Here is a 55046-nt window from a genome sequence, read left to right as displayed (position 1 = left end):
GCTGCGTGGTGTTCGGCATGCCGCGCGAGGCGATCGCCAGCGGCGGCGTCAGCGAAGTGGTCGAGCTGGACAGAATGAGCCAACGGATGCTGGCGCAGATTGCCGGCGGCCAGGCATTGCGTATTTGATTTTAGTCCGCCGGGGTTACCCGGCGGCGATATGACCCACGGCCGCCGCGCGGCGGCCTGCGGTTTTGCATCATTAAACGGTTAACTATTTCAGGAGTAACAATGGCAGACAAGAACCTCAGATTTCTGGTTGTGGACGACTTCTCCACCATGCGTCGCATCGTCAGAAATTTGCTGAAAGAGCTGGGCTTCAACAACGTCGAAGAAGCTGAAGACGGTGCGGATGCGCTGAACAAGCTGCGCGCCGGCGGTTTCGACTTCGTGGTGTCCGACTGGAACATGCCGAACATGGACGGGCTTGAGCTGTTGCAAACCATCCGCGCCGACAGCGCGCTGGCCGCGATGCCGGTACTGATGGTGACCGCGGAAGCCAAGAAAGAAAATATCATCGCGGCGGCGCAGGCCGGCGCCAGCGGTTATGTAGTGAAACCATTTACGGCGGCGACGCTGGAAGAAAAGCTCAACAAGATTTTTGAAAAATTGGGCATGTAAGGAGAGGGCGATGAGAGACATTCCAATGCCTGCCAGCGATGCAGCGACCGCGGGAGAGATCATCTCCCGCATCGGCCAACTGACCCGAATGCTGCGCGACAGCATGCGCGAACTGGGGCTCGATCAGGCGATCGCCCAGGCGGCAGAGGCGATCCCGGATGCGCGCGACCGTCTTGACTATGTCGTAACCATGACGGCGCAGGCGGCGGAACGGGCGTTGAACTGCGTAGAGGCGGCGCAACCGCGCCAGGCGGAGCTGGAATCCGGCGCTAATGCGTTGAAAGAGCGCTGGGACGAGTGGTTCGCCAATCCCATCGAACTGGACGACGCGCGTTCTCTGGTCAACGACACGCGCCAGTATCTGGATCAGGTGCCGGGCCATACGGCCTTCACCAACGCCCAGCTGCTGGAGATCATGATGGCGCAAGATTTCCAGGACCTGACCGGTCAGGTAATCAAGCGCATGATGGACGTGGTGCAGGAGATCGAAAAGCAGCTGCTGATGGTTCTGATGGAAAACATGCCGGAGCAGCCGGTGAAGGAAAAACGGCCTAACGACAGCCTGCTGAACGGCCCGCAGCTCGACCAGAACGGCGTCGGCGTGATCGCCAATCAGGCGCAGGTCGACGATCTGCTCGACAGCCTCGGTTTCTGAGGCTTTTCGGGGCGCGCGACGGCGCGCCCCGAAAGTTGCGCAGCGTCGCGCAAAGATTGGAGTATATAGCGTTGCTATATACACTGTGGCGATTATAATTTGTACTCCAGTTAAAGGAGGTCGCCATGACGTTAGGTTCTGTCTTTACCAATAATCGGACGCAGGCCGTGCGCTTGCCCGCAGAGGTACGTTTCCCCGATACCGTTTCTAAAGTGACCGTCCGCGTGATAGGCAAAGAGCGCATTCTTGCGCCGGTGGAGAATACCTGGGACAGTTTCTTCTGCGCGGAAAATGAGGTGAGCGATGACTTCCTCAATGAACGTGCCGGGCAACACCAGCGCGAGCGGGAAGAGTTTTGATGTTCAGCCATATGCTGGACACCAACATTGTTATCTATGTCATCAAGCGCCGGCCTCTGGAAGTGCTGGAGGCGTTCAATCGCTATGCGGGCAAAATGGTCATTTCGTCGGTCACCTATGGCGAATTGGTTCACGGAGTGGAGAAAAGCTCGCGTCCGGCGGTTAACGCCAGAGTGGTTGAGGATTTTGTCTCCCGATTGGATATTCTCGATTACGGCGCCAAAGCGGCTTCACACTACGGTAACATTCGGGCTGCGCTGGAACGTCAGGGAACGCCTATCGGCGTAAACGATCTGCATATCGCCGGGCATGCGCGCAGCGAAGGATTGATTCTGGTGACCAATAACCGACGCGAATTTGAGCGCGTTGATGGCTTACGGCTGGAAAATTGGCTGTAACGTCTCCCCCTTGATTGCCTCATCCCCCAAATAACCCGCCTTTTTCCCCGTTGTTCCCCCAATGACATCGCCAATTTTTTGGCATGCTGACCGCCATTCTTTACCCTCCCGACACAGGAACGGCGTTTCGTGGCTGAAGACAGCGATCTGGAAAAAAGCGAGGCCCCCACGCCCCACAGGCTGGAGAAGGCGCGTGAAGACGGCCAGATCCCGCGCTCGCGCGAGCTGACCTCGGTACTGATGCTGCTCTCCGGCCTGGCGATTATCCTGATGTCCGGCAGCAATATGGCGCAACAGCTGGCGGCGATGCTCACGCAAGGTCTGAACTTCGATCACGGCATGGTCAGCAACGATAAACAGATGCTGCGCCAATTGGGCATGTTGCTGCGCCAGGCGGTGCTGGCGCTGCTGCCGATCATGGCGGGGCTGGTGCTGGTGGCGCTCGCCGCGCCGATGTTGCTGGGGGGCATTTTGTTCAGCGGCAAGTCGATCAAGTTCGATTTGAAGCGGCTGAACCCGCTATCCGGGTTGAAGCGCATCTTTTCTACCCAGGTGCTGGCCGAGCTGCTGAAAGGGATCCTGAAAGCGACGCTGGTCGGTTGGGTGACCGGCCTCTATCTGTGGCACAACTGGGCGGCGATGCTGCATCTGATGACTCAGCAGCCGCTCGATGCGCTGGGCAACGCGCTGCAGATGATTCTGTTCTGCGGCTTTCTGGTCGTGCTGGGATTGACGCCGATGGTGGCATTCGACGTGTTTTATCAGCTGTGGAGTCACTTCAAGAAGCTGAAGATGACCAAGCAGGATATTCGCGATGAGTTCAAAGACCAGGAAGGGGACCCGCACGTTAAGGGGCGCATTCGTCAGCAGCAGCGGGCGATCGCCCGGCGCCGCATGATGGCCGATGTGCCCAAGGCGGACGTGATCGTCACCAACCCGACGCACTACGCCGTCGCGTTGCAGTACAACGACAAAAAAATGAGCGCGCCGAAAGTGCTGGCCAAAGGGGCCGGCGAAATCGCCTTGCGCATTCGCGAACTCGGTGCGGAACACCGCATCCCGATGCTGGAGGCGCCGCCGCTGGCGCGCGCGCTGTATCGGCACAGCGAGATCGGACAACATATTCCGGCCACCCTGTATGCCGCGGTCGCCGAAGTACTGGCCTGGGTGTACCAACTGCGCCGCTGGCGGCGCGAGGGCGGCCTGATCCCGAAAAAACCTGAACGTTTACCGGTGCCGGAAGCACTGGATTTTGCGAGAGAGAGTGACTCTGATGGCTAATTTGGCCTCCCTGCTTCGTTTGCCGGGCAATTTTAAAGATACGCAGTGGCAGGTGCTGGCCGGCCCGGTGTTGATCCTGTTGATTCTGTCGATGATGGTGCTGCCGTTGCCGGCGTTCATCCTTGATCTGCTGTTTACCTTCAACATTGCGCTGTCGATCATGGTGCTGCTGGTGGCGATGTTCACCCAGCGCACGCTCGAGTTCGCCGCTTTCCCTACCATCCTGCTGTTCTCCACATTGCTGCGTTTGTCGCTCAACGTCGCGTCGACGCGCATCATCTTGTTGGAAGGGCACACCGGCTCCGCCGCCGCCGGCCGCGTGGTGGAAGCCTTCGGCCACTTCCTGGTGGGGGGCAACTTCGCCATCGGCATCGTGGTGTTCATCATCCTGGTGCTGATTAACTTTATGGTCATCACCAAAGGTGCGGGGCGTATCGCCGAAGTGGGCGCGCGCTTCGTGCTGGACGGCATGCCGGGCAAACAGATGGCGATTGATGCCGATCTGAACGCCGGATTGATCGGCGAAGACGAAGCGAAGAAACGCCGCGCCGAAGTTACCCAAGAGGCCGATTTCTACGGCTCGATGGACGGTGCCAGTAAATTCGTGCGCGGCGACGCCATCGCCGGCCTGATGATCATGGTGCTGAACGTAGTCGGCGGCCTGTTGGTCGGCGTGGTGCAACACGGCATGGCGCTGGGGGCGGCGGCGGAAAGCTATACGCTGCTGACCATCGGTGATGGCCTGGTGGCACAGATCCCGGCGTTGGTGATCTCCACCGCCGCCGGCGTTATCGTCACCCGCGTAGCGACCGATCAGGACGTCGGCGAGCAGATGGTAGGCCAGCTGTTCAACAATCCGCGCGTGATGCTGCTGAGCGCCGGGGTGCTGGGGCTGTTGGGCCTGGTGCCGGGCATGCCGAACCTGGTGTTCCTGCTGTTTACCGCCGCTTTGCTGGGCCTGGCCTGGTGGCTACGCGGCCGTGAACAACAGGCGCCGAAGACGGTAGAGGCGCCGGTGATGCCGGAGAATCCGCAGGCCGCCGAAGCCAGCTGGGCCGACGTGCAGTTGGAAGACCCGTTGGGGATGGAAGTGGGCTACCGGCTGATTCCGATGGTCGATTTTCAGCAGAACGGCGAGCTGCTTGGGCGTATTCGCGGCATCCGCAAGAAATTCGCGCAGGACATGGGCTATCTGCCGCCGGTGGTACACATTCGCGATAATCTGGAACTGCCGCCTGCCAGCTACCGCATCCTGATGAAAGGCGTCGAGATCGGCAGCGGCGAAGCGCAACCGGGCCGCTGGCTGGCGATCAACCCCGGCAATGCCGTAGGCGAGCTGGCGGGTGATAAAACCGTCGATCCGGCCTTTGGGCTGGAAGCGGTGTGGATCGACAGCGCCTTGCGCGAGCAGGCGCAGATCCAGGGCTTTACCGTGGTGGAGGCCAGCACCGTGGTGGCGACGCACCTCAATCACCTGATCGGTCAGTTCGCCAGCGAACTGTTTGGCCGCCAGGAAGCTCAGCAACTGCTGGACCGCGTTTCGCAGGAAATGCCGAAGCTGACCGAAGACTTCGTGCCGGGCGTGGTGTCGCTGACCACGCTGCACAAGGTGTTGCAAAACCTATTGGCCGAGCGCGTTTCCATTCGTGATATGCGCACCATCGTCGAAACGCTGGCGGAGCATGCCCCGGCGCAGAGCGATCCTTATGAATTGACCACCGTGGTGCGGGTGGCACTGGGCCGGGCTATCACGCAGCAGTGGTTCCCGGGCAACGGCGAGATTCAGGTTATCGGGCTGGATACCCAGCTGGAGCGCCTGTTGCTGCAGGCGTTGCAAGGCGGCGGTGGCCTGGAGCCAGGTCTGGCCGACCGCCTGTTGGATCAGGCGCGCCAGGCGTTGCAGCGACAAGAGATGCTCAGCGCGCCGCCGGTGCTGCTGGTCAACCATGCGCTGCGGGCCTTGCTGGCGCGCTTCTTGCGCCGCAGTTTGCCGCAGATCGTGGTGCTGTCCAACCTGGAGATCAACGACGATCGCCAGATTCGCATGACCTCGACCATCGGAGCCGCCTGATGAAACGCCGTTTGTGCTTGCTGGGTTTGTTGGCGCCGCTTGCCGCTGGCGCGGTGTCTGGTTCCTGGGTGGCGGAAGGGGCGGGCGTTACGCTGGAACAGGGCGGCATGCGCGATGAGTCCGCCGGTTTGCGGCCGCCGAACGCACTGCCGGACACCAACGCGCGCATCACCAGCGTCAGCTGGCGCTACCGTTTGCTGGGGCCGGAACCGGTGGGCCTGCAGGCGCAGCTCTGCACGGTGAACCGCTGCATTCCGCTGGGCGGCGGTAGCGGTAGCAGCATCGGTCTGCGGGGCGAGCCGGCCAATGCGGAATTGCGCTTTGTCTATTACGTGCAGTCGCAAGGCGGGTTGAACCCGCCGCTGCGGGTGATTGGCAATCAGGTGATCGTCAATTACCAGTAGGATCAGGCCAAAATTTGCAGGCCGTTGCGTTCCACCAACGTCAACAGCTTCATCGCGGCGGAGTTCGGTTGCGCTTCGCCGCGCTCCCATTTCTGCACCGCTTTTTTGCTGACGTTGAGATACAGCGCGAACACTGGCTGACTGACGTTTTCCCGTTCGCGCAGCGCGCGGATCTCGGCCGGCCCGAACTGTTTCACCGGCCGCAGGCACAGCATGTCGAAGGTGCGCATGGTCACGTCATCGACGAAACCGGCGCGATGCAGGCCCTGAACTTCCTGGTGGATCGATTTCAGCATCTTGCTCATAGTTGTAACCTTATTAATTCCCCGCAGTTGACCAGTTGATACAGCCTGAATGGTGAATAATCCAGATACAGCGTCGCCAAATGCCGCCAGGAAATTAACTCATCCTGATTGATGTTGTCTCTTTCGTTTTTGGCAAAGCCATACATGAAAAAGATCCTGCCTTCATCTGCCGTTGCGATTAATACCCGATACCCGCGCCGTTTCCCACTCCCCATCCGGGCGATGCGTTTTTTGTAAACGCAACCACCGAGATTGGCGTCGTACAACTGATTTTGCATCTCTTGCGCCGCTTTCACTATCGTGGCGTCACTGATGCGTTCGTCGCTGGCAAATGTCTGGAAGGCTTTTGTGAGATAAATGTCGGTCATTCACTCTCCATGTGAAAATATACCCTTAATGGGTATAGATCAAGATGTTTAACGACCGAGCTAAGATGACGAAATAGGGAGTGATGGGGAACAGGCAAATATCCGTTCTGCGCAGCCTGGCGCATAACGTTAAGGGAACTCAGAAAACGACAAGGAGAAAATGCGAAGGGAGGCGCAAAAGCCGATAAAGCTGCGCCCGGCGACACGTACACCGGGCGAAATGGGGCAGGTCAGACGCCGATTTTTCTGCCGAGCAGGCTGCCGACGTGCGACTGGCCGTCCGGGCCATACAGCGATTTGTTGTTTTTGCTGAGGATCGACAGCGCCTGGGCGTTATGGTCGATCTGCTGATTGAGCAGCAGGCCATTGTGCTGGTTCTTCTCGCGCAGCGTTTGGCTCAGCAACTGAACGCGCTGCCAGCGATCGGCCAGGGGCGCATGGTTGGCGTAAGGGGCGCGTTGCCCGCAGGCTTTCTCCTGCCCCAGACGCTGCTGCTCGAGATAGGCGACCGTCGCCAGCAGTTGGCTTTTGGCGTCGGTGACGCGCTGCAACGCCACGCCGGGCAGTTGACCGGCACACAGCAAGTCGTGCTCTTCCTCCAGCACGCCATTGAGCGCCTGCAGGGTTTCCAACAGTTTATCCAGCAGTTGTGCCAGGTTTTCCATAGTGATGACTTATCCTTTACCGCTACCCGCCGCCGCGCTGTCAGTCGCGGCCGGCGATCCATTGAATATCGCTCTGCGCGTCTTGCAGCAGCGCGTCGGCGATTTTGCCGGCGTCCATTTTCAGTTCACCGTTGCGGATCGCCTGCTTGATGGCTTCGACCCGGCCCATATCGATATCCTGGGTGCCCGGCTGCATCAGGCGCGCCTGCGCCTCGCTCAGTTTGACCTGGGTGCCGCTGACGGCGGTTTCGGCCACGGCGGCCTTACGCGGTTGGAGCGGGTTGTCGGCCGGGGTTTCACGCGGTTGCACAGTGGAAACCGGCTGTAACCGCTGGGTGCGATCGATACTCATGGTCCATCTCCGTTTACGCCGTCGCCGCTTGCGGTCGACGACGCTGCAATGAAAGTGTTGCGGCCCTGGTGGCCAATAAAATGCTGCTTGATTTGTCTTATCGGCAAGGTTGGCGGAACCTTTACTTTTTTATAACGTAATGCGAATCGCGCCGTCGTCCCCGACCACGCCGCTGACGATTTGCCCGGACGCCATGCGCACGCGCACGCTGTCTTCGGCGGCGGCGTTGTTCATCGCCTTACCCGCGCCGCTGATGTTAAATCCTTCGCCCTGCGCGGTGACCTGCACCGGTTGCCCGGCTTTGATAAGCCAGGCGCGGCGCAGCATGGCGAGCGTCAGCGGCTGGCCGGGGCTGATATTGCGCAGGCTGACGGCGCCTAACGCTTTGCCCGGTTCGGTCAGCGCGCGCGGCGGCAGGGTATCGAGCCGACCCTGCTTCAACGTCAGATCCGCCGCCGTCAATCGGGCGCCGGCGCTGATGCCGCGTGCCGACACGAGATAACGGCCGAACACTTGCACCTGCGTCTGAATAAAACGCCGCTCCTGGCCACAGCGCGCCGAAATGCTGACATTGCCGCCGATCCGCGCATTGGGCGACAGCGACAGCTGCGGCAGTTCGCAAGCGGGCCATTGGTTCGGCGGCGTGCGCACCCGCACTTTCACCTGCACCGGTTCGCCGTTGAATTTGCCTTTGATGAAGCTTTCGATTTGCGTCGCCAGATCGTCGGCGCGCGCGTTCAGACTGCACAGCAGGCCGATAAGCAGCAGCATTTTACCTTTCATCGTCATCTTCTCAAGCTTCATCGGGATACGCGTAAGTGTACCCGCAGCGCGCGCAGGCTAAGCAGATAAATAGCGCCCCATTTTGCGTTTATTCCCGCGATAGGGTGGCACGGCGGGCGTTTATGCTGTCGACTCCAAATTCTAACCTCGCGGAGGGAGCATGCTCGACAAACTGGACGCGGCTCTGCGCTTTGGCCAAGAGGCGCTGAACTTGCGCGCCCAGCGGCAGGAAATTCTGGCCGCCAACATCGCCAACGCAGACACGCCGGGTTATCAGGCGCGGGATATCGATTTCGCCAGCCAATTGAACAAGGTGCTGGAACAAGGGCGCGTCAACGGCAACGGCATGGCGCTGAACCTGACGGCGGCGCGCCACATCCCGGCGCAGACCATGCAGCCGCCACAGCTTGATCTGCTGTTTCGAGTGCCGGACCAGCCGTCGATGGACGGCAATACGGTGGACATGGATCGCGAACGCACCAACTTTGCCGATAACAGCCTGAAATATCAGACCGACCTGACGCTGCTCAACGGTCAGATCAAAGGGATGATGTCCGTGCTGCAACAAGGATAAGGCGCATGTCTTTACTGAACATTTTTGATATCTCCGGCTCGGCGTTATCGGCGCAGTCTCAGCGCATGAACGTCAGCGCCAGCAACATGGCCAACGCCGACAGCGTGACCGGCCCGGACGGTGAACCTTACCGCGCCAAGCAGGTGGTGTTCCAGGTCGCCGCAGCGCCTGGACAACCGACCGGCGGGGTGCGCGTCGCCCAGGTGGTGGACGATCCGGCGCCCGAGCGACTGGTGTATCAGCCGGGTAATCCGCTGGCGGACGCCAAGGGTTACGTGCGCATGCCGAACGTGGACGTGGTCGGGGAAATGGTCAACACCATCTCCGCTTCGCGCAGCTACCAGGCCAACGTCGAGGTGCTCAACACCACCAAGTCGATGATGATGAAAACCCTGACGCTGGGTCAGTAACCGGAGATTCCCATGGCTATCGCCGCAACCACTAACGAGTCGTTGGACAACACCGTCATCGGTAACAACAGCAAGACCACCAACAGTCAGGATCTGCACAACAGCTTCCTGACGCTGTTGGTCGCGCAGTTGAAAAACCAGGATCCGACCAACCCGATGCAGAACAACGAACTGACTTCGCAGCTGGCGCAGATCAACACCGTTCAGGGCATCGAAAAACTCAACACCACGCTGGGCTCGATCTCCGGCCAGATCAACAGCAACCAGTCGCTGCAGGCCACTGCGTTGATCGGTCACGGCGTGATGGTGCCGGGCAACAATATTCTGGTCGGCAGCAAGGACGGCAAGGTCAGCACCACGCCGTTCGGCGTAGAACTGGAGCGCGCAGCCGATCAGGTGACCGCCACCATTACCAACGCCAGCGGGCAGGTCGTGCGCACCATCGAAATTGGCGGTCTGACCGCCGGCGTGCACGCCTTCACCTGGGATGGATCGCTGGATGACGGCACCACCGCGCCCGACGGCGCCTACAAAGTGGCCGTCAACGCCAAAGGCAACGGCGAGCAACTGGTGGCGCGCAGCCTGCATTTCGGCCTGGTGAACGGCGTGATCCGCGACGGCAACGGCGCCAAGCTGGATCTCGGCCTGGCGGGCAACGCCACCCTGGAAGACGTGCGACAGATCTTATAACCCTAAGCATCAGGCTCAATCGGACGATAGCCTGACCACTATTCGGAGAATAACATGGCCTTTTCTCAGGCAGTCAGCGGCTTGAACGCGGCAGCAACCAACCTGGACGTGATCGGTAACAACATCGCCAACTCTGCGACCGCGGGCTTCAAATCCGGCAGCGTATCTTTCGCCGACATGTTCGCTGGTTCGCAGGTCGGTCTGGGCGTCAAAGTGTCCGGCATCACCCAGAACTTCAAGGGCGGCACCACCACCGGTACCAGCCGTTCACTGGATATCGCCATCAACGGCAACGGTTTCTTCCGCATGCAGGATAAAGATGGCGGCATCTTCTATACCCGCAATGGCCAGTTCAAGCTGGACGAAAACCGCAACCTGACCAACATGCAGGGCCTGCAGCTGACCGGCTACCCGGCGGCCGGTTCCCCGCCGACCATCCAGCAGGGCGCCAACCCGGTGCCGCTGAGCATTCCTGAAGGCATGATGAACGCCAAGGCGTCCACCTCCGGCCAGATGGTGGCCAACCTGAAGTCCACCCATAAAGTGCCGGAGAACACGAAGTTCGATCCGACCAAGCAGGACAGCTACAACTACGTCAACACCATCACCGCTTACGACTCGCTGGGTAACGCGCACAACATCAACGCTTACTTCGTGAAGACCGAAAACAACAAGTGGCAGGTCTACACCCAGGACGGCAGCGCTGCACCGGTTGACGCCGGCACCATGGAGTTCAGCGAAAGCGGCAACCTGGTGAAAACCACCAGCACCAACGGCGCGCCGGGCGAGTTCAGCATGGTGATCCCGATGACCGCCAAAGACGGTGCGCCGGCGCAAAACTTCACCCTGAGCTTCGCCGGCAGTATGCAGCAGAACGTGGGCAGCGACTCGGTGAGCAAGGTATCGCAGGACGGCTATGCCGCCGGTGAATACACGGGCTATCAGATCAACAACGACGGCACAGTGGTGGGTATCTACTCCAACCAGCAGACCCAGCTGTTGGGTCAGATCGTCATGACCAACTTCTCCAACCCGGAAGGGCTGGCGTCGCAGGGCGATAACGTTTGGCAGGAAACCGGCGCGTCCGGCCAGCCGCGCGTCGGTCTGGCGGGCGGCGGCGGCTTCGGCAAGCTGACCAGCGGCGCGCTGGAATCTTCCAACGTCGATCTGAGCCAGGAGCTGGTGAACATGATCGTCGCACAGCGTAACTACCAGTCCAACGCCCAGACCATCAAGACGCAGGACTCAATCCTGCAGACGCTGGTTAGCCTGCGCTAATAGGGCCGAGTTATGGATCACGCGATTTATACCGCGATGGGCGCGGCGCGCCAAACGCTGGAACAGCAGTCCATTACCGCCAACAACCTGGCCAACGCGTCGACGCCGGGCTTTCGCGCCCAGCTCGCCGCGTTGCGCGCGGTGCCGGTCGACGGGCCGAGCATGGCGACACGCACCTTGGTGACGGCCTCGACGCCCGGCGCCGACATGAGCCAGGGCGCGCTGAACTACACGGCGCGTCCGCTGGACGTGGCGCTGCAGCAGGACGGTTTCCTGGCGGTGAGTCTGCCAGGCGGCGGTGAAGCTTACACCCGCAACGGCAACATTCAGATCTCCTCCACCGGGCAGTTGACGGTGCAGGGGATGCCGCTGATGGGCGACGGCGGCCCGATCGAGGTGCCGCCGTCGGCGGAGATCACCATCGCGGCCGACGGCACCATTTCGGCGCTGAACGCCGGCGATCCGCCGAACACCATCGCGCAGATCGGCCGCCTGAAGCTGGTCAAAGCCGATGCGCGCGAAGTGATGCGCGGCGACGACGGGCTGTTTCGCCTGACGCCGGAAACCCAACAGCAGCGCGGCAATCAGTTGCAAAACGATCCGCAGGTGCGGGTGATGCCGGGCGTGCTGGAAGGCAGCAACGTCAAGCCGATGGAAACCATGGTCGATATGATCGCCAACGCCCGTCGCTTTGAAATGCAAATGAAAGTCATCCACAGCGTGGATGAAAACGAACAGCGTGCCAACTCACTGCTCTCATTGAGTTAAGCAGCAAGGAAATAACCGATGATTCCATCCTTATGGATTGCCAAAACCGGTCTGGACGCGCAGCAGACCAACATGGACGTGATCGCCAACAACCTGGCGAACGTCAGCACCAACGGCTTCAAGCGCCAGCGTGCGGTATTTGAAGATCTGCTGTACCAGACCATGCGTCAGCCGGGGGCACAGTCCTCCGAGCAGACCACGCTGCCCTCCGGTCTGCAGATCGGCACCGGCGTGCGTCCGGTGGCGACCGAGCGTCTGCACAGCCAGGGCAACCTGTCGCAGACCAACAACAGTAAAGACGTCGCCATCAAGGGGCAGGGGTTCTTCCAGGTGATGCTGCCGGACGGCACCCAGGCCTACACCCGCGACGGGTCGTTCCAGATCGATCAGAACGGCCAGCTGGTGACCTCCAGCGGTTTCCAGGTGCAGCCGGCGATCACCATCCCGGCGAACGCGCTGTCCATCACCGTTGGCCGCGACGGCATCGTCAGCGTTACCCAGCAAGGGCAGACCGCCGCTCAGCAGGTGGGCCAACTGACGCTGACCACGTTCGTCAACGACAGCGGTCTGGAGAGCGTGGGCGAGAACCTGTATCAGGAAACCGAAAGCTCGGGCGCGCCGAACGAGAGCACGCCGGGGCTGAACGGCGCCGGTCTGCTGTATCAGGGCTACGTGGAAACCTCCAACGTCAACGTGGCGGAAGAGCTGGTCAACATGATCCAGACTCAGCGCGCTTACGAGATCAACAGCAAAGCGGTATCGACCTCCGATCAGATGCTGCAAAAGCTGACGCAACTGTAATCTGTCATTGACGGGCCCGGCATGCCGCGCCCGTCATTCTCTTTCGTGAAACAAAGGCGATACCCGTGGTAACCACATATTCGATGGCAATCCTGCCGCGGCAGGGACAACGCTGGCTGGCGGGAATGGTGATGCTGACGCTGAGCGGCTGCGCTTATATCCCGCACAAACCGCTGGTGGACGGCGCGACCACGGCGCAGCCCGCGCCGGCCAGCGCGCCGATGCCGAACGGCTCGATCTTCCAGACGGTGCAGCCGATGAACTACGGCTATCAGCCGCTGTTCGAAGACCGCCGTCCGCGCAACGTCGGTGACACCCTGACCATCGTGCTGCAGGAAAACGTCAGCGCCAGCAAGAGTTCCTCCGCCAACGCCAGCCGCAACGGCGCCAGCAAGTTCGGCGTCGCCACCTCGCCGCGTTACCTCGACGGCCTGTTAGGCAATGCGCGCGCCGATATGGACATTTCCGGCGACAGCACCTTCGGCGGCAAGGGCGGTGCCAACGCCAACAACACCTTCAACGGCACCATTACGGTGACGGTCAACCAGGTGCTGGCCAACGGCAACCTGCACGTGGTGGGGGAAAAACAGATCGCCATCAACCAGGGCACTGAATTCATTCGTTTCTCCGGCGTCGTCAACCCGCGCACCATCAGCGGCAACAACTCGGTCACCTCGACGCAGGTTGCGGATGCGCGTATCGAATACGTCGGCAATGGCTATATCAACGAAGCGCAGACCATGGGCTGGCTGCAGCGCTTCTTCTTAAATGTTTCACCGTTCTAAGGATTGACTGATGCTGAAAAAATGGTTTATCGCGCTGTGCGTCGGGCTGGTGTGCTTGCCGGCGGCGGCGGAGCGCATCCGCGATCTGGTGACGGTGCAGGGCGTGCGAGACAACGCCCTGATCGGCTACGGCCTGGTGGTGGGGCTGGACGGCTCCGGCGACCAGACCATGCAGACGCCGTTCACCACCCAGAGCCTGAGCAACATGTTGTCGCAGCTGGGCATCACCGTGCCGCCGGGCACCAACATGCAGCTGAAAAACGTGGCGGCGGTGATGGTGACCGCCAAACTGCCGCCGTTCTCGCGCGCCGGGCAGAACATCGACGTGGTGGTTTCTTCGATGGGCAACGCCAAGAGCCTGCGCGGCGGCACCCTGTTGATGACGCCGCTCAAAGGCGTGGATAACCAGGTCTATGCGCTGGCGCAGGGCAACGTGCTGGTTGGCGGTGCGGGCGCGGCGGCCGGCGGCAGCAGCGTGCAGGTCAATCAGCTGGCGGGCGGGCGCATCAGTAACGGCGCCACCATCGAGCGCGAGCTGCCGACCACCTTCGGCAGCGGCGGGGTGCTCAATCTGCAGTTGAACGACGAAGATTTCACGCTGGCGCAGCAGATCAGCGACGCCATCAACCGCCAACGCGGTGGCGGCACCGCGACGCCGCTCGACGCCCGCACCATTCAGGTGCTGGTGCCGCAGGGCAACAGCTCTCAGGTGCGCTTCCTGGCGGAGATTCAGAACATCACCGTCAACGTCGGTGCGATGGACGCCAAGGTGATCATCAACTCGCGCACCGGTTCGGTAGTGATGAACCGCGACGTGATCCTCGATTCTTGCGCCGTGGCCCAGGGCAATCTGTCGGTGGTGGTCGATCGGCAGAACACCGTCAGCCAGCCGACGACGCCGTTCGGCGGCGGCCAGACGGTGGTGACGCCAAACACCCAGATCTCGGTGCAACAGCAGGGTGGGTCGCTGCAGAAGGTGAACGCCAGCGCCAACCTGAACAACGTGATCCGCGCGCTGAATGCGCTGGGCGCCACGCCGATCGATCTGATGTCGATCCTGCAGGCGATGCAGAGCGCCGGCTGCCTGCGCGCCAAGCTGGAAATCATCTGATGGCCGGCGATCTGATGGCGATGTCGGGCGCGGCCTATGACGCCCAGGCGCTGAACGGCCTGAAGCGCGACGCGGCGGCCGATCCGCAGGGCAACCTCAAGCAGGTGGCGCAGCAGGTGGAAGGCATGTTCGTGCAGATGATGCTGAAAAGCATGCGTTCTGCCTTGCCGCAGGACGGGGTATTAAGCAGCGATCAAACGCGGCTTTATACCTCGATGTACGACCAGCAAATCGCCCAGCAGATGTCGCAAAAAGGGCTGGGGCTGGCCGACATGATGGTCAAGCAGATGAGCAACGCCAATACGGTGCCGAGCGAAACGGCGGGCTTGTCGCCGATGGCGCTGGACAACGAGGTGCTGCAAACGCTGCCGAATCAGGCGCTGGAGCAGATGGTGCGCCGGGCGATGCCGAAAGCGCCGCCGGCCGCCGCGCCGCTGTCGCTCAACAACGGCAACTTCGTCGCCCGTCTGTCGATCCCGGCGAAGGTCGCCAGCCAGCAGAGCGGTATTCCGCATCAGCTGATTGTCGCGCAGGCGGCGCTGGAGTCCGGCTGGGGGCAGCGCGAGATCCCGACTTCTGACGGCACGCCGAGCTACAACCTGTTCGGCATCAAGGCCGGCGGCAGCTGGAATGGGCCGGTGACGGAGATCACCACCACCGAGTTTGAGCAGGGCGCCGCGAAGAAGGTGAAGGCGAAGTTCCGCGTTTACGGCTCGTACGTCGAAGCGATCGCCGATTACGTCAAGCTGTTGACCAACAACCCGCGCTACGCCGACGTGGCCGCCGCGCGCAGCCCGGAACAGGCGGCACATGCGCTGCAGCGCGCCGGTTATGCCACCGACCCGCAGTACGCCAGCAAACTGGTCAGCGTGATTCAGCAGATGAAGAACGCCGGGGAACAGGCGGTCAAAGCTTATACCCACGATCTGAAAGATTTGTTCTAAATCCCCGTCATTCTTGACGCCGCAGCGGCGCCAATTATTTAGGGGATAGGCGGTAACGAAGGCTAGCTGGATGCTGAGCGCGTTGCCGCTTTTTTTCCTCAAGTTCTTCCCATTTTGGCCGATAACCGAGACAGGCTGAGCGAACAGGCTCAGCAGCTCAATTAAGAACTCTGTGGGCCACCGGCGCCGCAGCATAAGGAATTCCGATGTCCAATAGCTTAATCAATACCGCGATGAGCGGGCTGAATGCGGCTCAGGTGGCGCTCAGTACCGTCAGCAACAACATCTCCAACTATAACGTGGCGGGCTACAACCGCCAGACTGCGATCCTGGCGCAGAACGGCGGCATGGCCACCATGAGCGGCTTCATCGGCAACGGCGTGACCGTCACCAGCGTCAACCGTGAATACAACCAGTTCATCACCAATCAGCTGCGCAGTTCACAGAGCGCGTTCGGGGCGCAAAACGCCTATTACGAGAAGATTTCGCAGATCGACAATCTGTTGGCGAGCAAAACCAACCCGCTGTCGGCCAACATGCAGGACTTCTTCACCAATCTGCAAAACCTGGTGAGCAACGCCGGCGACGACGCCGCACGTCAGACCGTGCTGGGCAAGGCCAATGGCCTGGTTAACCAGTTCAATAACACCGACAAGTTCCTGCGCGACATGGACAGCGGCGTCAATCAGCAGATCAGCGATACGGCGCAGCAGATCAACAGCTACAGCCAACAGATCGCCAAGCTGAACGACGAGATCACCCGCCTGCGCGGCAGCGCCGCCGGTGAGCCGAACGCGTTGCTGGATCAGCGTGACCAACTGGTCACCGAACTGAACCAGTTGGTGGGGGTTCAGGTCACGCAGCAGGATGGCGACGCGTATACCGTCTCCTTCGCCAATGGGTTGACCCTGGTGCAGGGCAGCAATACCTATCAGGTGGAGGCGATGCCTTCCAGCAGCGATCCTTCCCGTTTGACTATCGGTTACAACCGCGGCAACGGCGCCAGCGAAGTGCCGGAAGGACAAATCACCAGCGGCAGCCTGAGTGGCGTGCTGAAATTCCGCAGCGAAACGCTGGACGGTGTGCGCAATCAGCTGGGGCAGTTGGCGCTGGCGATGGCGGACAGCTTTAACCAGCAGCATCGTGCAGGCTTCGATCTGAACGGCGACGCGGGCGGCGACTTCTTCAGCTTCAGCGGCGGTCGGGTAGTGGATAATACCCGCAACACCGGCGACGCTTCGCTGTCGGTGGCTTACACCGACACCGGCAAAGTGAAGGCCAACGATTATCGCGTCGAGTTCGACGGCAGCAACTGGCAGGTCAGCCGCCTGCCGGACAACGTAAAAGTCAACGCCACGCCGGGCACCAGTGCCGACGGCAAACCGACGCTGAACTTCGACGGCCTGGAAGTGAGTATCGACGGCAATGCGAAAGCCAAAGACAGCTTCACCGTGAAGCCGGTCAGCGACGTGGCGGGCAACCTGAAAGTCGCCATCACCGACTCGTCCAAGATCGCCGCCGCCGGTAAAGACGACAGCGGCCGCGGCGATAACGAAAACGCCAAGAAGCTGCTGGATCTGCAAACCAAGAATCTGGTGGACGGTAAGGCGACCCTGAGTGGCGCTTACGCCGGCATCGTCAGTGGCGTGGGCAACCAGACCGCCGCCGCCAAGGCGATCGCGACCTCGCAGGCCAAGATCGTCAAGCAACTGGGTGAGCAACAGCAATCGCTGTCAGGGGTTAACCTCGACGAAGAATACGGTGAGCTGCTGCGCTTCCAGCAGTACTACATGGCCAACGCGCAGGTCATTCAGACCGCCAGCTCGCTGTTCGATGCGTTGCTGAATATTCGTTGATTTCATTGTTAGCCGGCGCCGTTGCAGCGCCGGTCGTTCAGAGTAAGGAACCCACAGCATGCGCATGAGCACCAGCATGATGTACCAACAGAACATGAGCGGCATCACGGGCAACCAGTCGCTGTTCATGAAGGCCGCCGAGCAGCTTTCCTCCGGCAAGCGGGTGATCAACCCGTCCGACGATCCGCTGGCGGCGTCGCGCGCGGTGATGTTGTCGCAATCGCAGGCGGAAAACAGCCAATACACGCTGGCGCGCACCTTCGCGCGTCAGAGCGTGTCGATGGAAGAAACGGTCTTGGCCGGCGCGACCTCCACCATCGCGGACATGAAGGCGCTGATCGTCAATGCCGGCGGCACCGAAAGCGATAACGACCGCCAGTCGTTGGCTACCCAGCTGCAGGGGCTGAAAGATCAGCTGCTGAACCAGGCCAACAGCACCGACGGCAACGGCCGCTATATGTTCGGCGGATACGTGAACGACAAGGCGCCGTTCGTCGACAACGGCGGCACCGTCAGCTATCAGGGGGGCGACAAGACGGTTGAGCAGAAAGTGGACGCCAACCGCACCATGACCATCGGCCATACCGGCAACGCGGTGTTCATGTCATTGACCAGCAACCCGAAGCCTGAGCCGGACGGCAGCGCGCCGGTCAGCAACGTTTTCGAGAGCATCGACATCGCGCTGAATGCGCTGAAAACGCCGCTGCAGGGCGCCGACGAGGCTACCAAACAGCAGGTGAATGATGCGTTGGCGAAAGCCAACCGCGGCCTGGACAACTCCTACAACAACGTGTTGAGCGTGCGTGCCGAGCTGGGTAGCCAGCTGCAGGAGATGGATCAACTGGACAGCATCGGTAAAGAGCGTGACATGACCAACCAGATCCAGATGAGCGCGTTGACGGATGCCGACTTGGCCGAGTCTATCTCGTCTTACTTCATGCAGCAGGCGGCGCTGCAGGCGTCCTACAAAACCTTCAGCGATATGCAGGGCATGTCGCTGTTCCAGATGAATCGTTAAGAGCAATACCCCGTTGCCTGACCGCGACGGGTTTCCCTTTAGTGCGCTTAGAAAATGCCCTCTCCGCCCCGCGGGGAGGGAGGCTTCTTGAAACCGGGCGCACTCGTTTGGCGCGTCGTTCGTTCTCCCACTACTGACTGAGCGACGCGCCTTTTTTTGTCTGCGTTTTCCTCATTCAGCTTACGCGTTAGCGGAAAGGCACGCCGCGATCGTTGCCGGACCCTTTAGTGCATTGACCGCCTATGTTGACAAAGGCTGAGGCTGCCGCGGTGCTAATCGCACTGCCGTTACGGCTGGCCAGGGCGCCGGCCATGGCAATGGCGCCGGTCACCACCGCGCCGGTACAAGGATCCTGAAATAGCCCATAGCCTTTCGCCGCCCAATTAGGCTGGAAGCCGTTCGCCTGCGCGCCGTAGGAGCTTGGGCCATAGTCGCGATCCCGGTCGCCGCCGTTATTGCCGTCACCGGCGCCGCCAATCCGTTGCATTTCTTCTCTGGTCAGTTCTCTCAGCATAGGTCGATCTCCTGTTAACGCGACTTAGCGTTATTTTTAGGGTTGTTATTTTCGATTTGAGATTTGCGGCTCTCATTTAGCAGCCAGCGTATTGGCTTATAGAGGCACTCGGCCAACTTCAATGAGCCAAATAAGGTAAACGGGATGATGACAAAACTATCGACGCCAGGCGGCAGAGCAAATAAACCCCAGGAAAAACCCAGCGTGTTTAAAATAGTGCTCATGATCAAAAGGGCGATGCCGCTGATGAATAAATCACTCAGCTGAAACTTTATCTTCATATTTACACCGTTTATATTTTAGTGAGGCTTGCCGCGTACTGGTAGCAAGGTTGTTTTCAATATAACGCTGGGGAAATAAGGTGGGAAATCGATTTTTCTTGTCAGTGAATAAATAAGGAGTGTGAGTAAATTAAATCATTAATACATTATTTTTAAATTTAACGCAGCAGCCAGGGTGATGTGGCGCGTTATTCCCTTCCTAAGAATAAAGTACACCGGCACGGTTTGCCGGCGAGTGATGAGTGTGGGTCCCGGGCTGCCGATGCGGCGCCGCGTCGAATGACGTTGCAGAAGCCGGATAGGGGCGCAACCCGGAATTTTTTCTACAGGTCCTGCGTGATTATTTCTTTTTCTTCACCACTTTCCATTTTCCGCCATCGCTGGTCTCGGTGAAGGATACTCTAAACTTGTTGCTTTTCCAGTGGGTCAAACCGAATAATCGGCGTGCCTTGCGGTTGCTTTTCGCTTTAATCATAATCTCGCTCCTGTGGTTAGCAAAGGTCGGTGCTGCGCCCTGCAGCCGGCAGGCTGCCGGACGCATTTATTCAGGGTGTAAGTTATCTGTCGCGCATTTAACTCTGCGTGACTGCGTTATTTTTTATTTTCGCTGAGGAGTAAGCGTTTTTATCGCCGCCGATGGCTAACGGGGAGGCGATGTTTTCTTGTTGCCGGGTCTATTCTAGGTCGGGGTTTTATTTATTCAAGCCGCCGGAGACATTTGAACCTTAATCCGGATAAAAGGCGTTTCTCAGGCTTTTGTCCCAATAAAACGGTTTTATTGCCATTTTGTCTCAGGCAAAAGGGGGGAAGGAAGGAGGAGGTGGATTCAGAAGGTCATGCCGCCGATCACCGCCGCCAGACGATCGAATATCTCACCGAACAGGTGCTCGCAGAATGGCGCCAGCATCGGCATCATCATGCCCAGCGTCATGATGCCGAAGGTCATGGTGACCGGGAAGCCGATCACGAACACCGACAGCTGTGGCGTCATGCGGTTGAGCAGCCCGAGCGCCATGTTCAGCGTTAACAGCAGGCAGATCAGCGGCAGCGCCAGCATCATGCCATTGATGAAGATCAGCGAACCGACCTGGGTCAGCACCAGGAAGCCGTTGCCGTTCAGCGGCTGCGTTTGGATAGGCAGGGTGTGGAAGCTGTCAGCCAGCAGCGAAATCAGCCACAGATGGCCGTTGAAGCTGAGGAACAGCAGCATCGCCAGCAGATTGAGCAGGCGCGCCAGCACCGGCATGTTCGGGCCGCCGCTGGGATCGAAGAAGGTGGCGAACGACAGGCCCATCTGCATGCCGATCACTTCGCCCGCCAGGCGCACCGCCGCGAAGGCGAACTGCATGGTCAACCCCAGCGCCACGCCGATCAGAATCTGTTGAATCGCCAGCCACAGGCCGGCAGCGGAGAAGATCGGAATATTGCTGGCGGGCAGCGTCGGCGCGATCAGGATGACGATCAGCCCGCCAAGGCCGATTTTGACCTTTTTGCTGATTTGCTTTTCGCTGAATATCGGCGCGGTGCTGATCAGTGCCAGAATGCGCAGCAGCGGCCAAAAATAGTGGCTGAGCCAGACGGTGAGCTGGGCGCTGTCGAAAGTGAGCACGGTCAGCCGATCAGGGTAGGCAGGTTGCTGAACAGGGTGCGCATGTAGTCCAGCAACAGGTTCAGCATCCAGGGGCCGGCGATGATGATGGTGGCCACCACCGCCAGAATTTTGGGGATGAACGACAGCGTCATTTCGTTGATCTGGGTGGCGGCCTGCAGCAGGCTGACTACCAGGCCGCTGATGAGCGCCGCCAGCAGCAGCGGGGCGGCCAGCGCCAGCGCCACTTTCATCGCCTCGGTGCCGAGCGCCATAACCGATTCAGGTGTCATCTCGCTTTCTCCGGTCGGGGGTTACGAATAGAAGCTCTGCGCCAGCGAGCCGAGCAGCAGCTGCCAGCCATCGACCAGCACGAACAGCATCAGCTTGAACGGTAGCGAGATGGTCGCCGGCGGCACCATCATCATCCCCAGCGCCATCAATACGCTGGCGACCACCAGATCGATAATCAGGAACGGAATAAACACCGTAAAGCCGATCTGGAAGGCGGTTTTCAGTTCGCTGGTGACGTAGGCGGGCAGCAAGATGCGCATCGGCACCGCTTCCGGGCCGGCCAGCGGCGGCTGATTGGCCAGCCTGGCGTACAGCGCGAGATCGGTTTCGCGCGTTTGGCGCAGCATGAATTCGCGCAGCGGCTGCGCGCCTTTATCCAGCGCGACCTCCAGTCCGATCTTGTCCTGGCTGAACGGCAGGTAGGCGTCCTGATAGACCTTGTCGAACACCGGCGACATGATGAAGAAGGTCAGGAACAGCGCCAGCCCCAGCATCACCTGGTTCGGCGGCGCCGACGGCGTGCCCAGCGCATTGCGCAGCAGCCCGAGCACGATGATGATGCGGGTGAAGCTGGTCATCATCAGCAACATGGCGGGCAAGAAGGTCAGCGAGGTCAACAGCACCAGCGTCTGCACCGGCAGCGACCAGCTTTGGCCGCCGTTGGCCAGCGGCTGGCTGATCAGCCCCGGCAGTTGTGCAAAAGCCGCCGGGCTGATCAGCAGCAGGGCGGCAGGGAGCCAAACCGCCGGACGGCGGACGAGGGTATGAAGAGTCGAGGTCATGCCGATTTTTCCGGGCGTTTCAGAACTTTTTGCATCAGTTGGCGGAAGTCCGCCGGTGTTGCCGCGTTGGTCTCGCCTTCGTCTTTCGGCGGGGCGGGCAGGGTGTGCAGCGGGGTGATCTGCTGGGCGGTGACGCCCAAGACCAGCAGGGTGTCGTCGACTTCCACCACCACCACGCGCTCGCGCTGCCCGACCTGGCAACTGGCGCGCAGGTTGAGCAGTTTGTTGTTGCGCGCCTGCGGGGCGAACCCCAGCCGACGGAACAGCCAACCGGCCAGCAGGATCAGCAGCAGAATGCCGCCGAGCGCGCTGCTGACCTGCATCAACACCGAACCGGCCGGCAGGGCCGGCGCGGCGGGTTGTTGGGTGCTTTGCACGGTAACGGGCGCGGCGGCGGTCATCAGCGGCTCAGTCGACGCATGCGTTCGGACGGGGTGATGATGTCGGTGATGCGCACGCCGAACTTGTCGGCCACCACCACCACTTCACCTTGTGCGATCAGGTAACCGTTGATCAGGATGTCCAGCGGTTCGCCGGCCAGGCCGTCCAGCGCCACCACCGAGCCCTGCGACAGGCGCAGCAACTCTTTGATAGTCATCTTGGTGCGCCCCAGTTCCACGGTCAGCTTGACCGGAATATCCAGGATCAGGTCGATATCCTGCAGGCTGCCGAGCGCATCCTGAGCCTCCAGCGACTTGAACACCCCTTCGGTGCTCGCGCCGGATTTCTCTGAGGACTGCTGCTCGTTAAACGCATCAGCCCACAGATCGTCCACGGATTCCTTTCCTTCGCCAGACGGTTGCTTAGGATCACTCATTGGGCTGTTCCTCACTCAGAGCATTCAAAATAGGGTTAATCAAATGTTCAACACGTAGGGCGTATTGCCCGTTCAACGTGCCGTATTGGCTGGTCAGAACCGGTACGCCGTCCACATGGGCGATCAGGCGTTCCGGCTTGTCTATCGGTAGTACATCGCCCGGTTGCAGCTTCAGGACTTTCGATAGCCGCATCGGGATATCGACGAAGTTGGCGATCAGCTCCAGTTCGGAGTGCTGCACCTGCTTCACCAGCGTTTCGCGCCAGTGGCTGTCTTCCTGCCGCGAGTTTTCCAGCGGCGGGTTGGTCAGCAGCTCGCGCAGCGGTTCGATCATCGCGAAGGGAATGCAGATGTTGAATTCGCCGGTCAGCGCGCCGATCTCCACCTGGAACGGCGTGGTGACCACGATGTCGTTCGGCGAGGTGGTGATGTTGGTGAACTTCACCTGCATTTCGGCGCGCACGTATTCCACGTCGATCTTGTAAATGGCGCTCCAGGCGTCGCCGTAGGCGTCCAGCGCCAGGCGCAGCATGCGCTTGATCACCCGCTGTTCGGTCGGGGTGAACTCGCGGCCTTCGACCTTGGTCGGGAAGCGGCCGTCGCCGCCGAACAGGTTGTCGACGGCGATGAACACCAGGCTCGGCGCGAACACGAACAGGGCGGTGCCGCGCAGCGGGTTCAGATGCACCAGGTTCAGGTTGGTCGGCACCGGCAGGTTACGGGCGAACTCGTGATACGGCTGGATTTTGATCGGGCCGACGGTGATGTCCGGGCTGCGGCGCAGCAGGTTGAACAACCCCATGCGGAACTGCCGGGCAAAACGTTCGTTGATGATTTCCAGCGCGTGCAGACGCTCGCGCACCACGCGGCGCTGGGTGTTCGGATCGTAAGGCTTGACCTCGCTCTCTTTGCCGACCACCGCTTCGGGTTCGTCACCCGCGCTGTCGCCGTTGAGCAAGGCGTCGATCTCTGCCTGTGAAAGAATGCTATCGCCCATAGTGATTACCGCAGTATGAAGGCGGTGAACAGCACGTCGCTGACCACCTGCTTCGGTTGTCCCTTAACCAGCGGCGGGCTGAGCACATCCTTAATCTGCGCCACCAACTGTTGCTTCCCTTGTTCATTGGCCAGCTGGCTCGCTTCCTGGCGGGAAAGCAGCATCAGCAGACGGCTGCGCACTTCCGGCAGAAAATCGTTCAGCTGACGGCGGGTACTTTCGTCCGGCAGACGCAGCGTGAGACCGATGTACAGCACGCGATCCGGGTTGTTGTCCGGCGTCATCAGATTGACGGTAAAGGTGTCGAGCGGCATGAACACCGGCGCCGCCGGCGGTTGTTCTTTGACGGCGGCCGGTTCGGCGCCGTTTTTATGCTGTTGCAGCAGCCACCAGCTGTAACCCGCGGCGCCACAGGCGACGACGCTGATCAACACCAGCAGGATGACCAGAAGGGGGCGTTTCGGTGCTGCCGGAAGGGAGTTCTGAGACATAGCCAAATCTAATTCCTGTTGTTCCACCCGCGGCCTGCGAGGCGGCGAGCATAGCGCGCAGCAAAGCCGCACGCATGACATGTAAAGGTATTATCGCGTCTATTGCGGCGTGCAATAGCCTGAATAAACGCGCAAATGGGTGCCAGCTTGGGCGTTTGCGGCGGCTCAGGCGAAAATATCGACGCCGTTGACCGCACTGGCCATGCGCTGCAGCGCCACCGGCGCGCTGACGTTGTCGGCTGCTGCCGCCTCGCCGCCATGATGTTCAGCATAGCTGGAACGCCCCTGGCCGTTGGAAGCCTGCTGTTGCGCCTGTTGCCAGTGCGGCGTGGATTCGCCGCCCACGCTGCTCTGCCCCAGGTTGATACCGCTCTCCGCCAGCGCGTGGCGCAGCTGCGGCATCGCCGCTTCCACCGCCGCACGCACCTGGCCGTGCGCAGAGGCGATGTGCAGCTGCGCCTGCTGGTCGTCCAGTTTCAGCGTGATCTGCAAAGCGCCCAGTTCCTGCGGGTGCAGGCGCAGCTCGGCGCTCTGCTGGCCGTTGCGGTGGAACATCAGCACCTGTTGGTTCAACGCCTGCTGCCATTCCGGGCTGCCCAGCTGCGCGTTGAGCTGCGGCGTAGGCGGTGCAGTCACCAGTGCGCTGGCCGGGGCGGCCGTTTGCGTCGGGCTGGCGGTGGCCAGGGCGACGGCGTGATTGAGCGTCGGCGGCTGCTGCGCATCGCTCGCCGGCAGCGGTTGCGCGGTGCTTGCACGTTCGCCGGTAGCCGGCTGCGTGAGCGCCGCCGTAGCGTTATCGCCGTCGGTGGCCGGTGTTTTAACGCTGGTCACCGTCGGGGCGGCTGGCGCCGCTGAACGAGCAGGGGTTTTATCACCGGCCGCCGCGATGTTCAGCAGGCCGTTGCCCGGCTGCAGCGCAGTGGCCTCGTCAGCGTTTTCCATCGGCAGCGACTGTTGGCCTTCGGCCGGTTGCACCTGGGCGACGATCGCGGCCGGCAGCATGGCGTACAGCGCCTGCAGCGTCGCGGCATCCAGCTCTTTGGCGGCGACGATCGGCGTCTGCGCCGGTTTATCGCCGGCGGCGGGCGCATCGCTTTCAACGGCTTCAGGTGAAGGCGCGTCGGCTGAGGTTGACAGGTTCGGCAACAGACCGCCGCGCTCGCCGAAGGTGGCCAGCAGTTGATTGAGCTGGTTGCGGCTCAGGGCCGGGGCACGTTCATCGTCCGCGCTCAGCGTGGCCGGCTGAGGTTTGCCATCGGCGGCGGGCGCGAAACGCGCGCCGAGCAACTGGGCAAAAGCGGACGACAGCTGGCTTTCGTCCAGCGCCGAGGTCAGTTCGGTCAGACCGCCGGCGTCGCCGGGTAAGGCCAGGCCGGGCAGGGCGTTCAGATTCATGGGTTGATATTCCTTTGTGCGCTGCGTTGAGCGAATTCATCCATCAATTTTTGATCCCGTTTGTTCTCCTGCTGTTGCTCCGCATTCATTGCGCGGGTATGCAGGGTTTCGAAAGCGTTCAGCCGCTGTTGTTTGTCTTGCCATTGCTTCACCGCGTGATCCACTTTCTGCCCCCACTGCAGCAGCTGCTGGCGGTGCTGGTCGATGGCCTGCTCCAGCGTGCCGATAAACTGCTGGTAGTTTTGCCAGCGTGAGCTGTCCATGCCGTCGCAGAGCGTATGATTCAGCTTCTGGCGGTATTCGTCCTGATAGTTGAGCAGCATCGACAGCTGTTGCTCCGCCGCCTGCTGCGCCTGCCGTACCTGGCCCAGCTGTTGCGCGGCTTGTTCCACCGCATCCTGCGCCAGATCGCGTAGGGTAATCAGGGGTGACTGTGATTTCATCGCTCTGCGCCTCTGTGACGTTAAACAATCAACTGCTGCAGCTGTTGACAGGCTTCATCATAGCCGCTGCGTTCAAAGATGCCCTGTTGCAGGTAGGCTTCCATCTGCGGATACAGCGTCATCGCTTTGTCCAGCAACGGATCGCTGCCTGCTGCGTAGGCGCCGACGCTGATCAGATCGCGGTTGCGTTGATAGCTGGCCAGCATCTGTTTAAAGGTGCGAACCCGGCGATAATGCTCTTCGTCGATCAGCGACGTCATGGCGCGGCTGATCGACGCTTCGATGTCGATCGCCGGGTAGTGGCCGGCCTCCGCCAGGCGGCGCGACAGCACCACATGGCCGTCGAGTATGGCGCGGGCCGAGTCGGCGATCGGGTCCTGCTGATCGTCCCCTTCGGTCAATACGGTATAGAAGGCGGTGATGGAGCCACCGCCACTGATGCCGTTGCCTGCGCGCTCCACCAGGGCGGGCAGCTTGGCGAAGACCGAAGGCGGATAGCCTTTGGTCGCCGGCGGCTCGCCGATGGCCAGGGCGATCTCACGCTGCGCCATGGCGTAGCGGGTGAGGGAGTCCATGATCAGCAGCACGTGCTGCCCGCGATCGCGGAAATCTTCGGCGATGCGGGTGGCGTAGGCCGCTCCCTGCATGCGCAGCAGCGGCGACACGTCCGCCGGAGCGGCGATCACTACCGAGCGCGCGCGGCCTTCGGCACCGAGAATGTTCTCGATAAAGTCTTTCACCTCGCGGCCACGTTCGCCGATCAGGCCAACGACGATCACATCCGCCTGGGTATAACGGGCCATCATGCCGAGCAGCACGCTCTTACCGACGCCGGAGCCGGCGAACAGGCCCATGCGCTGGCCGCGCCCGACGGTCAGCAGGCCGTTGATGGTGCGCACCCCCACGTCCAGCACCTGCTCGATCGGCGTGCGCTGCAAGGGGTTGAACGGCGCGGTGATCAGCGGCGCGCGGTAACCGGTTTCCGGGGAGGGCAGGCCGTCGAGCGGTTTGGCGCTGCCGTCGAGCACGCGGCCCAGCAGCGCCGGGCCGAGCGGCAGCTGTTTGCCGGCGCTTTGGCCTTCCGGCGCGATGCGGGCGTAAACCCGCGCGCCCGGCACGATGCCTTCCACTTCTTCCAACGGCATCAGGAACAGCCGCTGGCCGTTGAAGCCGACCACTTCGCTTTCCACTTCCTGCACCTCACCGGCGTCGTGCCGTTCGATGAGGCAGGTCGCGCCGAGCGGCAGCTGCAGCCCGGTGGCCTCGAGCACCAGCCCGGTGGCGCGGGTCAGGCGGCCGTAACGGCGCACCGTCGGCGCGCGGGCGATGCGCTTTTCCAGCGTATCCAGAGAGCTCAGCCAGCGGCCGAGACGCGCGGTCATCAGACTTCTCCTGGTGCCGCCAGGCGGCACAGTTCATGCCAGCGCGTCGCCAGGCTGGCGTCGAGATCGCCTTCTTCGGCGCTGACCTTGCAGCCGCCCGGGTGCAGTTCACCGTCCGCCAGCAGGCGCCAGCCGTGCAGGCTGAGGGTGACCCCCAGCTGCTGCTCGACGCGTTGGTAGTCGTCCGGGTGGACCCGCAGCTGCGGCTTGCCGTTGAACATCGGCTCCTGCTGAATCAGCTGTTGGATCTGCGCGAGCAGGGCGGTGCCGTCGCACACCGGCGGCTGGCCCAGCACCTGTTTGGCGGCGGTCAGCGCCAGCTGCATCAACCGCGAAGCGATCACGCTGTCGAGCGCATCCAGCGTGTGCTGGAATTCGGTGACCAACTGCTGCCAGTGAGCGGTCAGCGGCTGTTGCTGCTGCTGCGCTTCCAGCAGCCCCTGCTGGCGGCCTTCCTCCAGACCGGACTGAAAACCGGCCTCATACCCTTTTTGCTGGCCGTCGGCATAGCCCAGCTGCTGGCCCTGTTGCTCTGCCTGCAGGCGTAGCGTCGCCAGCTGCTGTTGCAATTCGGCCTGCGCGTCCGGCGACGGATCGTCAAGTTCGAGATCCGGCAATGGCGGCAGCTCGAGAGCCGGTTTCTGCTCGCCCAAATCGTTGAGCGACCAGGGCTGCCAGGGCAGGGTGTTAATGCGATCAGACATAGGTGTCCTCGCCGCCGCCGATGATCATTTCGCCGGTTTCCGCCAGGCGTCTCACCACCAGCAGGATGGCTTTCTGCTCGTTCTCCACCTGCGACATGCGCACCGGCCCACGGTTGGCCAGATCGTCGCGCAGGATGTCGGCGGCGCGTTGCGACATGTTCTTGAGGAACTTCTCGCGCAGCGGCTGTTCGGCGCCTTTCAACGCGATCAGCAGCGACTCGCCTTCCACTTCCTGCAGCAGGCGTTGGATGCTGCGATCGTCGACTTCCACCAGGTTTTCGAACAGGAACATCTCGTCGATGATCTTCTGCGCCAGCTCGCCGTCGTATTCGCGCATCGCGTCGATGACCGCTTCTTCCTGCTGGGTTTTCATCAGGTTGATGATCTCGGCGGCGGTACGCACCCCGCCCATTTTGCTGCGCTTGAGGTTCTGACCGTCGAGCAGGTTGTTCAGCACTTCGGTCAGCTCCGCCAACGCCGCCGGCTGCACGCCGCCGAAGGTGGCGATACGCAGCATCACGTCGTTGCGCAGGCGTTCGTCGAACAGGGCCAGGATGTCTGCCGCCTGGCCGCGTTTGAGGTGCACCAAAATAGTGGCGATGATCTGCGGATGTTCGTCGCGGATCAGATCGGCGGCGCTCTGCGGCTCCATAAAGTTGAGCGTTTCCATGCCGGTGGTGGTCTCGCGCGATTCGAGAATGTCTTCCAGCAGGCTGGCGGCGCGCTCTTCGCCCAGCGCCTTGACCAGCACCGAGCGCAGGTAGTCGCTGGCGTTGACGCTCAGCGCCGCGTATTGCTCGGCGTCGTCTTCAAACTCGGTCAGTATTTCGCCGAGCTGTTTGTGTGAAACCTGGCTCATGCCGGCCATGGTGCCGCTCAGCAGCTGTACTTCGCGCGAGGAGAGGTGTTTGAACACCTCCGCCGCGCGATCTTCACCCAGCGTCATCAGCAAGATGGCGCTTTTGTCGGTTCCGGTCAGGCTCATATCTCGTTACTCATCCATTGGCGGATTACCAGAGCGACCACGCGTGGGTCTTTGTCAGCCAGATCGCGGATCCGCTGGCTCTGGACTTCTGCACTGACGCGCTGCTGCGATTTGCGACGCTGCGCCAGCTCCTCGTTGCTCGGTTTGTTGCTGTCGACCGTTTTAGTGACAGGGGCGTTGGCGGCGGCGAGGGCGGCCTGTTGCGCCGCCTGGCGCTGTTGCAGCTGCGGCCGCACCAGTTTGCGCCACAGCAGCCAGGCAACCAGCAGCACCAGCAGATAACGGCCGGCGTCGATCAGACGATCGATGAACGACTGACTTTGCCAGAACGGCAGTTCACCGCCGGTAACCTGGCTGTCGGTAAACGGTGTGTTGACCACGTTCAGGGTATCGCCGCGGCTGCTGGAATAGCCCATCGCTTCACGCACCAGCGCTTCGATCTGCGCCAGCTGCTCTTTGCTCATCGGCTGCGGTTTGCCGTCTTTGTCTACGCCGAGGTAGTTGACCACCACGGCGACCGACAGACGCTGCACGGTGCCGGCTTTTTGCTGGGTATGGCGAATGGTGCGGTCAAGCTCGTAGTTGGTCGTCGCATCGCGTCGGGTGTTTTGCGGCACGCCGCTGGCCGCTGCGCTGCGGGTGGTTGCGGCGTTTTGCGCGGTCGCGTTGGCGTTGTTGCCCGCCGCGGTGGCCGGCTTGGCGGTTTCAATCGGCGCGGTGGCCGGCGCGCTCGGCTGATTGGACAGCGCGCCCGGCACGCCGCCGACCTGTGGCCCACCGATCTGCTCGCTCAGGCTGGTTTGCTGGGAGCGGATAGCGGCTTTGTCCGGCTGCTGGTTCGGCTGATACTGTTCATCGGTTTGTTCGCGCGTGGCGAAATCGATCTGCGCCGTGACCTGAGCCCGCACGTTGGCGCTGCCGACCACCGGGGCCAGGATCGCTTCGATGCGGCGCTGGAAGCCGTTTTCCACTTCGTTGGCGTATTTCAGCTGCGAGGCGTTGAGATCGCGCCCGGTACCGTCGGACTGCGTCAGCAGGCGTCCGGCCTGATCGACGACGGTCACGTTGCCCGGCGGCAGGCCGGCAACGCTGCTAGACACCATATAAACGATGGCGTTGATCTGGCCGTCGTCCAGGGCGCGGCCCGGTTGCAGAGTCAGCGTCACCGAGGCGGAAGGGGATTTTTGTTCACGCACGAACAGCGAAGGCTTAGGCAACGCCAAGTGAACGCGGGCGTTTTGCACCGGTCCCAGCGATTCGATAGTGCGCGACAGCTCGCCTTCAAGGGCGCGCTGATAGTTGATCTGCTCGCTGAACTGGCTGATGCCGAATTTTTCCTGATCCAGCAGTTCGAAACCGACGGCGCCGCCTTTCGGCAGCCCTTGCTGCGCCAGACGCAGACGGGTTTCATGCACTTTTTCCGCCGGAATCAGCAGCGCCGCGCCATTTTCGGCAAAGCGGTAAGGGATGTTCATCTGCGTCAGCTGAGTGACGATGGCACCACCGTCGCGGTCGTTCAGATTGCTGTACAGCACGCGGTAGTCGGGGCTTTTCACCCACAACAGCAGTGCGACGACGATCGCGATCGCGGCGGAGGCGGCGACCAGCAACGGAATTTTCGGGTTGGCGCGCAGACGATTCCAGATGGCCTGCAGGCCGTTGTCGCGGCTTTCGCCGGCGGTTATCGAAGCACTCATTTTAGGTCTCGTCCTTCAATGGCGCTCACGATCCCGTACGGGCCGCTGAGCAGCTCCCTGCCAGGCTGATGAACGGTATGGTTAGCGTTGTGTGACAAAACAGACTCCCTGATACACATATCTTCTAAATAGCGGCGCTCCCATTTCTGGGCAGGCCATTATTCGCCTTATCAGATGATTCTGATTGCCCGATAAGCCGGGTTTTTTGCAGTTAATTAACCGCTTTAGCTCTGAAAACGCTGTGCTAGGGTGTGCATCATTGGAGAAGTGCAGGGTGAAACTTCACCCGGCGAGACGAAATGATTGAGGGTCAGATGGCGATTCAGGGCATTGAAGGGGTGCTGCAGCAGATGCAGACCATGGCGGTTCAGGCCGGCAAGATGGGGCAAAGTGCGGCGCCGCAGGGCGTTAGTTTCGCCAGCGAACTGACCGCCGCGCTCGGCAAGATCAGCGAGACGCAACAAACGGCGCGCAAACAGGCGCAGGATTTCGAGCTGGGCGTGCCGGGCATCAGCCTGAACGATGTGATGGTCGATCTGCAAAAATCGTCGGTATCTCTGCAATTGGGCGTACAGGTGCGCAACAAGCTGGTGGCGGCCTACCAGGACATCATGAATATGCCGGTGTGATGAGCTGATGGGTTAAGGTTGTTTTGCACCCTTTTCGTGGCAATGATACTGTGCTGCTATGCCAAAGTAGCCCATCAGAACAGCATTGCGGCGGCGAATAGCGAATATATATGCCTCTCAGGCTGCCTTTGGGTGGCCTTTTTTATTTTTAAAATTAGCATGTTAGAGGTTTTGTAAGTAATGCAGCATGCTGTTCGGTTAAGTTGCGTATAGCTTTAGGTCGTACTGATGAGGTGTTGACAGCTTTCAGAGTGGGGAACGCCCGAAGTACTAAAGTTCAAAGGCTGGCCTTTAGCCAAATTGTGTGATGTTTTTTGCTGCTATACCATTATGCATTGCTAAGTAAAGAGATAGTTTGAAATTGCCGAGCCGATACTGAGAAATGATTTAAACTACATCATGACGATAGTATGGACGCATCACTCCATCAATTATAGTATATGATTGTTTTATTGTTTGTTTATAATAAAAGGTCAATTCCATAATGATAAATAACATACAAATAATTAGAGCGATGGCTGTTTTAATGGTGGTGGCGTATCACTCTGTAGGGCTACTGCATAGATATGGATTTGACTTTAATGATTATTCTGGCATTGGCACTTGGGGAGCGTTTGGTGTAGATCTATTTTTTGTTATATCTGGATATGTTATAGCAATGATTGATAACGTAAAGAAAAAAACGCCTATAGCTTTTTTTAAGGATAGAGTGATTAGGATAGTGCCGATTTATTGGTTCTTTACTCTATTAATGATATTTACCCAGGCCTGCTATCCTGATGCATTCAGAATGGGGATTTCCTCAAGTGAGCAGAATATATCATCCATGTTATTTTTAAGCCATTTTATGGGGTATGCCTATCCAACGCTTTATGTTGGGTGGAGCCTGGAGTTGGAAATGGCATTCTATGCTATTTTTGCTATTTTTCTCCTTTCCTATAACCGAATAATACGGAGTGGCGGCCTGGTTCTACTTGTTGTTTTAATGGTGTTCCTGGGCCTGATGAAGCCGATCGCTATTGAGTTTCTTTTTGGCGTCGGTTTGTATTATATCATTAATTTTTCCAATTTAAACAACAAGTTTAACTCTGTCTTATTTGCCCCGGCGGTTGTCTTCTTGATTGTTGTGATGGCGTTAATCGATGCGCCAACGGAATTGTCTTCCTGGCTCAGCGCATTGGTTATCGGTATTATATCGTTTATAGTGGTTGCCGTTTCTATAATCTGTGTCGATTCTCGTAAAAATATTGTCACATACATTGGTGATATGTCTTATTCTATTTACCTGGTTCAGGTTTTTTCTTTGCCTTTAATAATGAAGCTATCATCAAGGGTTGTTGAGAGTTCTTATGGTTTTTACGTTTTTTGCATTTCAATATTATTTACTATTTTAATCGGTTCTGTTTTTTATGAGGTTGTTGAAAAGAAAGTGGTAAATATCATGAAGGGTAAGTACGCGAAAGTTTACTGATGTGGTCCTAATCCCATTTTTTATCGCTGCGCGATTGAGTTTCTGTTCGTGTATTGGTTGGTAACCTAATGCAGGAGCTATATTTAGTAATAATTTAACATTAGCAGTGTGTTGGAGGAAATGATCATTCTGCCTTGTCATGATGACTGGTTTTTATTATCCCATGCAATGGGGACGTTAACTTCCTGAATATGGGGCCAACCTTGCTGGTATGGAGTTTTACTCTACGGTTTTCATCTGATTAGCGGCATTGATGGTGCAATGCCGCTGGAGATTAAGCGTTGGTGTGGATGGACTCCGTTACTGGTTATGGACAATGGATACTTACCCTTTTGACAACGCTGCAACCTCAGCCAGTCAACTCTGCGATCCGCTCGTGAGCATTCGCCAACCCTTGAGCGTGGCCGTGCGGTTTCATGTCCAGCCCTTCAGCATAGATGAATTGCACGTCGCTAATGCCCATCAGCCCCAGCACCGAGCGCAGGTAGGGCGTCACGGCGTCGGTCGGCTGACCGACGTGTACGCCGCCGCGTGAACTGAACACCAGCGCATTGACGCCCTCGACCAGCCCAATCGGATAGGTGGCGGTGTAGTTGAACGTTACCCGGGCGCGGGCCACCAGATCGAACCAGTTCTTCAGCTGGGTCGGTACGTTGAGGTTGTACATCGGCGCGCCGATCAGCAGTAGATCGCTCTCTTTCAGTTCGGCAATCAGTCGATCGGAGAGCGCCACCGCCACTTTGGCGCGTTGGCTGGTATTTTCCGCGCCGCGCAGCGCGCTGAACAGCTCGCCGTCCAATACCGGCAGATCCAACGCCGCCAGGTCGTGTTCGACGATCTTATCGTCATATCCTTTGGCTCGACGTTCCGCCAGATAATGATCAATCAGGGTATTGGTCTGCGAGTCGTTTCCCATAATGCTGGATTTGAGTACCAGTATATTTTTCATGTGGTTGTCCTCTGACGGTAATCTGTGGTTTTTCACCGGGAGTGCCGGAATGACTGCAGGTTATCATTGCTTATCGTTCACCAGTGGTGATAGGTTTTCACATTATTGATTCCAAATTGGAAACATAAGATGAAAAGCGATCTCAGCGCACTGCCGGCTTTTGTCGCCGTGGCGGAAGGCGGCAGTTTCGCCGCCGCCGCAGACAAGCTTCATCTGACCCGTTCTGCGGTCAGCAAAATCGTGTCGCGCCTGGAGGATCGGCTCGGGGTCATGTTGTTTATGCGCACCACGCGCAGCCTGAGCCTGACGGATGAAGGGGCGTTGTACTATGAACATTGCCGGCAGGCGTTGGCGAATGTGCAGGCGGCGGAAAATCAGCTGGACAGCGGCAAGATGCAGGTCAGCGGCCGCCTCAGAGTCTCGGTGCCGGTATTGTTTGGCCATCTGTGCATTGCGCCCTTGCTGACGGCGCTGGCGAATGAGCACCCGCTATTGACGCTGGAGATGTCGTTCAGCGATCGCAGGATCGATCTGATCGACGAGGGATTCGATCTGGCGGTGCGCATCGGTGAGCTGGCGGACAGCGGCAGTCTGGTTGCCCGGCGACTGGGGGAACACGGCATGATCCTCTGCGCCTCGCCCGATTACGTACAGCTCCACGGCGAGCCCAGGACGCCGGAAGCGTTAAGCCGGCATCAGGCCGTCGGGTATTTACACGGCGGCGTCGTGCTGCCCTGGCAGCTGCGCGGCGCAGACGGTGAACTGCGGTCGTTCAGGCCGCCGGCCAAGATGATGATGGATGATATGCAGGGGATCGTCGATGCGGTTTCCGCCGGTGCCGGCATTGCGTGGCTGCCGGAGTGGCTGGTGCGCGATCGGTTGATGGCGGGGACGTTGACGGAGGTCATGCGCGGCGAGTCCAGCCTCAGTTTTCCGGTGAGCGTTGTGTGGCCCTATATGCCTTATCAGCCGCTCAAGGTGCGGCTGGCGGTGGACAAACTGGTGGCGGAGCTGCCGGGAAAATTGGCGCTTGTTGCGCCGTCGATGTCGCATCGGCCATGACCGGTGCCCGCAACCGGCGGGAAAGGGAGGGCAATGCACCGAATAGAGGGATGAAACCTGTGCTGCCGGGCTTATTGAATGTGCAGGCGAGCGTTTATTATAACCTTATTAGTAGGGTTATTATTCGAGACGGGTCAATGAGCAGTAAAAGCGAATCCAGATGGCGTTTGATCAGTATTTTAATGTTGACGGTGCTCGCCGTGTTAATTGGCATTTTGGTCAAACTGGATTGAAGTCTGACCAGGCGATAAAAAGCCTGGTCGTCTTATTGTGCGGCAAGTAAGCGCATCATGTCTTCTTCATACAGTAGTGCCAACAGCCACAGCCCCAACAACATTATTGCCAGAGAAAATAACCGCTTTTCATTATGCATCGTTTAATTCGCTGTTCGGCGGGTGGACGTTACATAGCGTATCTCAGCATTGTTACAACCGTTAAGGGCTTGTGTTAAATAAAACCGTTTTGTTGCGCGTCTATTTAGGTTTCTCCGGCGACTATCGCCTCGCCCCCCTGGAGACCGGGCTCCATAATTCTCTGGTGGCCGCGAATGGCGGTAGGCGCAAAACCGAAGCGTTTACGAAAACGTTCGGCGAAACGCGACGCGCTTTCATAGCCGACATGTTGCGCAATGGCGGAGATAGGCCAGTCGGTCGACTGCAGCAGGGCCAGCGCGCTGCTCATACGCACGTCGATCATCAGATTGCGCAACGCGGTATTTTCCATCGACAGTTTGCGACGCAGCATCACTTCGCTCATCGACAGGCTTTCCGCGACTTTGGCCGCTGTCCAAATGCTGTGCGGATCGGTCGCCAGGCAGCGGCGCACGCGCTGCGTGAGATCCTTAGCTTCGTTATGGATGAAGCGAATACCGAACTGGGCCAACCACAGCAGAATTTCCAGCATTTTGTGCCGCACGATGAGGGTGGGAAAACGCTGCCGGAGCGCCAGTGCCAGGCTGGTGGTCTCAAAGCTGTGTTTCAGGGCACAGGGCAGGTTGCGCAGCGTCAGGACGGCGTCGAACGGCATCGGTGGCGGCATTTCTTCTACCGGCGGCTGGACGTTGAGCAGCAGCGGATCGCAGGTCAGCAACTGACAGCTGAAAACACCTTCTTCGGATGGGCCATTAATAATGTCCACCGTTTGACCGCCGTCGATAATCAACAGCTCGCCGGGATGAGCCACCACTTCCTGTTGTTGCCAGCGCACGCGCTTATGGCCTTGTTGTATCAGATACAGATGTGGTTGCTCAAAATAGACTGAGGGGAATAATAATTCAGTATGCTGAATGATGTGCGCTGAGGCACCAATTCCAGGACAGAGATTAATTGTACGTTCCATCGATATTCATTTCGCAGCCATTATCTGAGAATATCTTTACGCTTTGATCAGCGTCGGAGCAACATTTTTCCATGGGCCGTGAAACACAGCGGCGAGTTTTATCTATCAAAAATCAATTTCCTGCTGAACAGAAAACGTCCGTGTCGGGATGATGTTTATCCATTAAAGTGAGAGCAAAGCTCAAAGCGCGCATTTTACCAATTACCCATAAACTGAATAATTCAAATGCCATAGATTAATATCCTAACCTAACCCGAGAGTAATAGCGCATAGTGCTATTTAATCCATTTTCGCCGGTATTGTCGATCTTATCGGACCTGTGGCTCCCCCAGCAGCAGCGAACGGTCGTTAAACTGACCGTAGGTATTATTGACCACGTTTTGGCGCGTGGACTGTTCGATCAGCATTTTCAGCTCATCCATGCGCTGCTGCAGCAGGCGTTTTAGTTCGGTTTCGTTGTCGAGAATTTGCTGCAACTTATTGCGCAGCATCTCCTGCAACGCCATTGACGGGCCGGCCTGGCCGGTAAAGGCGGCGGTTTTTTCCACCGCCGTCACGTAGGCGAATTCGAGCTCAACGAGCTCTTCCCAGCGCCCGGTCTGCGCCAGCGCGATCATCTGGCTGCTCAGGGCATAGATTTGTTGATAAGCGGCTAAGAGCTGTTGTTGACGTTCCATTACACGGCGTCCTGCGAAGGGTGGTAGTTGGGGCCGATCTGGCGCCAGGCGTCGGCGATGTTTTCCAGCAGCTTGACCACTTCGGCGATCGCCTCTTCGTCGTTGTGCAGGTTGGCCTGCATCAGCCGGCGTTTCATATAGTCATACAGCGCCGCCAGGTTTTCGGCGATCTCGCCGCCCTGTTGATGATCGAGGCCGCTTTTCAGGCCGTTGTCGATGATGTTGATGGCTTTGGACAGCGCCATGCCTTTGCCTGCGATATCGCCCTGGTTCATCAAAATGCGTGCACGAAGCAGGGCGCTGAGCGCCCCGTCGAACAACATCACGATTAACTGGTGCGGGCTGGCGCTCATGGCGCCGCTTTCCAGACTGACCTGTGCGTAGGCCTGAGTGCCGCTACGGTTATACATGTTGTTTCTTTACCTGATTAAGGGTTACTTGAACTGTTGAGCCAAATAGTTACTGGTGCCGTTCATTTTCGACATCATGGTATCCAACTGAACGAACTGCTGCTTATAGCGATCGATAGTGTTCTGAATGCTGGCGGTGACCGTGGTGATCTGGCTGTTCAGGCGATCGAGGTTGGTGTTGATGCTCTTGGTCGAGTTCTCGATGATGCCGCCGGATTTGATGTAGCTTTGGATCTCGTTGTGGATCTCGGTGGCCATGCCGGTGTCTTTGCCGTTGCCGACGAAGAAGTTGGTGACCTGATCCGGTTTTTCATCCATCGCTTTTTTCAGCTTGGTGCTGTCGATTTCCAGCTTGCCGGTTTTGGTGTTGGTGGAGATGCCGAGGTTGCCCAGGCCTTTCAACTCAGGGTTATCCTGCGCTGCGCTGAGGGCGCTTTTGATCGAAGACTGAACGCCGCGCAGGGTGTTGTCGCCGAGCAGCGGGCCGTTGCTTGGATTTGGCGCTTCGCCGGTTTTCACCGGGGTATATTTGGTCAGCGCATTAAAGGTGTCCAGCAGCGAGTTATAGCTATCGACCCACTCTTTGATCTTGTCGGTGGTGCCGGCGGTGTTGGTGCTGATCACCAGGTGTTGCGGTTCATCGGTTTTGGTTTTGGTTTTCAGATCGATGGTGACGCCCTGCAGGGCATCGCTGATCGAGTTGGTGCTGCGCTTGATAGCGGTGCCGTTCACCGTCAGCTCCGCATCCTGCGGCGCAACCGTCTGCTTCATGGCGGTGCCGGTGCCGCGGGTGGCGTTGTAGTTCAGGATATCGCCCAGCTTGTCGTCGTTATCGACCTGCAGAGAAATCTTGTTGTTTTCACCGGTGGTGGAAGAGCTGACCGCCAACTGATAGTCGTTGTCGCCGACGCGCATGATGCTGGCGGTGACGCCGGCTTTGGCGCCGTTGATGGCGTCGCGCAGCTCCAGCAGCGAGGTTTGATCGTCGCTGAGCGGGATCTTGGTGGCTTTCGGCGGGTTGCCGGCGGTGATGGTCAATGAGCGGTCCGTCACGCCTTCAGCGCCTAACTTAGCGCCCTGGTCGCTGACTTTCGCCTGCGTGGTCAGGGTTTGCGCCTGCGCCAGTTTGTTCACTTCCACCACGTAGTTGCCCGGTACTGCCTTGGCGTTGGTGGTGATTTTAAAGGCGTCGTGTTCGGTGGCGGTGGTGGCTTTAAAGAAGTCCTCTTTCGCCATCTCTTTGCTGAGATTGTCGAACTTTTCCAGTGCGCCTTTCAGCGTGCCGTAACCGGTCAACTGGGCGTTATAGCTGGATTGCTTGGTAGTGTAAGGGGTCAGGCGCTGTTGTTCCGCTTTGGTCAGCTTGTCCAGCAAGCCGTTGAGGTCGAGTCCTGAGCCGAGACCTAATGAACTGATCGTTGCCATGAGTAATTCTCCTTGATGATGACTTTATTCGCTTTACGCGTTATCGGCCCAGTGATGAAAAAGTTTACCGAAAAAAACAAAAAACCGATGGCGCAATAGAAGAGGGAAAAAGCGCGTTATTTCCGCCATTGCCGCAGACGTAAAAAAAAATAAAAAAATTCTAAAGGTTGTTGGGGGAGGGCCGATACCTGAGGGGACGGTGGTTGACGCCGTGGGCAAACAAGCCCGAACCTTTTAACTGTGTTGCGAAGAACGCAACTGACTCGTAAGGAAAGCAAACAATGGCACAAGTAATCAACACTAACAGCCTGTCTCTGATGGCGCAGAACAACCTGAACAAATCTCAGTCTTCTCTGGGCACTGCGATTGAGCGTCTGTCTTCCGGTCTGCGTATCAACAGCGCTAAAGACGACGCTGCGGGTCAGGCGATCTCCAACCGTTTCACCGCTAACATCAAAGGTCTGACTCAGGCTTCCCGTAACGCTAACGACGGTATCTCTCTGGCGCAGACCACTGAAGGCGCACTGAACGAAGTTAACGACAACCTGCAGAACATCCGTCGTCTGACCGTACAGGCGCAGAACGGTTCTAACTCCACCAGCGACCTGAAATCCATCCAGGACGAAATCACTCAGCGTCTGTCTGAAATCAACCGTATCTCCGAGCAGACTGATTTCAACGGCGTGAAAGTGCTGAGCAGCGATCAGAAACTGACCATCCAGGTTGGCGCTAACGACGGTGAAACCATCGATATCGATCTGAAAAAAATCGACGCTAAGCAACTGGGCCTGGACACCTTCAACGTGACCGACAAAGGTCCATCTGTTGGCACTGCTATCGCCAACGGCACCGTGTTGAAAGATGACAAAGATGCGGATGTGACTTACGACGCAGCCAAGTCTGGTCTGGATGCAGCGAAAGGCGAAGTGCTGGTTTCCGGTAAAGACAAAGACGGTAAAGCAGTAAACTACGTGCAGACTACCGCTACTGACGGCACCAAAACTTACAAAGCGGCAACCATTGCCGCCGACGGTAAAGTAACTGCCGGCGCTGACGTGACCATCAAAAACCCACTGGATACCCTGGACAAAGCGCTGGCACAGGTTGACGGTCTGCGTTCTTCCCTGGGTGCGGTACAGAACCGTTTCGATTCTGTTATCAACAACCTGAACAGCACCGTGAACAACCTGGCTGCTTCTCAGTCTCGTATCCAGGACGCTGACTACGCGACCGAAGTGTCCAACATGAGCCGTGCCAACATCCTGCAACAGGCTGGCACCTCTGTTCTGGCACAGGCTAACCAGTCTACTCAGAACGTACTGTCCCTGCTGCGTTAATCGTCTCTCCCGATTAACTGTCGCAAAAAGACCCCGCTTCGGCGGGGTTTTTTTATGTTCGCGCACCGCGCGGTTATTACATGGCGCAAATAAAGCCTGTTTTGTGCGACTGTTCAGCCGATTGGCATTTCGCCCCCTAAGCATAATAGCGCTGACTCTCTTATCCGCAGGTTTAAGACATAGTGAGCGATCTGTATACCGCCGAAGGCGTGATGGACAAAAATTCTCTCTGGCTGCGCTACGTCCCGTTAGTGCGCCACGAGGCGTTGCGCCTGCAGGTCAGGCTGCCCGCCAGCGTGGAGCTCGACGATTTGCTGCAGGCCGGGGGAATCGGGTTATTGAACGCCGTTGAGCGTTATGACGCCCTACAGGGAACCGCCTTTACCACCTATGCGGTGCAGCGCATTCGCGGCGCGATGCTCGACGAGCTGCGCAGCCGCGACTGGGTGCCGCGCAGCGTGCGGCGCCATGCGCGCGAGGTCGCACAGGTGATGCGGCAACTGGAACAGCGTTATGGCCGTCCGGCGAGCGAGACGGAAGTGGCGCAGACGCTGAATATCTCGCTGGATGAGTACCGTCAAATTCTGTTGGACACCAATAACAGCCAGCTTTTCTCCTACGACGAATGGCGCGAGGAGCATGGCGAGAACGCGGAACCGATGCTGGAAGGGCATGAAGAGGCCAACCCGCTGCATCACCTGTTGGAAGGCAGCCTGCGCCAGCGAGTGATCGACGCCATCGAGGCGTTGCCGGAGCGCGAAAAAATGGTGCTGACGCTGTATTACCAGGAAGAGTTGAACCTCAAGGAGATCGGCGCCGTGCTGGACGTCGGGGAATCCCGCGTCAGCCAACTGCACAGTCAGGCGATCAAACGGCTGCGCGCGCGGCTGGCGAACGATACCTGACGGCGGCTCGCCGCCCCCTCAACTCGAAGACTCATGCGACAATCGGACTGCCCCTTATGCCAGGAATACTGTTGAAAAAACGGCCGCTCAGCCGTTACCTGAAAGATTACAAGCACAGCCAGACCCATTGCTCCCAGTGCGGTAAACTGTTGGACCGCATGGCGCTGGTGTTTCGCGGCAAGATCATCAATAAAGAAGCCATCGCGCGCATGGATCAGCCGATCGACGACGCGGTCTGGCAGAACGTACAGCATGAGCTGACCGCGCTGTGCCGCTTTTGCAGCGAGATCTCCTGCAACAGCCACCCGAGCTATTTCGACATCATGGCGTTCAAACAGTATCTGTTCGAACAGACCGAGATGAGCCACAGCACCATCCGCGAGTATGTGGTGCGGCTGCGCCGGCTGGACGAAATGCTGGTGGCGCGCAACTACCCGGCGGACAAGTTCGCCAACAGCGCCAGCCATCAGCGCATCATCGACGATCTGCCTTCCGCGGCGCACAACAACTACCGCATTGCGCTGCGTAAATACGATCAGTATCTCGCCTGGCAGCGCAGCTACTGAGCTTTACCCCGGCCCGTTGGGCCGGGGCTGGCTGTTTCCCCCGTGATAAAGGATGATTATTCAGTTCACATCTGCTAAATCTATCGGTTATCAGATGTTGATATTCGATTCCCTGGGGGGAAGTAGTGAACCTGCAACAACAACTGGCGCAATTCCCGCGCCTGGACCTGGTTGGCGCCGCCACACCGCTGGAAAAGCTGTCCCGTCTTTCCGATTACCTCGGCCGCGATATTTACCTTAAACGTGACGACGTCACTCCTATGGCAATGGGCGGCAACAAGCTGAGAAAGCTTGAGTTTCTGGCCGCCGACGCCCTGCGCCAAGGCGCCGACACGCTGGTCACCGCCGGTGCCATTCAATCCAACCACGTGCGCCAGACGGCGGCGGTGGCGGCGAAGCTGGGCCTGCATTGCGTCGCGCTGTTGGAAAATCCTATCGACACCCGCGCAGAAAATTATCTGACTAACGGCAACCGCCTGCTGCTCGGCCTGTTCAACGCCGAAGTGGTGATGTGCGAAGCGTTGCACGATCCGCAGCAGCAGCTGGCGGAACTGGCCACGCGCCTTGAAGCGCAGGGCTTCCGGCCTTACGTGGTGCCGGTGGGTGGCTCCAATGCGCTGGGCGCGCTGGGGTATGTGCAGTGCGCATTGGAAATCGCTGAGCAGAGTCAGCGCAGCAACGTGGCGTTCAGCTCGGTGGTGGTGGCCTCCGGCAGCGCCGGTACCCACGCCGGGTTGGCGGTGGGGCTGCAGCAGCTGTTGCCGGAAACCGAGCTGATCGGCGTGACGGTTTCGCGCACCGTGATCGATCAGCTGCCGAAGGTTGAGCAGATCCAAAAGGCCCTGGCCTGTTCGCTGAATATCGACGAACTGGCGCCGATCGCGCTGTGGGACGATTACTTCGCGCCGCAGTACGGCATGCCGAATGAAGAAGGCATGGCGGCGGTGCAGTTGCTGGCGCAGCAAGAGGGCGTGTTGCTGGATCCGGTATACACCGGCAAGGCGATGGCCGGTTTGATCGACGGCATCGCCCAGCGGCGTTTCCGCGATGAGGGGCCTATTCTGTTCGTTCACACCGGCGGTGCGCCGGCGCTGTTCGCCTATCATCCGCAGGTGTAAATACCGCTTGTTATTCCATTTTGAACTATATTTATAAAGTTATATTCCTTTATGCGGACGGACGCACTGTTAAAGTGCTGATATCAAAAAAGATAAATAACACACAGGGGTGTTTATGATGTTTGCGAAAGTTCGTCGTCAATGGCTGTTGGGCGTAGTGGGTGTCGCGTTGGCCGCCGGTTTGTCGACGCAAACCTATGCCGCCGACAATCTGCTGCAGCAGGTGAAACAGCGCGGTACGCTGATCGTCGGGCTGGAAGGCACCTATCCGCCGTTCAGCTTCCAGGGTGAAGACGGCAAGCTGACCGGTTTCGAAGTGGATTTCGCCAACGCGTTGGCGGAACACCTGGGCGTGAAAGCCAAGCTGAACCCGACCAAATGGGACGGCATGCTGGCTTCGCTGGACTCGAAACGTATCGACGTGGTCATCAACCAGGTGACCCTCTCCGATGAGCGCAAGAAGAAATATGACTTCTCCACCCCTTACACCGTTTCCGGTATTCAGGCGCTGGTGAAGAAAGGCAACGAAGGCACCATCACCAAGCCGGAAGACCTGAAGGGCAAGAAGGTTGGCGTGGGTCTTGGCACCAACTATGAACAGTGGCTGCGCGAGAACGTGCAGGGCGTGGACGTGCGTACCTACGACGACGACCCGACCAAGTATCAGGATCTGCGCGTTGGCCGCATCAACGCCATTCTGGTGGATCGTCTGGCGGCGCTGGATCTGGTGAAGAAAACCGGTGATACGCTGGCGGTAGCCGGCCCGGCGTTCTCTCGTCAGGAGTCCGGCGTGGCGCTGCGCAAAAATAACCCAGAGCTGCTGGCCGCGATTGATCAGGCGATCGCCGAGATGCAAAAAGACGGCACGATGGCGAAGATCTCCGAGAAATGGTTTGGCGCGGACGTAACTAAATAATGCACGAAAGTATTCAACTGGCGCTGGATTCAGCGCCATTTTTATTGAAGGGCGCCATACTGACGCTTCAGCTCAGCCTGGGCGGGATGGCGTTGGGATTGCTGCTCGGTTTTCTGCTGGCGCTGATGCGCCTTTCGCCGCTGTGGCCGCTGTCGTGGCTGTCGCGCATTTACGTGTCGCTGTTCCGCGGCACGCCGTTGATCGCCCAGCTGTTTATGATCTATTACGGTCTGCCGCAGTTCGGCATCGAATTCGATCCCTTCCCGGCGGCGCTGATTGGCCTGTCGCTCAATACCGCCGCCTACACCTCGGAAACGCTGCGCGCGGCGATTTCGTCGATCGATAAAGGGCAGTGGGAAGCCGCCGCCAGCATCGGCATGACCCGCTGGCAAACTCTGCGCCGGGTGATCCTGCCGCAGGCGGCGCGCACCGCCTTGCCGCCGCTCGGCAACAGCTTTATCGGTCTGGTGAAGGACACCTCGCTGGCCGCCACCATTCAGGTGCCGGAACTGTTCCGCCAGGCGCAGCTGATCACCTCGCGCACGCTGGAAGTGTTCACCATGTATCTGGCGGCCTCGCTGATTTACTGGGTGATGGCGACCCTGCTTTCCGCACTGCAAAACCGTCTGGAAGCCCACGTAAATCGCCAGGATCAGGAGTAACGCATGAGTGCCATTGAAGTTAAACAGTTGACCAAGCAGTTCAAGGGTCAGACGGTGCTGCATGGAATCGATCTGGCGGTGGACGCCGGCGAAGTGGTGGCGATCATCGGGCCGAGCGGTTCGGGGAAAACCACCTTGTTGCGTTGCATCAACCTGCTTGAGGAGCCGGATTCCGGCACCATTCGCGTCGGCGATATCCTGATCGACGGCAGCAAACCGCTGAGCAAACAGAAGAACCAGGTGCGTGCGCTGCGTCAGCAGGTCGGCTTCGTGTTCCAGAACTTCAACCTGTTCCCGCATCGTTCGGTGCTGGAAAACATTATCGAAGGGCCGGTTATCGTCAAGGGCGAAGCAAAAGCCAGCGCTGAACAGCGCGCTCGCGCGTTGCTGGCCAAGGTGGGTCTGAGCGGCAAAGAGCAGGCCTATCCGCGGCGGCTGTCCGGCGGGCAGCAACAGCGGGTGGCTATTGCGCGCGCGCTGGCGATGCAGCCGGAGGTGATTTTGTTCGATGAGCCGACCTCGGCGCTCGATCCCGAGCTGGTGGGGGAAGTGCTCAATACCATGCGCTCACTGGCGGAAGAGAAACGCACCATGGTGATCGTCACCCATGAGATGAGCTTCGCCCGCGACGTGGCCGACCGGGTTATCTTTATGGACCATGGCCGCATCGTCGAACAGGGCCCGGCCAAAGCGCTGTTCGCCAACCCGCAGCACCAGCGCACCCAGCAATTCCTCGACAAGTTTCTGAATCAATAAGGCGGCGGGGGAGCTTCCCCCGACTGCGTTCACTCCACTTTCAACAATTCATTTCGCGCGGCGGCGGCGAGAAACCCGCTGCGGCTGCCGTATCCCGGATGTTGCCGAACCAGAGAATCAATGCGGCTTAACAGACGGTGGGGCAGCGTGATATTGATTCGCTCGGCCCGGCCGTCAAACTTATCCATATTGATAGCGATCAACAGCCACTGCCCCTCCTCGAAGGATTCCGCGTTTTTGGCAAGATGCACGGCGACGGCCCGCGGACGCGGTATCGGCTGATTGTCTTCGCTCAACAACTCAAAGTGCGCATCCAGCGCGCTTTGGGCATCGGCAAAGGCGTCGTCCAGGCTGGCGCCGGCGAAATAACAACCGGGGACATCGGGAAAGAAACCGCTGGCGCTGCCGTCTGATTCGGTATGGATATAAGCGGGATAAAACATGGTTTCTCCTGTCTAACGCGTGGCGATGTGAAGTGCAGTTAACCCCGCGTCTTTAAGTATCTGCCGCAGCGTGCCCAGCTTGAGATTTTTCTTTGGGTGCGGCACGGTGATGATCAGCGCAAAATCGGGATGTTTGAATTGATGGTGGCTGCCTTTTACCCGCCGCAATACCCAGCCGTGGCTTTCCAGCAGCGCGATCAGCTCTGAACTCTTCACGATGTTATCGTCCTTAATCTACACACCATACACACTCTCAGGCAAGGAGATTAATACGCTAACGACTGGCCGGGCGGCGGACAATAAAAAACCCTGCACGAGTGCAGGGTTTGCGTAGCGGTAAGCAAATCAGGCGGCGACGTGTCGCCGCCTTGACGATGCGTTAACCGATGGTCATCAGGCTGGCGTTGCCGCCGGCGGCGGCGGTGTTGACGCTCAGCGAACGTTCGATCAGCAGGCGCTCCAACAGAATGTTGGTTTCCCCGTGGGCGAAGCCCTGCACCGAAACGATGGCGCCGCCGCGCTGGGCGATCTGCTCGCACAGGGTGCGCAGTTGGTCGGCATCGCCGTGGTAGATGGCGGCGTCGAACTCAACCTTATCCTGCTGCCAGTCTTTGCTGAAGGCGATACGCGCCTGCACATCGTTCGGCAAGCGGCGGAACAGATTGCGCTGCAGTTCCGCTTCCGGCCACAGCGCGCAGCTGCCGACCGCCAGCACGGCGGCCAGCTGGATCAGCGCATCGGCTTCGTTATCCGCCAGGCACAGCACGCGTTCACGCGGCAACAGGGCATAGGTATTGCGCTCGCCGGTCGGCCCTGGCAGCGGACGGACGGTGCCGCCCTGGCCCAGTTCCGCATAGCGCTGCGCCAATGCCGCCAGTTCGCCGTGTTGGCTGGTGACCGCCCATTTCTCCAGCGATTGCAGCGCGCCCAGCAGCTGCGGCCGTGCGGTGGCTTCCATTGGGCGCTCCTCGTCCTGGCGCTGCAGCGTGCGCTGCAGCGCGTCGTCCGGCCGGTTGGCCAAGAGACGGTACAGGTACAGCGGGCCGCCGGCTTTGGGGCCGGTGCCCGACAGGCCTTCGCCGCCGAACGGCTGCACGCCGACCACTGCGCCCACCATGTTGCGGTTAACGTACAGGTTGCCGACCTTGGCGCGCTCGGTCACCCGGGCGATGGTTTCATCGATACGGGTGTGAATGCCCAGCGTCAGGCCGTAACCGGCGGCGTTGATCTGATCGACCAGCGCGTCCAGGTTGTTGCGCTGGAAGCGTACGACGTGCAGCACCGGGCCGAAGATCTCTTTCTGCAGCTCGTCGAAGCTGTCGAGCTCGATCAGCGTCGGCTTGATGAAGGTGCCGCGCGCCCACTCTTTTTCATCCTGCGTGCTACCTTTGGCGGCCTGGTACACCTTGCGGCCTTTGGCGCGCATCGCCTGGATGTGGCGCTCGATGCCGGTTTTGGCTTCGGCGTCGATCACCGGGCCCACGTCGGTGGACAGGCGCTCCGGGTTGCCCATGCGGCATTCGGCCATCGCACCGCGCAGCATCTGCAGCGTGTGTTCGGCCACGTCTTCCTGAATGCACAGGATACGCAGCGCGGAGCAGCGTTGGCCGGCGCTGTCGAAGGCGGAGGCCACCACGTCGGTGACGACCTGTTCAGTCAGGGCGGAAGAGTCGACGATCATGGCGTTCAGGCCGCCGGTTTCGGCGATCAGCGGCGTTGGGCGGCCCTGCGGATCCAGGCGACCGGCGATGCTGCGCTGCAGAATGCCGGCGACGTCGGTGGAGCCGGTGAACATCACGCCGCGTACGCGGGCGTCGTTGACCAGCGTCGAGCCGACGGTCTCACCCTGGCCTGGCAGCAGCTGCAGCACGCCTTGCGGAATACCGGCTTCCAGCAGGATGCGCACCGCCTGAGCGGCCACCAGCGGCGTTTGCTCGGCCGGTTTGGCCAACACGCTGTTGCCTGCCGCCAGCGCGGCGGCGATCTGGCCGGTGAAGATCGCCAGCGGGAAGTTCCACGGGCTGATGCAGACTACCGGGCCCAGCGGGCGGTGGCTGTCGTTGGCGAAATCGTCGCGCACCTGGCCGGCGTAGTAGTGCAGGAAGTCGACCGCTTCACGCACTTCGGCGATGGCGTTGTTGAAGGTTTTACCCGCTTCGCGCACCAGAATGCCCAGCAGGCTTTGCAGTTGGCTTTCCATCAGTTCGGCGGCACGTTCGAGGATCGCGGCGCGCTCCGTTGGCGGTGTCGCGAACCAGATTGGGCCGGCGGCCGCGGCGGCGTCGAGCGCGCGGCTGACTTCGCCTTCGGTGGCTTCACGCACGTAGCCGACCACATCGCCCGGCTCGGCCGGGTTGATCACCGGCTGTTCCACGCCCTGATCCAACTCGGCGTCGATAATAGGTTCCGCGCGCCACGGATGGCTGGCGCTGGTGAGCAGGGCGCTGGAGAGCGAGGCCAGACGCTGTTCGTTGGACAGATCCAGACCGCTGGAGTTGGTGCGTTTCTCGCCATACAGCTCGCGCGGCAGCGGAATGCGCGGATGCGGCAGGCCCATCTGGCCTTCGCTGGCCGCCATGGCTTCCACGGCGCTGACCGGATCGGCCACCAGCTCGTCGAGCGGCAGGGTGGCGTCGGCGATGCGGTTGACGAACGAGGTGTTGGCGCCGTTTTCCAACAGGCGACGCACCAGGTAGGCCAGCAGCGTTTCATGGGTGCCGACCGGCGCATAGATGCGGCACGGGCGGTTCAGTTTGCCGTCGGCCACTTTACCCACCACCTGTTCGTACAGCGGTTCACCCATGCCGTGCAGGCACTGGAACTCATACTGGCCAGGGTAGTAGTTGTTGCCAGCCAGGTGATAGATGGCGCTCAGAGTATGGGCGTTGTGGGTGGCGAACTGCGGATAGATCAGGTTCGGCACCGACAGCAGCTTGCGGGCGCAGGCCAGGTAGGAAACGTCGGTGTACACCTTACGAGTGTAAACCGGGTAGCCTTCCAGGCCGTCCATCTGGGCGCGTTTGATTTCGCTGTCCCAGTAGGCACCCTTCACCAGACGGATCATCAGGCGACGACGGCTGCGTTGCGCCATGTCGATCACTGCGTCGATGGCGAACGGGCAGCGTTTCTGGTAGGCCTGAATCACGAAGCCGATGCCGTTCCAACCGGCCAGCTGCGGCTCGAAGCACAGCTTCTCCAGCAGATCGAGCGAGATCTCCAGACGGTCGGCCTCTTCGGCGTCGATGTTGATGCCGATATCGTACTGGCGCGCCTGCAGGGTCAGCGACAGCAGGCGCGGGTAGAGTTCTTCCATGACGCGTTCGTACTGCGCGCGGCTGTAGCGCGGGTGCAGAGCGGACAGTTTGATGGAGATGCCGGGGCCTTCATAGATGCCGCGGCCGTTGGAGGCTTTGCCGATGGCGTGGATCGCCTGCTGGTAGGAAACCAGGTAGGCCTGAGCGTCGGCCTCGGTCAGGGCGGCTTCGCCCAGCATGTCATAAGAGTAGCGGAAGCCTTTTTCTTCCAGCTTGCGCGCGTTGGCCAGCGCTTCGGCGATGGTTTCGCCGGTCACGAACTGCTCGCCCATCAGACGCATCGCCATGTCCACGCCTTTGCGGATCAGCGGTTCGCCGCTTTTGCTGATGATGCGGTTCAGCGAGCGGGACAGGTTGGCTTCGTTATGGGTCGACACCAGCTTGCCGGTGAACAGCAGGCCCCAGGTGGCGGCGTTGACGAACAGCGACGGGCTGCGCCCCAGGTGCGAGTGCCAGTTGCCGTTGCTGATCTTGTCGCGGATCAGGGCGTCGCGGGTCGGTTTGTCCGGAATGCGCAGCAGCGCTTCCGCCAGGCACATCAGCGCCACGCCTTCCTGCGAGGAGAGGGAGAACTCTTGCAGCAGGCCTTGCACCATGCCGGCGCGGCCATTTGCACTTTTTTGGTTACGCAGCTTCTCGGCGATACCGTAGGCCATTTTGTGAGTGGCCTGTGCAAGATCGGCGGGTAATCGCGCCTGTTCGAGCAACATCGGCACCGCTTCGGTCTCTGGGCGGCGATACGCGGCGGTGATGGCGGCGCGGGTGACTGACTGCGGCAGAATTTGTTCGGCGAAATCGAGGAATGGTTGGTGTGACTCTTCCTGCGCTTGCGGCATAATGTCGTCCGCTTCAGGCTGGCCCGCTGCGGCCAGCGCTGGAATTTCAGGAATATCGCTACCGCTCTCGAGACGCTCGAGGTAATTAAAGATGGCCTGCTTGATGAGCCAGTGCGGCGTGCGATCGATGCGCTGCGCGGCGCTCTTGATCCGGTCGCGTGTTGCCTCGTCGAGTTTCACGCCCATTGTGGTAGTGCCCATGCCTGTCCAACTCCTGTGTTTAGAACCTATCCCATCAGGCTAGACAAACAGCAGGCCGGAAAGCCTGTTGGGATAGGTTCGTGAGATGTGTGGTGTTAAGAATGCAGACAATATCCTGCATGTTGCAACTTTGTGCAACCTTGTTAAATCAGGCTGATGAGCGAAGTGTGAGTTTCATCGATTTTTTAACATGGACAGTTGGCATGAATGTTGCGTTATTGAGCGAATGCGGCGGGGTTTATTATGCCGCAGGCGCTTTACCTTGCGGTATATAAGGGTAATTACCAGGTGCAACTCATTTTGTTTGTCGTGAGTGCAACCTGCGGGCCCGGTAAATGTGACGCAGGGTAAACTTTGTGTAACTTTGTTGTTAAATATCTTGTTGGTTGATGAAAGGCTCATCTAGGATAACCGACGGTCAACAATTACGGGCAGAAACTATTTTACCTGCACTTGCTCGCAGGCTGCGCCACGTTCCGGCGCGGCGGCCAGTGAAATGCATTGCGCGTGGGTTTACCGGCGCCGGCTTGGCCGGAGCGAAACGCGAATAATAATGAAAGTGGAGAATTAAATGACAATGAGCACACCTATGCTGGTGACCTTCCTGGTGTACATTTTCGGGATGGTGCTGATCGGCCTGCTTGCCTACCGGGCAACCAACAACTTTGATGATTATATTCTCGGCGGCCGCAGTTTGGGCAGCGTGGTGACCGCGCTGTCCGCCGGGGCTTCCGACATGAGCGGCTGGCTGCTGATGGGCCTGCCGGGCGCCATCTTCCTCTCCGGCATCTCCGAAAGCTGGATCGCCATCGGTCTGACCATCGGCGCTTACCTGAACTGGAAACTGGTGGCAGGCAGGCTGCGTGTGCATACCGAAGCCAACAATAACGCCCTGACGCTGCCGGACTATTTCACCAGCCGTTTTGAAGACAACAGCAAGCTGCTGCGGGTGATCTCGGCCATCGTCATCCTGGTGTTCTTCACCATTTACTGCGCCTCCGGCATCGTGGCCGGCGCGCGTCTGTTCGAAAGCACCTTCGGCATGAGCTACGAAACCGCCCTGTGGGCCGGCGCCGCAGCGACCATCCTGTATACCTTTATCGGCGGTTTCCTGGCGGTGAGCTGGACCGACACCGTGCAGGCCAGCCTGATGATTTTCGCGCTGATCCTGACGCCGGTGATCGTGATCTTCGCCGTCGGCGGCATCGATACCTCGATGCTGGTGATCCAGGCGCAGAACCCGGCCAACCTCGACATGCTGAAAGGCCTGAACTTCGTCGCCATCTTGTCGCTGCTGGGTTGGGGCCTGGGCTACTTCGGCCAGCCGCACATCCTGGCGCGTTTCATGGCGGCGGATTCTCACCGCACCATCCGCAGCGCGCGTCGCATCAGCATGACCTGGATGATCCTGTGCCTGGCCGGCACCATCGCCGTCGGTTTCTTCGGCATCGCTTACTTCGCCAACAACCCTGATCAGGCCGGCAACGTGTCGCAGAACGGCGAGCGTGTGTTCATCGAGCTGGCGATGCTGCTGTTCAACCCATGGGTGGCGGGCGTGCTGCTTTCGGCGATTCTGGCGGCGGTCATGAGCACCCTGAGCTGCCAGCTGCTGGTGTGCTCCAGCGCGATCACCGAAGACCTGTACAAGGCGTTTCTGCGCAAAGGCGCCAGCCAGCGTGAGCTGGTGTGGGTCGGCCGCGTGATGGTGCTGGTGGTGGCGCTGGTCGCCATCGCGCTGGCGGCCAACCCGGAGAACCGCGTGCTGGGCCTGGTGAGCTACGCCTGGGCCGGTTTCGGCGCCGCCTTCGGCCCGGTTGTGCTGATCTCGGTAATGTGGTCACGCATGACCCGCAACGGCGCGCTGGCCGGCATGCTGGTCGGCGCGGTGACGGTGATCGTCTGGAAACAGTACGAATGGCTGGGCCTGTATGAAATCATCCCAGGCTTCATTCTGGGCTGTCTGGCCATCGTGGTGGTGAGCCTGATGGGCCGCCAGCCTTCCGCCACCATGACCGAGCGTTTCGATCAGGCGGAAGCCGAGTACAAAACGGTATAACGCCGTTCGATGTCAGTCAGCAAGGGGCGCCCAGAGCGCCCCTTCTTTTTGCCTGCTCGTTACTGTCACCCAGCTGTAACACCTGGCGACATTTGATTAGAAAAAATCACCCTCGCGCCTCTTGTATTTATCCTTGGCCGAATGATAATCACTCTCGTTGGGTTTTACGTTTCTTTACATAGCCGCGCGGCTTATTTCGCAGCCACCGTTTCTGCCGCCGCGCTCTTTTCAGGGGTGATTATTTATGTTTGTTCCCTTTCTTATCATGTTCCGCGAGGGGCTGGAGGCGGCGTTGATCGTCAGCCTGATCGCCAGCTACCTGAAGCGCACGCAGCGCAGCCAATGGCTCGGCGCGGTGTGGATCGGCGTGATAGTCGCGGCCGCGCTGTGTCTGGCGCTCGGCATCTTCATCAATGAGACCACCGGCGAGTTCCCGCAGAAACAGCAGGAGCTGTTCGAAGGTATCGTTGCGGTGGTGGCGGTGGTGATCCTCACCTACATGGTGTTCTGGATGCGTAAAGTCTCCAAGTCGGTCAAGGTGCATCTGGAAGGGGCGATCGATCAGGCGCTCAACGCCGGCAAAGGGCAGGGTTGGGCGCTGGTGGCGATGGTGTTCTTCGCCGTCGCGCGCGAAGGGCTGGAGTCGGTGTTCTTCCTGCTGGCGGCGTTTCAGCAAGACGTGGGCGCCGCAGCGCCGATCGGCGCGGTGCTCGGCCTGGTGGCCGCCATCGTGCTGGGCATGATGATTTACTGGGGCGGGGTGAAGCTGCACCTGGCCAAATTCTTCAAATGGACCAGCCTGTTCATTCTGTTCGTCGCCGCCGGCCTGGCCGCCGGGGCGATCCGCGCATTCCACGAAGCCGGCCTGTGGAACCACTTCCAGGATATCGCCTTCGACTTCAGCAGCACCCTGTCGACCCATTCGCTGTTCGGCACCCTGCTGGAAGGCATTCTCGGTTATCAGGAAGCGCCGACGGTCAGCGAAGTGGCGGTCTACTTCCTGTATCTGATCCCGGCGCTGATTTTCTTCTTCCTGCCGCAGCGCGCGGAGCCGGCAGCGGCCTCGGCGCAACGTAAAATCAATCATTAATATTTAATAGGGAATCTCGTATGTCTACTCCGTTATTTCGCCGCAAGGCGTTGCACGCAGCATTACTGGCTATCCCGGCGTTTGCGCTGAGCATCGACGCATTGGCGGCGGATGTGCCGCAGGTCAAGGTCACGGTCAACGACAAACAGTGTGAGCCGATGCAGCTGACCGTGCCGGCCGGCAAGACGCAGTTTGTGGTGCACAACACCAGCCAGAAAAACGTCGAATGGGAAATCCTGAAAGGGGTGATGGTGGTGGAAGAGCGCGAGAACATCGCGCCGGGCTTCACCCAGAAAATGACCGCCACGCTCGAGGCGGGCGAATATGACATGACCTGCGGGCTGCTGAGCAATCCGAAAGGCAAACTGACCGTCACCGCAGCGGCCGGCGGCGCCACCGACGGCAAGCCGAGCGCGCTGGACCTGGTCGGCCCGATCGCCGAATACAAGGTCTACGTCACCAAAGAGGTCGATGGGCTGGTGAAACAGACCAAGCTGTTCACCGACGCGGTGAAGGCCGGCAATGTGGAGCAAGCGCGCAAGCTGTATGCGCCTACCCGCCAACACTATGAGCGCATCGAACCGATCGCCGAACTGTTCTCCGATCTGGACGGCAGTATCGACGCCCGTGAAGACGACTACGAGAAGAAATCGGCGGACCCTAACTTCACCGGCTTCCACCGTCTGGAGAAGGCGCTGTTTGCTGATAACTCCACCAAAGACATGGGTAAATATGCCGATCGCCTGTATCACGACACCGTTGAGCTGCAAAAACGCGTGAGTGAACTGACCTTCCCGCCGAGCAAGGTGGTGGGCGGCGCGGCCGGGCTGATCGAAGAAGTGGCGGCCAGCAAGATCAGCGGTGAAGAAGACCGTTACAGCCGCACCGATTTGTGGGATTTCCAGGCTAACGTCGACGGTGCGCAGAAGATAGTTAACCTGCTGCGCCCGCTGTTGATCAAAGCCAACAAGCCGCTGCTGGACAAGATCGACGCCAACTTCAAAACCGTCGACACCATTTTGGCGAAGTACCAAACCAAAGAGGGGTATGAGTCCTACGAGAAGCTGACCGATGCCGATCGCAATGCGCTGAAAGGGCCGATCACCACCCTGGCGGAAGATCTTTCCCAACTGCGTGGCGTATTGGGTCTGGACTGAGGCATACGGTTATGAGCAACAAGGCAGGCCCGAATAACGGGCCTCATCCGCACTCTCAGGGGGCTGCATCCCCTTCACGCCGCCGTTTGCTGCAGGGACTGGGGCTGAGCGCGCTGGCGCTGGGCGGCAGCCGCCTGGTGCAGGCGGCGGACAAAGCGGCGGAGCCGTTGGCAGCGCCGCAGGATGAGCGCTGGCAGAAACAGCCGTTTTATGGCCACCATCAGGCCGGGGTGCTGACCCCGCAACAGGCGGCGATGATGCTGGTGGCGTTCGACGTGCTGGCGACCAGCAAAGCGGATCTGGAGCGTCTGTTTAGGCTGCTGACCGATCGCATCGCTTTCCTGACCCACGGCGACAAGGCGCCGGAGGTGGATGCCAAGCTACCGCCGCTCGATTCCGGCATCATGGGGCCGGAGATTTACCCGGACAATCTGACCGTCACCGTCTCGGTCGGCGCCTCGCTGTTCGACGAGCGCTTTGGCCTGCAGGCGCACAAGCCGCTGCGGTTGCAGAAGATGACACGCTTCCCCAACGATGCGTTGGACGCCGGGCTGTGCCATGGTGATCTGCTGCTGCAGATCTGCGCCAACACCAATGAAACGGTGATTCACGCACTGCGCGACATCATCAAGCATTCGCCGGATCTGCTCAGCGTGCGCTGGAAACGGGAAGGGTTTATCTCCGCGCATGCTGCGCGCAGCAAAGGCAAAGAGACGCCGATTAACCTGTTGGGCTTCAAAGACGGCACCGCTAACCCGAAAACCGACGATAAGCCGCTGATGGATAAGGTGGTATGGGTCGGTGACAACGTCGGCGAGCCGGCGTGGACGGCGGGCGGCAGCTATCAGGCCGCGCGCATTAT

62 protein-coding genes (2 of these 62 only partly in view) are annotated in these 55046 nt (G+C 59.5%); 33 read left to right on the top strand and 29 right to left on the bottom strand.

Annotated features, from left to right (window positions below; all coding sequences use genetic code 11):
- From GKN89_RS04265 to GKN89_RS04230, 8 genes are all read left to right on the top strand, one after another.
- Nucleotides 1-128, top strand: partial view of a chemotaxis response regulator protein-glutamate methylesterase gene (locus GKN89_RS04265; protein ID WP_016927288.1) — the 3' end only. The gene continues 922 nt to the left of window position 1, outside the view; 128 of the gene's 1050 nt are visible here — the last part of the coding sequence; the start codon falls outside the window, past its left edge; the stop codon is at nucleotides 126-128.
- Between the two features lie 102 nt (nucleotides 129-230).
- Complete coding sequence (gene cheY, locus GKN89_RS04260; protein WP_004934862.1) at nucleotides 231-620, top strand: chemotaxis response regulator CheY; 390 nt, start codon at nucleotides 231-233, stop codon at nucleotides 618-620.
- A gap of 10 nt (nucleotides 621-630) precedes the next feature.
- Nucleotides 631-1275, top strand: coding sequence for a protein phosphatase CheZ (cheZ, locus tag GKN89_RS04255; RefSeq protein ID WP_076740731.1), 645 nt, complete (start codon nucleotides 631-633; stop codon nucleotides 1273-1275).
- A gap of 125 nt (nucleotides 1276-1400) precedes the next feature.
- Complete coding sequence (gene vapB / locus GKN89_RS04250) at nucleotides 1401-1634, top strand: type II toxin-antitoxin system VapB family antitoxin (protein WP_154746396.1); 234 nt, start codon at nucleotides 1401-1403, stop codon at nucleotides 1632-1634.
- Nucleotides 1634-2032 carry a type II toxin-antitoxin system VapC family toxin gene (locus GKN89_RS04245; RefSeq protein WP_019452963.1) on the top strand — a complete coding sequence of 133 codons (399 nt, stop codon included), beginning with the start codon at nucleotides 1634-1636 and terminating at the stop codon, nucleotides 2030-2032. Before vapB ends, GKN89_RS04245 begins: the two co-directional genes overlap by 1 nt.
- Before the next feature lie 129 nt (nucleotides 2033-2161).
- The gene (gene flhB, locus GKN89_RS04240; protein WP_019452962.1) at nucleotides 2162-3313 is read left to right on the top strand and encodes a flagellar biosynthesis protein FlhB; all 1152 of its coding nucleotides are present in this window, start codon (nucleotides 2162-2164) and stop codon (nucleotides 3311-3313) included.
- Nucleotides 3306-5384, top strand: coding sequence for a flagellar biosynthesis protein FlhA (gene flhA, locus GKN89_RS04235; protein ID WP_154746395.1), 2079 nt, complete (start codon nucleotides 3306-3308; stop codon nucleotides 5382-5384). The genes flhB and flhA overlap by 8 nt, the downstream gene beginning before the upstream one ends.
- Nucleotides 5384-5788 (top strand): flagellar protein FlhE, encoded by a 405-nt coding sequence (locus GKN89_RS04230; RefSeq protein ID WP_154746394.1) that lies wholly within the window; start codon nucleotides 5384-5386, stop codon nucleotides 5786-5788. The genes flhA and GKN89_RS04230 overlap by 1 nt, the downstream gene beginning before the upstream one ends.
- Before the next feature lie 2 nt (nucleotides 5789-5790).
- Here GKN89_RS04230 and GKN89_RS04225 read toward each other — a convergent pair whose 3' ends face one another.
- From GKN89_RS04225 to flgA, 5 genes are all read right to left on the bottom strand, one after another.
- The gene (locus GKN89_RS04225) at nucleotides 5791-6093 is read right to left on the bottom strand and encodes a DNA-binding transcriptional regulator (RefSeq protein ID WP_033632742.1); all 303 of its coding nucleotides are present in this window, start codon (nucleotides 6091-6093) and stop codon (nucleotides 5791-5793) included.
- Nucleotides 6090-6461 (bottom strand): type II toxin-antitoxin system RelE/ParE family toxin, encoded by a 372-nt coding sequence (locus GKN89_RS04220; protein WP_154746393.1) that lies wholly within the window; start codon nucleotides 6459-6461, stop codon nucleotides 6090-6092. The genes GKN89_RS04225 and GKN89_RS04220 overlap by 4 nt, the downstream gene beginning before the upstream one ends.
- Before the next feature lie 230 nt (nucleotides 6462-6691).
- On the bottom strand, nucleotides 6692-7126 hold the full coding sequence (locus GKN89_RS04215) for a flagella synthesis protein FlgN (protein WP_154746392.1): 435 nt from the start codon (nucleotides 7124-7126) through the stop codon (nucleotides 6692-6694).
- A 40-nt stretch (nucleotides 7127-7166) separates the two neighbouring features.
- A complete protein-coding gene (gene flgM, locus GKN89_RS04210) occupies nucleotides 7167-7478 on the bottom strand; it encodes a flagellar biosynthesis anti-sigma factor FlgM (RefSeq protein WP_019452957.1) in 312 nt (103 codons plus the stop codon).
- A gap of 129 nt (nucleotides 7479-7607) precedes the next feature.
- A complete protein-coding gene (gene flgA, locus GKN89_RS04205) occupies nucleotides 7608-8261 on the bottom strand; it encodes a flagellar basal body P-ring formation chaperone FlgA (protein ID WP_019452956.1) in 654 nt (217 codons plus the stop codon).
- Between the two features lie 160 nt (nucleotides 8262-8421).
- Here flgA and flgB point away from each other — a divergent pair, with 160 nt between their 5' ends.
- The 11 genes from flgB (at nucleotide 8422) to flgL (ending at nucleotide 18496) form a co-directional block, all read left to right on the top strand.
- Entirely contained in the window at nucleotides 8422-8835 is a 414-nt protein-coding gene (gene flgB, locus GKN89_RS04200) for a flagellar basal body rod protein FlgB (RefSeq protein ID WP_019452955.1), read from the top strand.
- A 5-nt stretch (nucleotides 8836-8840) separates the two neighbouring features.
- The gene (gene flgC / locus GKN89_RS04195; RefSeq protein ID WP_004934826.1) at nucleotides 8841-9245 is read left to right on the top strand and encodes a flagellar basal body rod protein FlgC; all 405 of its coding nucleotides are present in this window, start codon (nucleotides 8841-8843) and stop codon (nucleotides 9243-9245) included.
- 12 nt (nucleotides 9246-9257) lie between these two features.
- A complete protein-coding gene (flgD, locus tag GKN89_RS04190) occupies nucleotides 9258-9935 on the top strand; it encodes a flagellar hook assembly protein FlgD (protein ID WP_019452954.1) in 678 nt (225 codons plus the stop codon).
- Nucleotides 9936-9989: 54 nt separating this feature from the next.
- Nucleotides 9990-11213, top strand: coding sequence for a flagellar hook protein FlgE (gene flgE / locus GKN89_RS04185; RefSeq protein WP_063918545.1), 1224 nt, complete (start codon nucleotides 9990-9992; stop codon nucleotides 11211-11213).
- Nucleotides 11214-11225: 12 nt separating this feature from the next.
- On the top strand, nucleotides 11226-11981 hold the full coding sequence (locus GKN89_RS04180) for a flagellar basal body rod protein FlgF (protein ID WP_019452952.1): 756 nt from the start codon (nucleotides 11226-11228) through the stop codon (nucleotides 11979-11981).
- An 18-nt stretch (nucleotides 11982-11999) separates the two neighbouring features.
- Nucleotides 12000-12782: a flagellar basal-body rod protein FlgG gene (gene flgG / locus GKN89_RS04175; RefSeq protein WP_004934819.1), complete on the top strand. Its 783-nt coding sequence runs from the start codon at nucleotides 12000-12002 to the stop codon at nucleotides 12780-12782.
- Nucleotides 12783-12865: 83 nt separating this feature from the next.
- Nucleotides 12866-13567 carry a flagellar basal body L-ring protein FlgH gene (gene flgH, locus GKN89_RS04170; protein ID WP_004934817.1) on the top strand — a complete coding sequence of 234 codons (702 nt, stop codon included), beginning with the start codon at nucleotides 12866-12868 and terminating at the stop codon, nucleotides 13565-13567.
- A 10-nt stretch (nucleotides 13568-13577) separates the two neighbouring features.
- Nucleotides 13578-14678: a flagellar basal body P-ring protein FlgI gene (locus tag GKN89_RS04165; RefSeq protein WP_004934816.1), complete on the top strand. Its 1101-nt coding sequence runs from the start codon at nucleotides 13578-13580 to the stop codon at nucleotides 14676-14678.
- Nucleotides 14678-15622 (top strand): flagellar assembly peptidoglycan hydrolase FlgJ, encoded by a 945-nt coding sequence (gene flgJ / locus GKN89_RS04160; RefSeq protein ID WP_049200258.1) that lies wholly within the window; start codon nucleotides 14678-14680, stop codon nucleotides 15620-15622. Before GKN89_RS04165 ends, flgJ begins: the two co-directional genes overlap by 1 nt.
- Nucleotides 15623-15828: 206 nt before the next feature.
- Nucleotides 15829-17478 carry a flagellar hook-associated protein FlgK gene (gene flgK / locus GKN89_RS04155; RefSeq protein ID WP_019452950.1) on the top strand — a complete coding sequence of 550 codons (1650 nt, stop codon included), beginning with the start codon at nucleotides 15829-15831 and terminating at the stop codon, nucleotides 17476-17478.
- A 58-nt stretch (nucleotides 17479-17536) separates the two neighbouring features.
- Nucleotides 17537-18496, top strand: coding sequence for a flagellar hook-associated protein FlgL (flgL, locus tag GKN89_RS04150; protein ID WP_019452949.1), 960 nt, complete (start codon nucleotides 17537-17539; stop codon nucleotides 18494-18496).
- Between the two features lie 187 nt (nucleotides 18497-18683).
- Here flgL and GKN89_RS04145 read toward each other — a convergent pair whose 3' ends face one another.
- From GKN89_RS04145 to fliF, 16 genes are all read right to left on the bottom strand, one after another.
- Nucleotides 18684-19010, bottom strand: coding sequence for a hypothetical protein (locus GKN89_RS04145; RefSeq protein WP_019452948.1), 327 nt, complete (start codon nucleotides 19008-19010; stop codon nucleotides 18684-18686).
- 14 nt (nucleotides 19011-19024) lie between these two features.
- On the bottom strand, nucleotides 19025-19291 hold the full coding sequence (locus GKN89_RS04140) for a hypothetical protein (RefSeq protein WP_015378248.1): 267 nt from the start codon (nucleotides 19289-19291) through the stop codon (nucleotides 19025-19027).
- A gap of 340 nt (nucleotides 19292-19631) precedes the next feature.
- Complete coding sequence (gene sra, locus GKN89_RS24290) at nucleotides 19632-19766, bottom strand: stationary-phase-induced ribosome-associated protein (protein ID WP_013813483.1); 135 nt, start codon at nucleotides 19764-19766, stop codon at nucleotides 19632-19634.
- Nucleotides 19767-20117: 351 nt separating this feature from the next.
- Complete coding sequence (fliR, locus tag GKN89_RS04135; RefSeq protein WP_019452945.1) at nucleotides 20118-20900, bottom strand: flagellar biosynthetic protein FliR; 783 nt, start codon at nucleotides 20898-20900, stop codon at nucleotides 20118-20120.
- 2 nt (nucleotides 20901-20902) lie between these two features.
- On the bottom strand, nucleotides 20903-21172 hold the full coding sequence (gene fliQ, locus GKN89_RS04130) for a flagellar biosynthesis protein FliQ (RefSeq protein ID WP_004934803.1): 270 nt from the start codon (nucleotides 21170-21172) through the stop codon (nucleotides 20903-20905).
- Nucleotides 21173-21193: 21 nt separating this feature from the next.
- On the bottom strand, nucleotides 21194-21955 hold the full coding sequence (gene fliP / locus GKN89_RS04125) for a flagellar type III secretion system pore protein FliP (RefSeq protein WP_004934802.1): 762 nt from the start codon (nucleotides 21953-21955) through the stop codon (nucleotides 21194-21196).
- Entirely contained in the window at nucleotides 21952-22356 is a 405-nt protein-coding gene (fliO, locus tag GKN89_RS04120; protein WP_019452944.1) for a flagellar biosynthetic protein FliO, read from the bottom strand. The genes fliP and fliO overlap by 4 nt, the downstream gene beginning before the upstream one ends.
- Nucleotides 22356-22772 (bottom strand): flagellar motor switch protein FliN, encoded by a 417-nt coding sequence (gene fliN, locus GKN89_RS04115; RefSeq protein ID WP_004934799.1) that lies wholly within the window; start codon nucleotides 22770-22772, stop codon nucleotides 22356-22358. The genes fliO and fliN overlap by 1 nt, the downstream gene beginning before the upstream one ends.
- The gene (fliM, locus tag GKN89_RS04110; protein ID WP_004934798.1) at nucleotides 22765-23769 is read right to left on the bottom strand and encodes a flagellar motor switch protein FliM; all 1005 of its coding nucleotides are present in this window, start codon (nucleotides 23767-23769) and stop codon (nucleotides 22765-22767) included. The genes fliN and fliM overlap by 8 nt, the downstream gene beginning before the upstream one ends.
- Before the next feature lie 5 nt (nucleotides 23770-23774).
- Nucleotides 23775-24260 (bottom strand): flagellar basal body-associated protein FliL, encoded by a 486-nt coding sequence (gene fliL, locus GKN89_RS04105; RefSeq protein ID WP_154746390.1) that lies wholly within the window; start codon nucleotides 24258-24260, stop codon nucleotides 23775-23777.
- Nucleotides 24261-24425: 165 nt separating this feature from the next.
- Nucleotides 24426-25655, bottom strand: a complete 1230-nt coding sequence (locus GKN89_RS04100; RefSeq protein WP_154746389.1) for a flagellar hook-length control protein FliK — start codon at nucleotides 25653-25655, stop codon at nucleotides 24426-24428.
- Nucleotides 25652-26098, bottom strand: a complete 447-nt coding sequence (gene fliJ, locus GKN89_RS04095; protein WP_004934783.1) for a flagellar export protein FliJ — start codon at nucleotides 26096-26098, stop codon at nucleotides 25652-25654. Before fliJ ends, GKN89_RS04100 begins: the two co-directional genes overlap by 4 nt.
- A 20-nt stretch (nucleotides 26099-26118) precedes the next feature.
- A complete protein-coding gene (gene fliI / locus GKN89_RS04090; protein ID WP_004934781.1) occupies nucleotides 26119-27480 on the bottom strand; it encodes a flagellar protein export ATPase FliI in 1362 nt (453 codons plus the stop codon).
- Complete coding sequence (gene fliH / locus GKN89_RS04085; protein WP_063918542.1) at nucleotides 27480-28184, bottom strand: flagellar assembly protein FliH; 705 nt, start codon at nucleotides 28182-28184, stop codon at nucleotides 27480-27482. The genes fliI and fliH overlap by 1 nt, the downstream gene beginning before the upstream one ends.
- Complete coding sequence (fliG, locus tag GKN89_RS04080) at nucleotides 28177-29169, bottom strand: flagellar motor switch protein FliG (protein ID WP_004934775.1); 993 nt, start codon at nucleotides 29167-29169, stop codon at nucleotides 28177-28179. Before fliG ends, fliH begins: the two co-directional genes overlap by 8 nt.
- Nucleotides 29166-30866 carry a flagellar basal-body MS-ring/collar protein FliF gene (gene fliF, locus GKN89_RS04075; protein ID WP_019452939.1) on the bottom strand — a complete coding sequence of 567 codons (1701 nt, stop codon included), beginning with the start codon at nucleotides 30864-30866 and terminating at the stop codon, nucleotides 29166-29168. The genes fliG and fliF overlap by 4 nt, the downstream gene beginning before the upstream one ends.
- Before the next feature lie 314 nt (nucleotides 30867-31180).
- On the opposite strand from fliF, the gene fliE reads away from it, so the two are divergent.
- Together fliE and GKN89_RS04065 are read left to right on the top strand one after the other, a co-directional pair.
- Nucleotides 31181-31495, top strand: a complete 315-nt coding sequence (gene fliE / locus GKN89_RS04070; RefSeq protein ID WP_154746658.1) for a flagellar hook-basal body complex protein FliE — start codon at nucleotides 31181-31183, stop codon at nucleotides 31493-31495.
- A 484-nt stretch (nucleotides 31496-31979) separates the two neighbouring features.
- On the top strand, nucleotides 31980-32966 hold the full coding sequence (locus tag GKN89_RS04065) for an acyltransferase (RefSeq protein WP_154746388.1): 987 nt from the start codon (nucleotides 31980-31982) through the stop codon (nucleotides 32964-32966).
- A 349-nt stretch (nucleotides 32967-33315) separates the two neighbouring features.
- On the opposite strand, the gene GKN89_RS04060 is transcribed toward GKN89_RS04065, so the two are convergent.
- Entirely contained in the window at nucleotides 33316-33915 is a 600-nt protein-coding gene (locus GKN89_RS04060; protein ID WP_154746387.1) for an FMN-dependent NADH-azoreductase, read from the bottom strand.
- 129 nt (nucleotides 33916-34044) lie between these two features.
- On the opposite strand from GKN89_RS04060, the gene GKN89_RS04055 reads away from it, so the two are divergent.
- Nucleotides 34045-34977, top strand: a complete 933-nt coding sequence (locus GKN89_RS04055; RefSeq protein ID WP_154746386.1) for a LysR family transcriptional regulator — start codon at nucleotides 34045-34047, stop codon at nucleotides 34975-34977.
- 477 nt (nucleotides 34978-35454) lie between these two features.
- Here the strand turns inward: GKN89_RS04055 and GKN89_RS04050 are convergent, their stop codons facing one another.
- From GKN89_RS04050 to fliD, 4 genes are all read right to left on the bottom strand, one after another.
- A complete protein-coding gene (locus tag GKN89_RS04050; RefSeq protein WP_025159835.1) occupies nucleotides 35455-36315 on the bottom strand; it encodes a helix-turn-helix transcriptional regulator in 861 nt (286 codons plus the stop codon).
- 308 nt (nucleotides 36316-36623) lie between these two features.
- Nucleotides 36624-36992, bottom strand: coding sequence for a flagella biosynthesis regulatory protein FliT (gene fliT / locus GKN89_RS04045; RefSeq protein ID WP_019452933.1), 369 nt, complete (start codon nucleotides 36990-36992; stop codon nucleotides 36624-36626).
- Nucleotides 36992-37402: a flagellar export chaperone FliS gene (gene fliS / locus GKN89_RS04040; protein ID WP_019452932.1), complete on the bottom strand. Its 411-nt coding sequence runs from the start codon at nucleotides 37400-37402 to the stop codon at nucleotides 36992-36994. The genes fliT and fliS overlap by 1 nt, the downstream gene beginning before the upstream one ends.
- A 24-nt stretch (nucleotides 37403-37426) precedes the next feature.
- Nucleotides 37427-38827, bottom strand: a complete 1401-nt coding sequence (gene fliD, locus GKN89_RS04035) for a flagellar filament capping protein FliD (RefSeq protein ID WP_154746385.1) — start codon at nucleotides 38825-38827, stop codon at nucleotides 37427-37429.
- Nucleotides 38828-39108: 281 nt separating this feature from the next.
- On the opposite strand from fliD, the gene GKN89_RS04030 reads away from it, so the two are divergent.
- The 7 genes from GKN89_RS04030 (at nucleotide 39109) to tcyN (ending at nucleotide 45087) form a co-directional block, all read left to right on the top strand.
- On the top strand, nucleotides 39109-40164 hold the full coding sequence (locus tag GKN89_RS04030) for a flagellin FliC (protein ID WP_049188410.1): 1056 nt from the start codon (nucleotides 39109-39111) through the stop codon (nucleotides 40162-40164).
- A gap of 182 nt (nucleotides 40165-40346) precedes the next feature.
- A complete protein-coding gene (locus tag GKN89_RS04025; protein WP_004934752.1) occupies nucleotides 40347-41069 on the top strand; it encodes an RNA polymerase sigma factor FliA in 723 nt (240 codons plus the stop codon).
- A 56-nt stretch (nucleotides 41070-41125) separates the two neighbouring features.
- Nucleotides 41126-41635 (top strand): flagella biosynthesis regulatory protein FliZ, encoded by a 510-nt coding sequence (gene fliZ, locus GKN89_RS04020; RefSeq protein WP_074053940.1) that lies wholly within the window; start codon nucleotides 41126-41128, stop codon nucleotides 41633-41635.
- 125 nt (nucleotides 41636-41760) lie between these two features.
- Complete coding sequence (locus GKN89_RS04015; RefSeq protein WP_198636602.1) at nucleotides 41761-42753, top strand: D-cysteine desulfhydrase; 993 nt, start codon at nucleotides 41761-41763, stop codon at nucleotides 42751-42753.
- A gap of 115 nt (nucleotides 42754-42868) precedes the next feature.
- Nucleotides 42869-43669, top strand: coding sequence for a cystine ABC transporter substrate-binding protein (tcyJ, locus tag GKN89_RS04010; protein WP_154746384.1), 801 nt, complete (start codon nucleotides 42869-42871; stop codon nucleotides 43667-43669).
- A complete protein-coding gene (tcyL, locus tag GKN89_RS04005; protein WP_025303237.1) occupies nucleotides 43669-44331 on the top strand; it encodes a cystine ABC transporter permease in 663 nt (220 codons plus the stop codon). The genes tcyJ and tcyL overlap by 1 nt, the downstream gene beginning before the upstream one ends.
- 3 nt (nucleotides 44332-44334) lie before the next feature.
- Nucleotides 44335-45087, top strand: a complete 753-nt coding sequence (gene tcyN, locus GKN89_RS04000) for an L-cystine ABC transporter ATP-binding protein TcyN (RefSeq protein WP_038876913.1) — start codon at nucleotides 44335-44337, stop codon at nucleotides 45085-45087.
- Between the two features lie 29 nt (nucleotides 45088-45116).
- Here the strand turns inward: tcyN and GKN89_RS03995 are convergent, their stop codons facing one another.
- From GKN89_RS03995 to putA, 3 genes are all read right to left on the bottom strand, one after another.
- Nucleotides 45117-45530 (bottom strand): type II toxin-antitoxin system HicB family antitoxin, encoded by a 414-nt coding sequence (locus GKN89_RS03995; RefSeq protein WP_154746383.1) that lies wholly within the window; start codon nucleotides 45528-45530, stop codon nucleotides 45117-45119.
- 12 nt (nucleotides 45531-45542) lie between these two features.
- Nucleotides 45543-45746, bottom strand: coding sequence for a type II toxin-antitoxin system HicA family toxin (locus GKN89_RS03990; protein ID WP_019452923.1), 204 nt, complete (start codon nucleotides 45744-45746; stop codon nucleotides 45543-45545).
- A gap of 163 nt (nucleotides 45747-45909) precedes the next feature.
- Nucleotides 45910-49881: a trifunctional transcriptional regulator/proline dehydrogenase/L-glutamate gamma-semialdehyde dehydrogenase gene (gene putA, locus GKN89_RS03985; RefSeq protein ID WP_154746382.1), complete on the bottom strand. Its 3972-nt coding sequence runs from the start codon at nucleotides 49879-49881 to the stop codon at nucleotides 45910-45912.
- 571 nt (nucleotides 49882-50452) lie between these two features.
- Here putA and putP point away from each other — a divergent pair.
- The 4 genes from putP to efeB all read left to right on the top strand — a co-directional run.
- On the top strand, nucleotides 50453-51937 hold the full coding sequence (gene putP, locus GKN89_RS03980) for a sodium/proline symporter PutP (RefSeq protein ID WP_025159832.1): 1485 nt from the start codon (nucleotides 50453-50455) through the stop codon (nucleotides 51935-51937).
- A 244-nt stretch (nucleotides 51938-52181) separates the two neighbouring features.
- On the top strand, nucleotides 52182-53027 hold the full coding sequence (gene efeU, locus GKN89_RS03975) for an iron uptake transporter permease EfeU (RefSeq protein WP_154746381.1): 846 nt from the start codon (nucleotides 52182-52184) through the stop codon (nucleotides 53025-53027).
- A 20-nt stretch (nucleotides 53028-53047) separates the two neighbouring features.
- On the top strand, nucleotides 53048-54184 hold the full coding sequence (gene efeO / locus GKN89_RS03970; RefSeq protein WP_019452918.1) for an iron uptake system protein EfeO: 1137 nt from the start codon (nucleotides 53048-53050) through the stop codon (nucleotides 54182-54184).
- A gap of 11 nt (nucleotides 54185-54195) precedes the next feature.
- Nucleotides 54196-55046, top strand: the 5' portion of a protein-coding gene (gene efeB, locus GKN89_RS03965; RefSeq protein WP_154746380.1) for an iron uptake transporter deferrochelatase/peroxidase subunit. Its footprint extends 448 nt past the window's final position; only the first 851 of its 1299 coding nucleotides appear in the window; its start codon is at nucleotides 54196-54198; the stop codon falls past the right edge of the window.

This window comes from Serratia sp. YC16 (assembly GCF_009707615.1).
GTDB lineage: Bacteria > Pseudomonadota > Gammaproteobacteria > Enterobacterales > Enterobacteriaceae > Serratia > Serratia surfactantfaciens.
The sequence above is the reverse complement of the archived record's forward strand: the minus strand, read 5'-3'. Positions and strand labels throughout refer to the sequence as shown.

Bases quoted from the DNA above. Each gene is read 5' to 3' on its own strand.
- fliO (WP_019452944.1), bottom strand. From the start codon at position 22,356: ATGACCGCCGCCGCGCCCGTTACCGTGCAAAGCACCCAACAACCCGCC.
- flgM (WP_019452957.1), bottom strand. From the start codon at position 7,478: ATGAGTATCGATCGCACCCAGCGGTTACAGCCGGTTTCCACTGTGCAA.
- fliH (WP_063918542.1), bottom strand. From the start codon at position 28,184: ATGTCTGATCGCATTAACACCCTGCCCTGGCAGCCCTGGTCGCTCAAC.
- vapB (WP_154746396.1), top strand. From the start codon at position 1,401: ATGACGTTAGGTTCTGTCTTTACCAATAATCGGACGCAGGCCGTGCGC.
- tcyL (WP_025303237.1), top strand. From the start codon at position 43,669: ATGCACGAAAGTATTCAACTGGCGCTGGATTCAGCGCCATTTTTATTG.
- flgK (WP_019452950.1), top strand. From the start codon at position 15,829: ATGTCCAATAGCTTAATCAATACCGCGATGAGCGGGCTGAATGCGGCT.
- GKN89_RS04050 (WP_025159835.1), bottom strand. From the start codon at position 36,315: ATGGAACGTACAATTAATCTCTGTCCTGGAATTGGTGCCTCAGCGCAC.
- flgC (WP_004934826.1), top strand. From the start codon at position 8,841: ATGTCTTTACTGAACATTTTTGATATCTCCGGCTCGGCGTTATCGGCG.
- fliJ (WP_004934783.1), bottom strand. From the start codon at position 26,098: ATGAAATCACAGTCACCCCTGATTACCCTACGCGATCTGGCGCAGGAT.
- flgB (WP_019452955.1), top strand. From the start codon at position 8,422: ATGCTCGACAAACTGGACGCGGCTCTGCGCTTTGGCCAAGAGGCGCTG.
- fliE (WP_154746658.1), top strand. From the start codon at position 31,181: ATGGCGATTCAGGGCATTGAAGGGGTGCTGCAGCAGATGCAGACCATG.
- GKN89_RS04060 (WP_154746387.1), bottom strand. From the start codon at position 33,915: ATGAAAAATATACTGGTACTCAAATCCAGCATTATGGGAAACGACTCG.
- GKN89_RS04055 (WP_154746386.1), top strand. From the start codon at position 34,045: ATGAAAAGCGATCTCAGCGCACTGCCGGCTTTTGTCGCCGTGGCGGAA.
- fliP (WP_004934802.1), bottom strand. From the start codon at position 21,955: ATGACCTCGACTCTTCATACCCTCGTCCGCCGTCCGGCGGTTTGGCTC.
- GKN89_RS04225 (WP_033632742.1), bottom strand. From the start codon at position 6,093: ATGAGCAAGATGCTGAAATCGATCCACCAGGAAGTTCAGGGCCTGCAT.
- cheY (WP_004934862.1), top strand. From the start codon at position 231: ATGGCAGACAAGAACCTCAGATTTCTGGTTGTGGACGACTTCTCCACC.
- fliQ (WP_004934803.1), bottom strand. From the start codon at position 21,172: ATGACACCTGAATCGGTTATGGCGCTCGGCACCGAGGCGATGAAAGTG.
- sra (WP_013813483.1), bottom strand. From the start codon at position 19,766: ATGATTAAAGCGAAAAGCAACCGCAAGGCACGCCGATTATTCGGTTTG.
- efeO (WP_019452918.1), top strand. From the start codon at position 53,048: ATGTCTACTCCGTTATTTCGCCGCAAGGCGTTGCACGCAGCATTACTG.
- GKN89_RS04215 (WP_154746392.1), bottom strand. From the start codon at position 7,126: ATGGAAAACCTGGCACAACTGCTGGATAAACTGTTGGAAACCCTGCAG.
- GKN89_RS04030 (WP_049188410.1), top strand. From the start codon at position 39,109: ATGGCACAAGTAATCAACACTAACAGCCTGTCTCTGATGGCGCAGAAC.
- efeU (WP_154746381.1), top strand. From the start codon at position 52,182: ATGTTTGTTCCCTTTCTTATCATGTTCCGCGAGGGGCTGGAGGCGGCG.
- GKN89_RS04140 (WP_015378248.1), bottom strand. From the start codon at position 19,291: ATGAAGATAAAGTTTCAGCTGAGTGATTTATTCATCAGCGGCATCGCC.
- putP (WP_025159832.1), top strand. From the start codon at position 50,453: ATGACAATGAGCACACCTATGCTGGTGACCTTCCTGGTGTACATTTTC.
- tcyJ (WP_154746384.1), top strand. From the start codon at position 42,869: ATGATGTTTGCGAAAGTTCGTCGTCAATGGCTGTTGGGCGTAGTGGGT.
- GKN89_RS04220 (WP_154746393.1), bottom strand. From the start codon at position 6,461: ATGACCGACATTTATCTCACAAAAGCCTTCCAGACATTTGCCAGCGAC.
- flhA (WP_154746395.1), top strand. From the start codon at position 3,306: ATGGCTAATTTGGCCTCCCTGCTTCGTTTGCCGGGCAATTTTAAAGAT.
- cheZ (WP_076740731.1), top strand. From the start codon at position 631: ATGAGAGACATTCCAATGCCTGCCAGCGATGCAGCGACCGCGGGAGAG.
- GKN89_RS04180 (WP_019452952.1), top strand. From the start codon at position 11,226: ATGGATCACGCGATTTATACCGCGATGGGCGCGGCGCGCCAAACGCTG.
- fliS (WP_019452932.1), bottom strand. From the start codon at position 37,402: ATGTATAACCGTAGCGGCACTCAGGCCTACGCACAGGTCAGTCTGGAA.
- fliG (WP_004934775.1), bottom strand. From the start codon at position 29,169: ATGAGCCTGACCGGAACCGACAAAAGCGCCATCTTGCTGATGACGCTG.
- GKN89_RS03995 (WP_154746383.1), bottom strand. From the start codon at position 45,530: ATGTTTTATCCCGCTTATATCCATACCGAATCAGACGGCAGCGCCAGC.
- flgL (WP_019452949.1), top strand. From the start codon at position 17,537: ATGCGCATGAGCACCAGCATGATGTACCAACAGAACATGAGCGGCATC.
- GKN89_RS04100 (WP_154746389.1), bottom strand. From the start codon at position 25,655: ATGAATCTGAACGCCCTGCCCGGCCTGGCCTTACCCGGCGACGCCGGC.
- GKN89_RS04165 (WP_004934816.1), top strand. From the start codon at position 13,578: ATGCTGAAAAAATGGTTTATCGCGCTGTGCGTCGGGCTGGTGTGCTTG.
- GKN89_RS04230 (WP_154746394.1), top strand. From the start codon at position 5,384: ATGAAACGCCGTTTGTGCTTGCTGGGTTTGTTGGCGCCGCTTGCCGCT.
- flgD (WP_019452954.1), top strand. From the start codon at position 9,258: ATGGCTATCGCCGCAACCACTAACGAGTCGTTGGACAACACCGTCATC.
- GKN89_RS04245 (WP_019452963.1), top strand. From the start codon at position 1,634: ATGTTCAGCCATATGCTGGACACCAACATTGTTATCTATGTCATCAAG.
- putA (WP_154746382.1), bottom strand. From the start codon at position 49,881: ATGGGCACTACCACAATGGGCGTGAAACTCGACGAGGCAACACGCGAC.
- flgH (WP_004934817.1), top strand. From the start codon at position 12,866: ATGGCAATCCTGCCGCGGCAGGGACAACGCTGGCTGGCGGGAATGGTG.
- flgJ (WP_049200258.1), top strand. From the start codon at position 14,678: ATGGCCGGCGATCTGATGGCGATGTCGGGCGCGGCCTATGACGCCCAG.
- flgE (WP_063918545.1), top strand. From the start codon at position 9,990: ATGGCCTTTTCTCAGGCAGTCAGCGGCTTGAACGCGGCAGCAACCAAC.
- fliF (WP_019452939.1), bottom strand. From the start codon at position 30,866: ATGAGTGCTTCGATAACCGCCGGCGAAAGCCGCGACAACGGCCTGCAG.
- flgG (WP_004934819.1), top strand. From the start codon at position 12,000: ATGATTCCATCCTTATGGATTGCCAAAACCGGTCTGGACGCGCAGCAG.
- fliD (WP_154746385.1), bottom strand. From the start codon at position 38,827: ATGGCAACGATCAGTTCATTAGGTCTCGGCTCAGGACTCGACCTCAAC.
- fliL (WP_154746390.1), bottom strand. From the start codon at position 24,260: ATGTCTCAGAACTCCCTTCCGGCAGCACCGAAACGCCCCCTTCTGGTC.
- fliI (WP_004934781.1), bottom strand. From the start codon at position 27,480: ATGACCGCGCGTCTCGGCCGCTGGCTGAGCTCTCTGGATACGCTGGAA.
- flgA (WP_019452956.1), bottom strand. From the start codon at position 8,261: ATGAAAGGTAAAATGCTGCTGCTTATCGGCCTGCTGTGCAGTCTGAAC.
- fliT (WP_019452933.1), bottom strand. From the start codon at position 36,992: ATGGAACGTCAACAACAGCTCTTAGCCGCTTATCAACAAATCTATGCC.
- tcyN (WP_038876913.1), top strand. From the start codon at position 44,335: ATGAGTGCCATTGAAGTTAAACAGTTGACCAAGCAGTTCAAGGGTCAG.
- GKN89_RS04065 (WP_154746388.1), top strand. From the start codon at position 31,980: ATGATAAATAACATACAAATAATTAGAGCGATGGCTGTTTTAATGGTG.
- fliZ (WP_074053940.1), top strand. From the start codon at position 41,126: ATGCCAGGAATACTGTTGAAAAAACGGCCGCTCAGCCGTTACCTGAAA.
- fliN (WP_004934799.1), bottom strand. From the start codon at position 22,772: ATGAGTGATCCTAAGCAACCGTCTGGCGAAGGAAAGGAATCCGTGGAC.
- fliM (WP_004934798.1), bottom strand. From the start codon at position 23,769: ATGGGCGATAGCATTCTTTCACAGGCAGAGATCGACGCCTTGCTCAAC.
- GKN89_RS04145 (WP_019452948.1), bottom strand. From the start codon at position 19,010: ATGCTGAGAGAACTGACCAGAGAAGAAATGCAACGGATTGGCGGCGCC.